The organism is Streptosporangium lutulentum, assembly GCF_030811455.1.
GTDB classification, from domain to species: Bacteria; Actinomycetota; Actinomycetes; order Streptosporangiales; family Streptosporangiaceae; genus Streptosporangium; species Streptosporangium lutulentum.
Map to the genome: position 1 here is coordinate 7,330,628 of NZ_JAUSQU010000001.1, position 57,671 is coordinate 7,388,298.

The window sequence follows — 57,671 nt, forward strand, 5'->3', positions numbered from 1 at the left end:
TCTCCCTGCCCAAGCTCGTCGACTACTTCGAGGCCACCTTCGCCCCGCTGGCGCAGGACAAGGGGCTCTCGTTCGCCGTCGAGGTCGACCCGTCGATCCCGCAGGAGCTCCGCACCGACGAGCAACGCCTCCAGCAGGTGCTGCGCAACCTGCTCTCGAACGCGATCAAGTTCACCCCCAAGGGCGAGGTACGGCTGCGCGTGATCCGCGCCCAGCCCGCGGTGGCCTTCGTCGACGACACCCTGCGCGGCGCCGACGGCATCCTGGCCTTCGAGGTGGTGGACACCGGCATCGGCATCGCCGCCGACAAGCTGGAGGTCATCTTCGAGGCGTTCCGCCAGGCCGACGGCACCACCAGCCGCAAGTACGGCGGGACGGGCCTGGGCCTGTCCATCTGCCGCGAGATCGCCCGCCTGCTCGGCGGCGAGATCCACGTGGTCAGCAAGGTGGGCGAGGGCAGCACCTTCATCCTCTACCTGCCGCCGTCCTACGGCGGCCCGCTGGCCTCGCGCGACGGCGGGGCGACCGCTCCCAACTCCTCCCCCCGCAACCCGGCACTCGTCGGGGTGCTGGAGGACCCCGACGACCTGCCCGACATCCCGATCTCCGATGACATGTCCCTCTCCCCGTTCTCGCAGAACGAGGGCAAGCCGTGGAAGGGCGAGGATCCGCTCACCGGGGCCAAGATCCTGATCGTGGACGACGACATCCGTAACGTGTTCGCGCTGACCAGCGTGCTCGAACGCTACGGCTCCACGGTGGTCTACGCCGAGAACGGCCGCGAGGGCATCGAGCAGCTGGAGCGCAACGAGGACGTCGCGCTGGTCCTGATGGACATCATGATGCCGGAGATGGACGGCTGGGCCACCACCTCGGCGATCCGCCGGATGCCGCAGTTCGCCGATCTGCCGATCATCGCGCTTACCGCTAAGGTCATGCGAGGCGACCGGGAGAAGAGCATCGCCTCCGGTGCCTCCGACTACGTACCCAAGCCCGTGGATGTCGACCGCCTGCTGGAACGCCTGCGTGGATGGCTCACCCGGGGCAAGCCGGCCACCGATTCGAACGAAGGCGTGTGATCGATGCCGGACCGAGCCAAAATTCTCCTGGTGGACGACCGGGAGGAGAACCTGATCGCGCTCGAAGCCATCCTCAGCTCGCTCGATCTGACGCCCGTCCGGGCCAAGTCAGGGGAGGAGGCGCTCAAAGCCCTCCTCGGCACCGAGTTCGCGTTGATCCTTCTGGATGTCCGCATGCCGGGCATGGACGGGTTCGAGACCGCGGCCCACATCAAGCGCCGCGAGCGCACCCGCAACATCCCGATCATCTTCCTGACCGTGGTCGACAGCGCTCCCGACTACGCCTTCCGCAGCTACGCCGCGGGCGCCGTCGACTACCTCACCAAGCCGTTCGACCCCTGGGTGCTCAGGGCCAAGGTCGCGGTGTTCGTCGAGCTCTACAACATGAACCGCCGCCTCGCCGAGCAGGCCACCATGCTCCGCGAGCGACTGAACACCGAGCTGCCGCCGGGTGACGCCGCCGAGCACGCGGCCGTGCTCCCCGAGCTCTCCAAACGCCTCACCGCGGTCGAGGACGAGCTCGTCCGGGTCGCCGAGCTGGCCCGCAAGGGCGGCGACCCCACCCTCACCGGCCCGATGTCCGACCTGTCCAACCGGCTCGAACACCTGCGAGCGGGCTTCGACGCCCTCTCCTGAGGAGGGGGTCCCTCGCAGCCGGGAAGCTCGTCGCCGATCCACGACTGCTGGAGAGGCCCCGGAAGGGCACGGCCCGCGACCGGCCGTGCCGGAGAACCTCAGGGGCTGCGCGGGATCAGCGGCGGGCGCGTTCGAGGGCGTCCCAGAAGCCCCGGCGGAGGGCGTGACGGACCTCGTCGTGGAGGAGGAAGTCGATCGGCAGGGAGGAGCCCTGGAGAAGGCGCGCCTCCAGGTCGGAGGGCATGCGGGGCTTGCGGGCGAGCACCGCCTCCAGCCACAGGGCGGGCGCGTCCTTGGCGACGGACTCGCCGAAGTCGTGGCCCTCCTTGTGCGCGGCCTTCACCGCCTCGGAGAGGGTGGTCGTGCTGCTGGTGGCCGCGCTCTGGATCGGCACGGGAGCCGCCTGAGGCCCGGTGTAGGCGCCGAGCTGGGACGTCTGGTAGCTCGGCATGCCGCCGGTGTTGCCGCCCATGGAGTACTGGGGGGCGGGCGGCTGCGGACCGGTCGGGCCGTTGGGAGCCACGGGAGGCGGGGCCGGGGCCGCCGGAGCCGGCGGGGGGACCGGAAGCGCCTGCGGGGACTCATGGGTGTAGCTCGGGTAGGCCGGGAGCGCGGGCTGGGAGTGGGCCGCGCGGGAGGTCTGGGCCACGGGAACCGGGGTGGTGGGCGGGGCGCCGTTGACACTGTGGGAGCCGCCGTGGGAGCCGCCGCCCTGGCCGTTGACGCTGTGAGACCCGCTGTGGGAGCCGCCCTGGCTGTTGCCGCTGTGGGAGCCGCCGCCGCCCTGGCCGTTGCCGAGCTGCTGGAGGCCGTTGCTCAGGGCGGGTGACTCCACGGCGTTGCCGGCGAGGCTGACGTAGGGCCGCAGGTGACTGCCGCCGATCTCGATCAGGTCATCGCATTCCTGGCGGAGCGTGCGGGACACCGCCCAGCTGCCGTCGGCGGTGATGTGTACGACGGTGACCCGGATGCCGAGGTCCTGGGCATCGCAGACGACCTGCGCCAGGTCTTCGTCGCCGCTGACCACCACCGCGTCGCAGACCGCGCTGTTGCGGGCCAGCGTCATCAGGTCGCGGTGAACCTGGGCGTCCACACCCTCACGGCGTCCGGGGCGGATGCGCGACAGCCTGAGCTTGAGGCCGGGGATGTCGGCCAGCGTGTCGTGCTCGGGCGTGCGGCGGCCCTCGACGGTCGCCTCGTACCAGTAGCAGCGCAGCACCGGCAGTCCGGTGCGCTCTCTGGAGAGCTGGTCGAGCATCTGGAGCATGCCCGGATAGTCCCAGGAGACGGCTTCGCGATGGCGGGTCCCATGCACGGCCATCGCGCCGTCGGCCAGCAGGTAGCCAGCGTCCACGAACAGCGCGCAGCGATCCACGCGACACCGCCCTTCCTCGTGGCCCGGCCCTTGGACTCAGACAAGTCTGAAGGAGCCCCTGAGAGACCAGATAGACGGCCCTTCCTCAGGGTAATCAAGCAGCTGATCGTCCGAGGGTGAATCCCGACGATTCCACCCGCGCCCGCCCATACGCCGGACTGTTTACGCAGACCGTACCAGTTTGTCCCGTTATTGAGGTGCCACTCGGATGGTCACGAATCCATCCGAACACTCACCACCGCGGCCCCGAAAAGCAAGACGTCCTGACGGGTGCTCACCGTGAGCACCGGATCCCGGCCGAGGGTCGCCTGGAAGCCGTCCACATCCGTGCCGAAGGTCACGCTCGTATCCCTCGCCCCGGTGGCGGACCCGTCGAACGGGTTGCGCGGGTCCCTGTCCCCGCTGTCCGGGCGGAGGGTACGGCCGCCCAGCGTCACCCGGTCTCCCCGCACGCTCGCGTCGCCCTCCCAGGTCACCAGTGCCACCCGCGCGGGCGTGCCGGTGGACGTCAGCCCGTTGAGCGGGATCCGCACCGACCTGTGCCCGCCGTCCAGCACGGTGGCGGTGTCGACGACGACCGCCTGGCTGTACGGCCGGCTCGGATCAGCCGCGATGATCACCAGACTCCACCCGGCGTGCTGCGAGACTCCGGGCCTCAGCGAGGCGTCCGCCACCCAGTACGTTCCGCGGACCTCGCCCACCAGCCGCGTCACGTCGGCGAACGCCTGGTATCTCCGGCCGGACGGCAACCCCCTCTCCACCACCCGCGCCGCCCTCACCTTCCTGTATCTCTCGTCCCCCGGCGCCTTGAACTTGACCTGCCCGCTGGAAGGCGCGCTCGCCGACCAGTAGAGGCCGGCCCAGACCAGCTTGCTGGTCCTCGGCAGGAGAAGCTGGGCCGCGCTCGAATTTGTCGTCGACGGGTCCCCGTCCTTGTCGAAAGGGCGCATCGCCCAATGGTTGTTGTCCCGACGGTCACCCGTGCGCGAACGGGCGGCACCGCACGCGGATCCGGCGCGCACGCAGCTCAGCAGGGTGTTCCCGATCGCGGAGGTGACCACCCGGCCGTCCGTGGCGAACCGGGCGGGGGCGCCGGCGGCCCGTACCCCGCTGCTCGACCTGGCCGTCGTCCGCACCCCTCCGGCGGAGACCGTGACCGAGGGCGCCGAACCCTTGACCCCCGCCGCCGAGGAGACCAGGACCCGCAGGAACACCGCCGTGGCCTGGTCCGCCGCCAGCGAGCCACGGGTGCACCGCGCGCCTCGGGCCCGCATCCGGCAGGACCAGCCGTCGACCGTACCGACCGGCGTGACCACGACGACCGCCCGTCCCCTCCGGGCCGCCGCCAGCAGCGTCACCCCGTCCGGCAGGCCGATGTCGGCGACGAGCTCGCCGCTCTCCTCGGCGGCGGCGTTGTGCAGCCGTACCACCACGATGCCGGGCTCGGACCTGACCAGCGCACCGAGCACGTCGATCCTGGCGACCAGGCGCGACGAGGACCTGGTGTTCGTCCGCCCCCTCGGACTCGCCGTGCCCCGGGGACCCGCCCCACCTCGGAGACTCATCCCACTGCGGGGACTCGCCTCACTTCGCGAACTCGCCGCCCCTTTCGGACTCGCCTCACTACGAGGACTCGCCGCTCCTGTCGGGCTCGCCTCACTTCGTGAACTCGCCTCGGTGCGAGGACTCGCCCGGTCTTCGAGGCCGGCCCCGCTCCGGAGACTCGCCTCACTACGAGGACTTGCCTCACTACGAGGACTTGCCGCTCCTTTCGGGCTCGCCTCACTACGAGGACTCACCCCGCTACGAGGACTCGCCTCATTCGGGGGACGGGCTCCGCCTCCGGGACCGGCCCCGGGACTCGCCCCGCTATGGGGGCTCGCCTCACTACGGGGGCTCGCCTCGCGTACGGGTGGCTGCGCCACGATTCCGGGGCTTTTCCGCCCCTCCGCCCCCTGGCTCGGGGACGGCCACGGGGCATGGGGGCGGGGCTCCGGGGTCACGACCGGCCCCACGACGGAGGAGGGCAGCGGTTCGCCCGCCGACACCAGCACGAGCGCCGACGCCGTCACGACCGCCGTAACCGCCACACCGGCCGCGATCACGCGCCGCAGGGGCCGGGGCGCCCGCCGCCACCGGCCGGACACCCCGCCTCCGGCCGTGGCGCCCATCTTGCCCAGCGCCGTTCGATACCCGGCGAACGCCGGACCGACGATGAGCGGACCGACGACGGCCCGCAGGCTCTGGCCCATACCGGCCAGCTCGACGAACACGGCGTGGCAGCCGGGGCAGTCGTTCATGTGCCCGTCCACGGCCAGGCTCTCTTTTTTGGTCAGGCCGCCCCGCACGTGATTCCCCAGCTTGCCCAGCATCGGGCGGCACTCCGGGGAGAGTGTCTCGGCCAGGTGGATCCGCAGGCAGGCCTGGCGCATCTTCTCCCGGGCCTGGTAGGCCAGTGCGGCCACCCCGTTCTCCGTGAGGTTCAGCAGGACGGCGATGTCGGCGAGCCTGCCCGACTCGACCTCGACGTGCCAGAGGACGAGCCGCCACCGCTCCGGCAGGGAAAGGAAGGCTCTGGCGGGCGGCGACTGCCTCAGATGGGCCAGCGCCGGGTCCACGAAAGGCACCTCCGGGTCGAGGGGCTCGATCTCCTCGCCCGGCTCCTGCCCGTCGCCCCTCTCGGACCGGTCGTGGATCGTATGTCGGAGCGCGGTGAGCAGGTAGACCCGGAACGCCTGCTCCGGGCCGCCGCCCCGCTCGATCACGTGATGGATCCCGGCGAACGTCTTCTCCACGACGTCCTCGACCTCGGCCTCGCCCGAGACGAGTTGCTGGGCCAGGGCCCAGGCCGCGGACACATGCCGCCGGTAGAGCCAGTAATAGGCCTCCGCATCCGCCTCACGGGTCGCGGCCAGCAGCTCGGCGTCGCCTTGAAGTGATTTCGCACTCATTGTGACCTCATCAATACCAAGAGTTACTCACCGCATGATTCCGCAGCCTCTGGCATGACTAAACCCCGATCGATTTTTTATCGGGGGGGCCAGGTGCGAACCGCGCGTCATGCGGACCGCCCTAACCTTGGTGCCATGAACGATCGCGAGAACCTGTTGGTCGAGATCAAGAGCAAGGGCGTCGTACACGGCAAGGTCGTGCTGTCCTCGGGCAAGGAGGCGGACTTCTATGTGGACCTGCGCCGGGTGACCCTCGACGGGCAGGCGGCGCCGCTGGTGGGCCGGGTCATGCTGGACCTCACCGAGGACCTCGACTACGACGCGGTCGGCGGGCTCACCCTGGGCGCCGACCCCGTGGCGACCGCCATGCTGCACGCGGCGGCGGCGCGAGGCAGGACGCTCGACGCGTTCGTGGTCCGCAAGGCGCAGAAGGCGCACGGCATGCAGCGCCGGATCGAGGGCCCGGACGTGGCGGGGCGACGGGTGCTCGCGGTGGAGGACACCTCCACGACCGGCGGATCCCCACTGACCGCGGTGGAGGCGCTCCGCGAGGCGGGCGCCGAGGTCGTGGCCGTGGCCACAATCGTGGACCGGGGGGCCGCCTCCGCGATCGCCGAGGCGGGCCTGCCGTACCGGACCGCCTACAACCTGAGCGACCTCGGCCTGGGCTGAACCAGAACGGCCTGCAACCTGAGCGACTTCGGTCCGGACCGAACCAGAACGGCCTGCAACCTGAGCGATCTCGGTCCGGACCGAACCAGGACCGCCTACGACCCGGACGACCTCGGCCCGAGCCGAACAAGACCGCCTACACCTCAGACGACCTCGGTCTGAGCCGAACAGGACCGCCTACGACCCGGACGACCTCGGCCTGTGCCCGCGGCGTCCGGAGAGAATGCTCACTGCTCTCGGGAAACGGTGAACTCCTGGCGCTCCCCGGGCTTGCCCGGGGGGCGGACGGTGCCGTTCACCCGGACGTGGACGGCGGTGGAGTCTGCCAGCACCACGTCGACCTTGGAGTCGAAGGACTGGACCTGCTCGTCCTTGACCAGTTCCCGGTTGAGCAGCACATCGCCTCCGACGACCTTGAGGAAGACCGCGGGACAGCGCTCCCGCGCGCACTGGATGAGAACCGTCGGGACCCGCCCCGAGGCGGAGGGCTTGGGGGCGGTGGTCGTGGGAGCGGCGGCCGGAGGCGAGGAGGTCGCGGGCGCGGGCAAGGCGGCCGACTCCGGCGGGGGGTCCAGCGCGCCGATCAACGAGAGAGCTCCGACCACGATCAGGGCGACGAGAGCCAGCACCGCCAGACCTGCGAGAACCAGTCGGGCGACACCCATCGGATCAGAACTGTGGCGTCCCACACTGTGGAGGTTAGCGGCTGGTGAGGTATCTCTCGACCGGCCGGGGACATCGGTTACGGCTGGATGTTTCGCCTTGTCGGAGCGGTGGGAGCACCGAGACGGTGCTTTCCTCCGGACTCGGGACCACCGGAACCGCCGCCCTTACGGCCCTTCACGAATTCCAGGACGATCGGGATGATCGAGAGGAGAATGATCACAAAAGCGCCCGGCAGAATGTATTTGTCGATGTCGGGCACCGCGGAGCCGACCACGCGGCCGAAAATCAGCATGCTGTCGGTCCAGAGAATCCCGCCGACGCAGTTCCACAGGAAGAACCTCTTGCGGTCCATGCCGAGCATTCCGGCGACCGGGTTGAGGAAGGTGCGCACGATCGGGATGAACCGGGCGAGCACCACGGCCTTGGCGGGGCCGAACTTCTGGAAGTAATACTCGGCCTTGTCGACGTGCTCCTGCCTGAAGAGCTTGGAGTCGGGCTTGTCGAACAGCCTGCGGCCGAACGTGGCGCCGAGGTGATGGCCCAGCTGGGCGCCGATGATGGCGCAGATCGGGGCCAGGACCAGCAACACGGGGAACGAGAGCGGTGTGAGCCCGGGAATGGCGGCGGCCGCCTCGACGGTGCTGAAGACCCCCGCGGCGACGAGCAGCGAGTCACCGGGCAGGAAGAATCCGAGCAGCAGCCCGGTCTCGGCGAAGATGATGCCGAGCACCCCGATGGTGGCGAACGGGCCCAGCAGGCCGAGCCACCACTTGGGGTCAAGGAGATTGTGCAGGAGGTCCATCGGCGTGAAGCCTATCTGCGACGGAGCCCCACCGCTGACAGATCGCATGGGCCGAAGTGGTTGCGAAGCTATCCGGCCGGGGCAGAACCCGGAATACTAGCGGACGGGCATTGTCCTAAGCCCCGCGCCAGCTGTTCACAGCCGTCTCCAGGGAGATGACACCGATGCCTATCGCGACTCCAGAGGTCTACGCCGAGATGCTCGATCGGGCCAAGGCGGGCGGGTTCGCCTATCCGGCGATCAACGTAACCTCGTCCCAGACCCTCAATGCCGCGCTCAGGGGCTTCGCCGAAGCTTCGAGCGACGGCATCATCCAGGTGTCCACCGGCGGCGCCGAATTCCTTTCGGGTACAACGATCAAGGATATGGTGACCGGTTCGGTGGCGCTGGCGGAATACGCCCGCGTCGTCGCGGCCAAATACCCCGTGACGGTCGCCCTGCACACCGACCACTGTCCCAAGGACAAGCTGGACGGTTTTGTACGGCCGCTGCTCGACATCTCGCTCGAGCGGGTCGCCAAGGGACAGGACCCCCTGTTCCAGTCGCACATGTGGGACGGCTCCGCCGTACCGCTGGACGAGAACCTGGAGATCGCCAAGGATCTCCTGGAGAAGGCCGCCCGCGCGAGGATCGTTCTCGAGGCGGAGATCGGCGTCGTCGGCGGCGAGGAGGACGGCGTCGTCGGCGAGATCAACGAGAAGCTCTACACCACCGCCGAGGACGCCCTGGCGACCGCCGAGGCCCTGGGCCTCGGCGAGCGAGGCCGCTACATGCTCGCCGCGACCTTCGGCAACGTGCACGGCGTCTACAAGCCGGGTCACGTCAAGCTCCGCCCGAGCGTGCTGAAGGACATCCAGGACGCGGTCGGCGCCAAGTACGGCAAGGAGAAGCCCTTCGACCTGGTCTTCCACGGCGGCTCCGGCTCGCTGCTGGAGGAGATCCAGGAGGCCATCTCCTACGGCGTCGTGAAGATGAACATCGACACCGACACGCAGTACGCCTTCACCCGCCCGATCGCCGATCACATGTTCAGAAACTACGACGGCGTGCTCAAGGTCGACGGTGACGTCGGCAACAAGAAGGCCTACGACCCCCGGTCCTACGGCAAGGCCGCCGAGACCGCGATGGCGGCCCGCATCGTCGAGGCCTGCCAGCACCTGAAGTCCGCGGGCACCAAGCTCGCCTGACGGGCGAACGACGGAGAAACGGATCCCGGATCGGCCCCCGGAGAGAAATCTCCGGGGGCCGATCTTGGCCTGACGTGCCTTCACCGGGTAGGACTGTCGTCATGGAATCGCACGAGAACCTCCTCGCCGGCCCGCCACCCACCCTGCTCCCCGACCTGTCCGAGGCCCGGGAGGCCCTGGAGGCCGGCGCCCAAGCATCTGACGTCGCCGCGCGCTTCCCCACCTATCCGGCCGCGTGGGCAGCGCTCGCGGACGAGTACTTCGCAGCCGGACACGCCGTGACGTCATACGCCTTCGCCCGCACCGGCTACCACCGCGGCCTGGACCAGCTCCGCAGATCGGGCTGGAAGGGCCACGGCCCGATCCCCTGGAGTCACGCCCCCAACCGCGGTTTCCTGCGGTGCCTGCACGCGCTGGCCCGCGCCGCCCAGAGCATAGGGGAGAAGGACGAGGCCGAACGCTGCTTCCAGTTCCTGAAGGATTCCAGCGCCGAGGCGTCCAAGGAACTGACCGGCCGCTGAATCCCCGGCGATCTCGGCGATCTCCGAGGCCGTCGGGGTCTCCGGGATCGCCGGGATCATTAAGCCTCCGAGGCCGCCGAGATCGCCAAAAACATCAAGGGCGTCGAAGTCGCCGAGGTCAAGAGATCTCCCACCCTTGGACGGGAGATGCCCATTTCGGACGTCGTCGGGTATTCTCGCTACGCAAGAGCCCCTGTCGCGATTGCGCCAGGGGTTTTCGTTTTTGTGGTGGGAGATTCACGATGCCGGCTGTCGTTCTCTTTGGTGCCCAGTGGGGCGATGAGGGCAAGGGTAAGGCGACCGACCTGCTCGGCGACCAGGTCGACTACGTCGTCAGATACCAGGGAGGAAACAACGCGGGTCACACGGTCGTGATCGGCGACCAGAAGTACGCGCTGCATCTGCTGCCGACGGGAGTGCTCTCCCCGAACGTCGTCCCGGTCATCGGCAACGGCGTCGTCATCGATCCGAGCGTGCTGCTGAGCGAGATCGACGGGCTGGCGGCCCGGGGGGTCTCCGCCGAGCGGCTGCTGATCTCCGCCAACGCGCATCTGATCATGCCCCACCACAGGGCCATCGACAAGGTCACCGAGCGCTACCTCGGCAAGGCCAAGATCGGCACCACCGGCCGGGGCATCGGCCCCGCCTACGGCGACAAGATCTACCGGATGGGCGTGCGGGTCCAGGACCTGCTCGACCCGGGCATCCTGCAGCAGAAGATCGAGGTCGCGCTCAACGAGAAGAACCAGATCCTCACCAAGATCTACAACCGCCGGGCGATCGACGCGGGCAAGGTCCTGGATGAGTATCTCGGCTACGCCGAGCGCCTCAAGCCGCACATCGCGGACACCTCGCTGGTCCTGAACAAGGCCCTCGACTCCGACAAGGTCGTGCTGCTGGAGGGCGGCCAGGGCAACCTGCTCGACATCGACCACGGCACCTACCCGTTCGTCACCTCCTCCTCCCCGACGAGCGGCGGCGCCTGCGCGGGCTCCGGCATCCCGCCGACGCGGCTCACCCGGGTGATCGGCATCATCAAGGCCTACACCACCCGCGTCGGCTCCGGCCCGTTCCCGACCGAGCTCGACGACGAGATGGGCGAGTGGCTGCGCACCACCGGCGGCGAGTACGGCGTGACCACCGGCCGCAACCGCCGCTGCGGCTGGTTCGACGCGGTGATCGCCCGCTACGCCACCCGGATCAACGGCGTCACCGACTTCTTCCTCACCAAGCTGGACGTGCTGTCCGGCCTGGAGACGATTCCCGTCTGCGTGGCCTACGAGGTGGACGGCGTCCGCTACGACGAGATCCCGATGACCCAGACCGACTTCCACCACGCCAAGCCGGTGTACGAGGAGTTCCCCGGCTGGCAGGAGGACATCACCGGCGCCAGGAGCTTCGAGGATCTGCCCGCCAACGCGCAGTCCTACGTGAAGGCCCTGGAGAAGATGAGCGGCGCCCGCATCTCCGCCATCGGCGTCGGTCCCGGCCGCACCGAGACTCTCCAGATCAACCCATTGATCTAGTTTTCTCCCGCTACGGCTCGCACCTGGGAAGTCCGGACGCGAGCCGTAGCGGGAGAACGGCGCATGAGGTCGATAAGGTCCCTCTGTGCATGCCGAGATTCATGGCCATCGCGGAGCCCGCGGACTCCGTCCCGAGAACACGCTGCCCGGTTTCGCCCACGCTCTGGAGCTGGGTGTCGACGCGCTGGAATTTGATGTCGCGTTGACGGCCGACCGGCGGCTGGTGCTCACACACGACCTCACCGTGTCCTCGATCACCAGTGCCGACGTCCGTCCGGCGTTCCGGGGTGACCCGCTCTTCCCCTACGTGGGCCGGCCCATCGGCGAGCTCACCCTGGCACAACTGCGCACGCTTGAGGTCGGGGTACGGCTGCCGCGCCAGGAGAACGACCGTTTCGCCCCCACCCAGGTGCCGGTGCCGAACACGCGGATGCCGACCCTGGGAGCCGTCCTGGGTCTGGCGGACGCCTACTGCGCCCGCGACGTGCGGATGCACGTGGAGCTCAAGTCCGACCCGACGAGGCCGGAGCTCAGCGCCGACCCCCGCGAGCTGACCGAACTGGTACTCGCCGAGCTCGACCGGCACCACAGACTCGACCGGGCGGCGATCCTCAGCTTCGACTGGCGCATCCTGGAGATCGCCCGCTCCCTGGCCCCGGCGACCCGGCGATACGCGCTGATCGAGCGGGCCACCATGGACAGCGTCTGGCTCAACGGCCTGCGGCTCGACGACTTCGACGGTGACATCCCGGCCGCCGCGGCGGCCGCCGGGGGCACCACGGTCTCCCCCGAGCACGTGATGGTGGACGAGGAGTTCGCCCGCCGGGCCGAGAAGATCGATCTGCCGATGGCCGTGTGGACCGTCAACGAGCCCGGCCGGGCCGCCGAGCTGCTCGACCTCGGGGCCGCCGCGATCGTCACCGACTATCCCGACCGGATGCGTGCCCTGTGGGCCGACCGGGGCATGTCCACACCCGCGCCGATCACCCCCATGCGCGGCACGGGCACCTGACCCCCCCTCCGGCGCGAACGCCCGGATCCGACTCCTCCTCGCGCCGGGCACGGGGAGGCCAGAGCCGATCGGGGGCGGGAGTTCGACGCACCGGGCACCGGGTCCGCGCTTCGAGGTCCCGCCCGGCGACGGGGTTCCACGCGCCGTCGCCTCCGCCCCCGGCGGCACGCAGGGGGCGGATCCGGCGCGGACGTCACATCCAGCCGTTGCGGCGGAACCCCCGGTAGAGCAGCGAGCAGGCGATCACCATCACGCCGATCACGACGGGATAGCCGAAAACGGATTTGATCTCGGGCATGTGCTCGAAGTTCATGCCGTAGATGCCGGCGATCATCGTGGGGACGGCCATGATGGCGACCCACGAGGAGATCTTCCGCATGTCCTCGTTGGCGAGCGCGTTCGAACGGGCGAGCGCCGCCTGCAGTATGGAGTTGCAGAGCTCGTTGGACGACTCGACCTGCTCGCAGACGCGGGCCAGGTGGTCGACGACGTCGCGGAAGTACTCGCGCATCTCGGAGGGGATCATCCGGCGCTGGGCCAGCGTGGACAACGGCGCCTGGAGCGGCGTGACGGACCGCTTCATATCGATCATCTCGCGCTTGAGGTTGTAGATCCGGCCGATGTCACGGGCGCTGACGTCGGCGAAGACCATGGCCTCGACGTCCTCCAGCTCCGTCTGCATCAGGTCGGCCACGCCGAGGTACCGGTCCACGACGTGGTCGGCGATCGCGTGCAGCACGCCGGTCGGGCCGCGGTTGAGGAGCTTGGGCTTGTCCTCCAGGCGCTCGCGCACATCCGCCAGCGGGCAGTACCTGCCGTGCCGTACGGTCACCACGAAGTCGGGGCCGACGAACACCATGATCTCGCCGGTGCCAATGATCTCGCTGGTCGCGGTCAGCACGTCGTGGTCGAGGTAGGCCACGGTCTTCAGGACCACGAACAGCGAGTCGTCGTAGCGCTCGACCTTGGGCCGCTGATGAGCCTTGACGGCGTCCTCGACGGCGAGCGGGTGCAGGGCGAAGACCTCCGCCAGCCACTCGACCTCGGGGGCGTCGGGTTCATGGAGACCGACCCAGACGAAGGCGTTGCCCTTCTCGCCGCCCTTCTCTCCGGGGTTCTTCTCGTTGGCGCTCTGCACGGCCGCGTTGTGCGCGCGGACGAGGTCGAGGGCGTCGGGGATGCCCAGCGCCTCGATCCTCTTGCCACCGATGTAGGCGGCGTACTCGACGAGTGAGTCACTCGGAGGAACGCATGTGCCGGTCATCCGGTCACGGAGGACCGTGGGGGTACGTGGGGCACGGATCACACCTGCGTGCTTGATACGGGGAAAAAGAAGCGAGGAGCGCATGGCGAGCCTTTCCTGCCCAACCCGGCAGAATCCGCACGCGACGCTATGTCACCTCGGTTCGAAGTGGGAATGCGTGCGGAGCCGGTCGGGCGCCGAAGTGGAGTGGTCGAGAGTGCGCACAGCAGGCGTGCGCGAGCACGTACTGCTGGGATCGCCAGAGGACATCCCGAACCACCTCCAATCAGCAGGAGACACGCAAAGCAGCCCAAATCTAACACGGATCTGGGGTACCTCTCAGACTACCCTCAGCCGCAAGCATCGATCATGCATAAGCTGACAAAATTCACCCACTATCACCGTCTAGCGATGGAACTTTCCAGGCTTACCCGTATAGGGAATTACTTCTCCGCTTACGGGACTATCGAGACACGACCGGTCGCGACCGTCGGAAGGCGACCGGCGTCCCGGCCCTCCGCGCCGGCTCCCACCGGGGGCGAGTGCCCCCGCGGTCGCGAATGGGCCTTCGGCGGAACGCACCCGGAGGCCGGCCCTCGCGTTCACCGCTCCGGGCGCCCGCGACGAGTTCTCCGTCCACAGCCTGTGGACAGGGAACGGGACGGGGCGCGGGCGGGCCGCGGACGGCGGCCCCGAGACCGATAGGCTCTGTCACGTGCGCGTTCTTGTGATTGGATCCGGCGGGCGTGAACACGCCCTGTGCCGGTCTCTGACGGCAGACCCCCAGGTCACCGAAGTCCACTGTGCTCCAGGAAACGCAGGTATCGCGCAGATCGCGACCCTGCATCCGGTGACCCCCACCGACCCTGCGGCGGTCGCGGAGCTGGCCCGGAGACTCGGGGCGGACCTGGTCGTGGTCGGTCCCGAGGCACCCCTCGTCGCCGGGGTCGCCGACGCGGTCAGGCAGGCGGGCATCCCCTGCTTCGGACCGTCCGGGCAGGCCGCCGAGATCGAGGGCTCCAAGGCCTTCGCCAAGGACGTCATGGCGGCGGCGGGCGTGCCCACCGCACGATCGCGCACATGCGTCACGCCGCAGGAGGCCGCCGCCGCCCTGGACGAGTTCGGCGCGCCGTACGTGGTCAAGGAGGACGGCCTCGCGGCGGGCAAGGGCGTGGTGGTCACCCACGACCGCGACGAGGCGCTGCGGCACGCCGCCGCCTGCGGCCGGGTCGTCGTCGAGGAGTTCCTCGACGGCCCGGAGGTGTCGCTGTTCGCGCTCTGCGACGGCTCCACCGCCGTGCCGCTCCAGCTCGCCCAGGACCACAAGCGCGCCTACGACGGCGACCGGGGCCCCAACACCGGCGGGATGGGCGCCTACACGCCGCTGCCGTGGGCCCCCGACGGCCTCACCGAACAGGTGATGGCCGAGACCGTCTTCCCGACCGTGGCCGAGCTCGCCGGGCGCGGCATGCCGTACACGGGAGTGCTCTACGTGGGGCTGGCCCTCACGTCCAAGGGCCCGAAGGTGATCGAGTTCAACGCCAGGTTCGGCGACCCGGAGACGCAGGTCGTGCTCGACCGGCTGCGGACGCCGCTGGCGGGCCTGCTGCTCGCCTGCGCGAACGGGACGCTCGAAGGGTTCGGCCCCCTGTCCTACCGCGACGGCGCCGCGGTGGCCGTGGTGATCGCGGCGGAGAACTACCCGGCCGACCCCGTAAGGGGCGACGTCGTCGAAGGACTCGCGGACCTCGTCGAGAACTCCTACGTGCTCCACGCGGGGACCGCGTTCGACGGCGACCGGATCGTCTCCGACGGCGGGCGGGTGCTCAACGTGATCGGCACAGGCCAGGACGTGGCCACGGCACGCGCGGTAGCCTACGAGGCGGTCGACCGCATCCGGTTGCGCGGCTCGCACCACCGCACCGACATCGCAGGACACAGCATCTGATCGGCATGTCCCGACGCGCCGGGGGCAGCCTTCCGCCCGCCCCCGGCCGCTCCGCCCCCACGGAGGAACGATGTCGCTCGACCCCGCAGTCCCCGAACGGATCGGCGACACCGGCGTGCTGCGCTGGCCGGGCACCTGGCGGGTGTACGTCGCCACCCGCAGCGAGGAGATCAAGGCCGACACCGAACGCGCCCTGACCCTGCGCGAGGAGGCGGGCCAGCTCCTGTCCGTGGGTGAGGGCATCGGCACGCACCTGGCCCGCGCGGAGTCCTACGCGCGCGGCAGGCACGGCGTACGGCGCTGGCTGACCGGCCACGCCATCGAGGGCGCCTGGTCGAACGTCAACAGCGCGACCGTGATGCTGTACGGCGTGCTGCCGACGGCCGAGCTGTGCGGGCGGGGCCCCGAGGTGTCGGCGATCGGCCGCGCCTACCTGCCGGGCGACGACCCCCGGCTGGTCCACCTCCAGAACAGGATCGCCGCCGGGGATCTGCAGGAGCAGGACAGGCCGCTGATGCAGTCGGTACTGCGGGCCGCCTACACCGCGCAGGCGATGGAGACCGGCAGGGTCCGCAACTTCCGCAACCTGCTGCTCGGCTGGGTGGTCATGCTGGCCCTGATCGTGCTGGGTGTGGTGGTCGTCGGCGCGGTCTGGCCCGACGCCATCCCCATGTGCGGCAACCAGTCGGTGATCAGGACGCAGGGGCTGATGCCCGCGCAGATCTGCCCGACGGGCGGCCTGGCGCCCAGCGGCGGCGACGTCCCGCTCGTCGCCCTGATCGGCATGCTGGGCGCGGCGCTGGCCACCGCCGCCTCGATCTCGACCCGCTCGGAGCTGTCCACCCGCTACTCGCTGGCGGTGGCCCAGAACCTGCTCAAGGCGCCCGCCGGAGTGGCCACCGCCGTGCTCGGCCTGCTGATCCTGAACTCGGGTTTCGTCCCCGGTTTCTCCGGGCTCGGCTCGCAACCGGCGATCCTGGTCTGGGCCATGGCGTTCGGGTACGGCCAGCAGGTCGTCACCCGCTTCGTCGACCAGCGAGCCGACTCCCTTCTGGTCGCCGCCTCACCGCTCACCCCTGCTTCGAACTTCCGGACCAGATAAGGCCAGGTCGAAGCGGTTATCCCCCGGCTTTTCATTGATCGGGAAAAGGCGATGGGGATCGCCTCGCACATCGGCGAGGAACGTATAAGCCGTCCCGGCCGAGAAGATTCACCGCCTCCGGCGGATCGGCACCGGCAGGGCTCCCGTATGGGAAGATCGTTGAGCGGGAGCACAACCGCGACCCGGAAACCCACCACCGGCAGACTAGTCATCCGCCTGAGGGGTAGTTCCCGCACGAAGTGGCCGGTTCAGGCGTATCCAACGGCTACTGTTGGCCGATAAACCTCGGCTGCCGCCTCTTGCCACACGAATCACCTAAAACCCACTTGCAAGGAGCATGACGCATGGTCCGTTACCGCGTGCGCGGTGGCAACCCACTTCGTGGAACCGCCTTCATCCAGGGTGCCAAAAACGCCGTCCTGCCCATGATCGGTGCGGCATTGCTGGCGGCCAAGGGCCGTACGGTCCTGCGCAACGTTCCCATCATCGAGGACGTGCGCCGCGCGGTCGAGCTGGCCGAGACGATCGGCGCCAAGGTCGAGCTCCACGAGGCCGAGCGCACGCTGGTGATCGATGCCTCGACGTTGAAGAGCCCGGTGCTGCCCGCGGAGATCGCCCGCCGCTTCCGTGGATCCGTGCTGTTCGTGCCCGCGCTGCTGCACCGCCTCGGTGAGGCGATCATCGAGGGCGTCGGCGGCTGCAACCTGGGCAGCCGCAACCTGGACTTCCACTACCTGGGCTACAAGCGCCTGGGCGCGATCGTGGACGAGGGCGACTCCGTCATCCACGTCAAGTCCTCCGGCCTGACGGGCGCCAACCTGTATCTGGACACCCCCTCGCACACCGGCACCGAGAACCTGATCATGGCCGCCGCCCTCGGGCGGGGCACCACCGTGATCGAGAACGCGGCGCTGGAGCCCGAGGTCCTCGACGTGATCGACATGTTGAGCCGGATGGGCGCGAAGATCAGCGGCGGCGGCACCGGTTTCATCACCGTGGAGGGCGTGGAGGAGCTCCAGGCCGTCGAGCACACCGTGATGCCCGACCGCCTCGACGCGGGCGTGTTCGCCATGGCCGCGGCCATCACCGGCGGCGAGGTCAACCTGGTCGGCGCCAACCTGGAGCACCTCGGCGTGGTCCGCTACAAGCTGGAGCAGATGGGGGTGGACTTCGCCGACCACGGCGCGGTGCTCCACGTCCGCCGGGATCGCCCGCTGCGCCCGATCAACGTCATCACCGACACCTATCCCGGCTTCGCCACCGACCTGCAGTCGCCCATCATGACGGTCGCCTGTCTCGCCGACGGTGCCAGCTACATTCACGAGCGCATTTTCGACGGCCGGTTCGCACTGGCCTCCGAACTGAACAAAATGGGCGCCGACATCGAGGTGAAGGAGAACAGCGCGGTCGTCCGCGGAGCGACTCCGCTAACCGGCACCGAGGTGACCGCGCACGACCTCCGTTCAGGAATCGCCCTCGTACTCGCCGGCCTCGCCGCCGAAGGGGAGACCGTGATCGAATCGGGATATCTCATCGACCGCGGTCACTCATATCTCGCCGAGCGTATGCAGGCCCTCGGGGCGGATGTCCGCCGAGAGATTTCAGCATCATAATCAGCGGGTTTGAGACGCTCAAAAACGGCGCTGACCTGTGTAAATAGCGCCAGTCATGGGTTTAGCCCGGAAGGCCCTTCCGGAATTGGACACAAAACGGGCGTGACATTACGGCCCCCGCAAGCGATCGTTCCAAAAGAGAGCCGAAAACAAACGGACGGCATGATGGGACGAACATTGGTCGAGCGGGCCGAAGAAGCGCCACGAGTGTCACGCCCGGGTGCCATGACACCGGACCTCACTATCGGTGTGGTGGGCCCCCATGACCTCGTCGAGCGGGTGATGTTGATGGGGCACGCGGCAGCCCCCTTGCCCTGCCGCCTGGTGGCGGCGGCCTACCGGGACGAGCAGGAAGCCGCCGACAAGGTCACCCGACTGGGTGCCGGGGTGGACGCATGTCTGTTCGCCAGCCCGGTCCCCTACGATCTGGCCCGGCGGTCGGGGGTGCTGACGATGCCCGCGACGTATGTCCAGCTCGGCGGTGCCGCGTTGATCGCCGCACTGGCCAGGGCCGCGCTGGACGAACGAATAGATCCGCGCAGGGTCAGCATCGATGTCCTGAACCGGGGCGACGTCGAGGAGGCCTACAGCGACCTGAGCCTCCCCTTCGGGGATGTGCACAGCCGTGACGAGCCGGGCGCCACCGGCACGATCGCGGCCTTCCACGAACGTCTCGCCCGCCAGGGCGGCACCAGCGGGGCGCTCACCTGCCTGCCGGCGGTCGCCGACCGTCTTCAGACGGCCGGCATCCCGGTGATCAGGATCCGCCCGACCTCCGCCGCGGTCCGTACGGCACTGCACACGGCCGCCCTGCTCGGTGCGCATCACCGGCTGGAGGAGTCGCAACTCACGGTGGTCCTGGTCGAGGTGCCCACACTCCGCGAGCCGATCCGCCGGGCCGCGCCGCGCTACTGGCGCGACGAGCTCCGGCTGTCCCTGCACCGGCTGCTGGTGCAGGAGGCCAACCGGATCAACGCGTCGGTCACCACGGTCGACGACCACAGTTACATGGTCACCGCGACCCGCGGCTCGGTGGCCGCGGCCACCGAGGGCTTCCGGGTGCTGCCGTTCGCCGCGCGGGTGCGAGACGAGCTGGGCCTGGCGGTCGAGGTGGGCGTCGGCATGGGCCGTACCACCCACGACGCCGAGTCCCACGCCCGTGCCGCACTGGCGCGCACCCAGGCGGGCAAACAGGCCCAGGGCTTCGCGGTGGACCGCGAGGGCCGGGCGCTGATCCCCGCCCCCAGGATGGCTCCGCAGAACACGGGCCCGCTGAAGCCCAAGGGCGTGGAGGTGCTGGCCAGACTGGCGGCCAAGCTGGAGGGCGGAGACACGGTGGTGGACGCGGAGGGCGCGGGCAAGATGCTCGGCGTCACCCCGCGTACGGCCCGGCGGCTGCTGCGCACGTTGGTCGACGAGGGACTCGCGTGGCCGCTTCCGCCGAACCGCACCCCCCAGCCCGGGCGCCCCCGCCAGCTCTACCGCCTGATCGTGGAGAAGCTCGGCACCCGCTGACACCCGCACGACCGTCTGCCCTGATCTGGAGGTCTCCGCCTCGACCGTACGGCGGAACCTCTCAGATCACGGTAGACCCCGGGCAGGGCCTGCCGCCTCACCGTCGGCCTCGCGGGGGACCTCCCGGACCTCCGGCCGATCTCATGCGGGATTTCTCGCCGTCGACCTCGCGAGGGCCCTCCCGCCCCCGGCCGATCTCGCGCGGGGTTGCTCGCCGTCGACCTCGCGAGGGATCTCTCTGCCCCCCGGCGATCTCGGGCGGGGCCCTTTGGACCATCGGCGAATCTCGCGCGGAGTCTCAACGCCTGAACCCCGCGAGCGAATTGTCTCGTTCGGGGTCTATTGTCATGCGCTATGGGCCATAACACTCCTGACAGCCGCAAGACGCTCCTCATATGGGGAGCGCTCGCGATCGTATACGTGGTGTGGGGCTCCACCTACCTTGCAATCAAGATCGTCGTCGAGACACTTCCCCCGCTGCTCAGCGGCGCCATGCGCTTCATCACGGCCGCGCTGATCCTCGGTACCGTCGTGTTCCTGTTCCGCCACCGGCAGGCCTTTCGGATGAGCTGGAAGGAACTCGGCGGAGCGGCGCTGGTCGGGTTGTTGCTGTTGACCGGCGGCAACGGCATGGTCGCGGTGGCCGAGCAGCACATCTCCAGCGGGCTGGCGGCGCTGCTGGTCGCCTCGGTGCCGCTCTGGCTGGTGATCCTCAGGGTTGTCAGCAGGGACAGGCCCCAGGCGATGACCCTGGCCGGGGTGCTCATCGGGTTCGGCGGGGTGGCGGTGCTGTCACTGACGGGTGGAGGCAGCTCGGCGGACGGCGTGGGCATCGCGATCATCCTGCTGGCGTCGCTGTCGTGGTCGCTCGGCTCGTTCCTGTCCGCCCGGATCCCGATGCCCGCCGACCCCTTCGCCGCGAGCGCGATCGAGATGGCCGCTGGCGGCGTCGGGCTGGTGCTGACCGCCATGGTCGTGGGCGAGCGTCTCGACCTCACCGCCGTCTCGGGACGATCCTGGCTCGCCCTGGGCTACCTGGTCCTGATGGGCTCGCTGGTCGCCTTCACCGCCTACGTCTGGCTGCTGGGCAACGCCCCCATCTCCCTGGTGTCCACCTACGCCTACGTCAACCCGGTCGTGGCGGTCGTCCTCGGCGCGCTCATCCTGAGCGAACCCGTCACGACCTCGATGATCGCCGCCGGTGTGGTGATCGTCCTCGGCGTCGCCCTGGTGGTGTCCACCGAGCGGCGCAGAAAGGCGGAGAACGTGGCGGCGGAGCTGGAGTCCGCGCCCGTGTAGAGCACGTGGCCGGCGGTGCGGGGGGCGGCTCCCCCGCACCGATCCGGCGGAAGGCTGATTGCGGTCGCGGGCCAGGGCGGTCTTCGGTACCGCCGTTCAGGCGTTCCTGAAGGCCTCGGCGGCGGCCAGGAAGGCGTCGTTGGCCTCGGGGGTGCCGATGGTGATCCGGGCGCCCTCCCCCGCGAAGGGACGCACCGCGAGCCCCTGAACCGCGCAGGACCCGGCGAAGTCCATCGTGCGCTCGCCCAGGCGGAGCCAGACGAAGTTGGCCTCGGTGACGGGCACCGTCCAGCCCTGGGAGATCAGGGCCTCGCGGACCCGGCCGCGCTCCTTGACCACGGCGTCCACCCGCTCCAGCAGCTCGTCCTCGGCCGCCAGGGAGGCGATCGCGGCGACCTGGGCCAGGTGGTTGACCGCGAAGGGCACCGTCGTCTTGCGCACGGCGGACGCCACCGGCTCATCGGCGATCAGATAGCCCACCCGGAGCCCGGCCAGGCCGTACGCCTTGGAGAACGTCCGCAGCACGGCCACGTTCGGCCGCTCGCGGTAGACGGTGAGCCCGTCGGTGACGTCGGCGTCCCTGACGTACTCCCGGTAGGCCTCGTCGAGCACGACGAGCACGTCCTCGGGGACCCTGTTCAGGAAGGCCTCCAGCTCGGCCGCGTGGACGACCGTGCCGGTGGGGTTGTTCGGGTTGCAGACGAAGACCATGCGCGTCCGCGGGGTGATCGCGTCGGCCATGGCCTCCAGGTGGTGCGTCTCACCCAGCAGAGGGACCCGTACCGAGGTCACCCCGGACAGGTCGGCCATGAGGGGGTACGCCTCGAACGACCGCCAGGCGTAGACCACCTCGGCGCCCGGCTCTCCAACGGTCTCCAGGAGCTGCTGCAGCAGCGTCACCGACCCCGCGCCGGGCGCGACGTGCTCGGGCGGCACGCCGTACTTCTCGGCGATCGTGTTGGTCAGTTCCGTGGCCGCGGGATCGGGGTAGAGATGCATCTCGGACGCCGCCTTCGAAACCGCCTCGACCACGGAGGGCAACGGTCCGTAGGGGGATTCGTTCGAAGACAGCTTGTAGGACCGACCGTCGGCGGACACCGCGGTCTTGCCCGCCTTGTAGGCGGGCACCGTGTCCAGAATCGCGCGGAAACGAGGCATGCTCTTACTTTAGAAGGACCGGGCGGATGGGGCATCATCGGTGTGACACTGGAGGTGAGAGGCATGCCCGACCGGGAGGACGAGATGAGCATCGCACCCTTGGCCGAAGCCGAGCCCATTCCCGACTGGGCGATTCCTCCCAAAGAGGGCTTCACCGCCGATGACCTCGATCGGCTTCCCGGGATCCCCCCTCACACCGAACTGATCGATGGCACGCTCGTGTTCGTGAGTCCTCAGACCCGCTTTCACGGTCTCGTGATTTTCCTCCTTCGCAGAGAGCTTGATCTGACGGCACCTGCTCATCTTCGAGTGGAACAGGAGATGACTGTAAAGCTGGGACGACGGCAGCGGCCGGAGCCGGACCTGGTGCTCCTTCACGCACACGCGTCATCCGATCTCATGCGGACCTTCTACGAGGCGTCAGATGTGCTGCTCGCCGTCGAAGTCGTCTCCGAGGAGTCCGAAGAACGCGATCGTAACCGCAAGCCTCAGTTGTATGCCGAGGCTGGAATCCCCCACTTCTGGCGGATCGAGAACGTTGAGAACCGCCCCAGCGTCTACGTCTACGAACTGAACCCGGTGACCAAGGCATACGCGCTCACCGGCATCCATCAGGATCGATTGAAGCTCAGCCTTCCCTATGACATCGACATCGACCTGACGGAGATCGGTAAGCCTCGATCCCTGCCTGGCCAGTAGCCGGACAGGTGACCGGCGGGATGGCCCGCACCGGTGAAGGTGTCCTCATCGCCGTCCCGGCTACTCCCTGAGCAAGCGGAGCGGCCGGGGAGTGGCACGGTGTGACGGCCTCCGCGCGCAGCACGGATTGGGCAAGGTCCCGCTCGACTACCCCTTGAGCGAGCGGAGCATCGGCGGATGGAGCAGCACCGCCGGGCCCCGGCGGTAGAGCTTGGCGGGGCGTCCGCCGTCGCGGGCGGTGATGCCTCCGGTGGGCACCAGGAAGCCCTCCGCCTTGGTGACCTTGCGGTGGAAGTTGCGCGGGTCCAGGGAGCGGCCCCAGACGATCTCGTAGACCCGGCGCAGATCGGCGACGGTGAACTCCGGAGGGCAGAAGGCCGCGCCCAGCGGGGTGTACTCAAGCTTGGCGCGGGCGCGCTCGATCCCGTCGAGCACGATGCGCCGGTGGTCGAAGGCCATCTCCTGGAGGGACGAGACCGGCTGCCAGCTCATGTGCGCCTCGGTGGAGGCCGGCAGATCGGGGGCGAGGCCGAGATAGGCGACGCTCAGGACGCGCTGGCGCGGATCCCGGTCGGGATAGCCGTAGGTCTGGAGCTGTTCCAGATGGACGGCGGCGCCGGGCAGGCCCGCTCGTTCGGCGAGGACCCGGGCCGCGGCGGCCGGCAGGTCCTCGTCGAGCTGGATGAAGCCGCCTGACAGGGCCCAGCGTCCCTCGTAGGGCGGTTTGTTCCGTTGCCAGACGAGGGCGCTCAGCGCCTGGCACCGCACCGTGAGGACGACCAGATCCACGCTGACGGGAACGCGCGGAACCATGTCAGGCACGTTACACCGATCAGGCGCCCGCCCGGACGTGTAACGTCTCGGCGGCGGCCCGCCCATCGGCCGTCGCGACCGAGACCTTGATCCACGCCCCCGCCAGCACCTGTGACCAGTCGAGTGGGATCCACGCCGTCTCCATCCGGACGGGCAGGTCGGGCAGCGGCTCCGTCAGGTTCACCCCGGCCACCTCGACGACCTTCGGGCTGTCCTGCCCGTCCCAGGTGAGCGTCACCTTGGAGCCCATGAGCAGGTTGTATCCCCGGATCTCCAGGCCGTCCTGGATGTCACGCCCCTTGCGGACCGCGTCGACCGCGATGGGCCGGTCCCAGTCGCGGGCGATCTCCTCGGAGAGGGACGGGGATCCGCAGGTGAAGAAGTCGCTCCACATGTAGGAGACGACCTTGGAGACATACCGCCCGACCTGGGCGATGGCCGTGTCGAGCCGTTCCTTGTCGGTGCGCCCCCTGGTGCCGGCCCTCTCCTCACAGAAGTCCTCGTCGGACGGCTCGAAGGCCTCCACGTTGGCCCAGAGCTGCACGTTGTAGCCCTGCTCGACCATCTTGGTCCGCGCCTCGGCCATCGCCCGGTAGTAGTCGCGGGTCGAGCCGTAATACGCGGTGCCGTTGGTCGCCTCCCCCACGACCGGGCGCAGCCGCTCGTCCACGTTCTCCTCGCGCTGGTCCGGCCAGAAGAGCCCGACCTTGCCGGTGCCCCGGCTGTCCTGCGGCGCGATGATCCCGACCCCGGTCCTGGCCAGGGCCTCGAAGCCCTTGGCGACCTGCTGGGGCGTGGCGCTGAACGACAGCCGCTTGCGCGCGTCGAGGTAGGGACTGACCAGGATCGGCTTGCCGGGCATCTCCTGATCCACGATCTCGTGCTGCGAGGCGTAGACCTTGAGCGTCGGGTTGTCCTCCTCCCCGCCGTCGCCGTCGTACGTCATGTCGCGCATCTGCAGCTCGAACGGCTGGTAGAAGCCCGCCAGCGAGGTCCGGTTCTGGAACCGGGCCCCGTAGTCCTGCATGATCCGCCGGGTGAGCGTGGTGAGGGTGTCGATGCCCTCCTTGGACGCCCGCGTCTCCTGGGCCGGATCGCGCGGCGACAGCGGCAGCGCCGGGTAGACCTTCACCCCGAACCTGTCGCCGAGATCCAGCAGCTCGGTGAGGCTGTCCTGCTCCGCACCCGCGATCAGGATCACGTGGTAGCCGCGGCCCACGTTCCTGATGTTCTCGCAGCTCGGGTCGTCGGTACCGTCGTCGGGCGCGACGATCCGGTAGAAGACGGTCTTTCCTACGGAGATCTTCTTCTCGAACTCGGGACAGCGGAACAGGTCCGGGCCGAACGCCTCGTCGGTCCGGTACACGAAGGTCGAGGTCACCTCGTTGCCCGGGTTGGCCGCCTTGAGCTCCTGCTCCGCCGCCTTCACGCACGGCAGCCCGTTCTCCTCGCAGGGCTTGTAGCGGGGGTCGAGGTTCCCGTCCTTGTCGAGGATCCAGCCGTCCCCGTCGACGCCCCGGTCCTGCAGACCCCACCCGATCCGGATGACGGTGTCGCCGCCCACCTTGTGGATCGCGTCGAACTGCCGTCGCCAGGTGCAGTGGTCGACGGTCGGGATGAGCCAGTAACCGGTCAGCGCGTACGGGGAGGGCATGGCCGTGTCGAACGTTCCACACGGATCGGTGAACTCGTCCGCGGCCGGAGTCGGGGTGGAGGAGGTCGACGAGGGGGCGGAGGAGGACGCGATCGACGCGCTGTCACCCGTCGGAGAGATCACATCGATGGGGGCGACCAGCACGATCGCTGCCACCACGGCGATGATCGCCACGCCTAGGAAAGCGATGAGCCAGCGCACGATCAGGACACTACCGTTCTTGCGATCAGGCGGACATAAGCTGCTTCGCCGTACGAAGGTTCAGCTCTTGACGCCTGCCCACGCCTCAAGCTGGGCGACGAAACGGCGGGCGGAGTTGGGCCAGTGGTGGTTGGCACGGGCCGCCGCATACCCTCGCGCTCCCCGGGCGTGCCGCTCCCGGACGTCGTCCCGCAGCCAGAGCACGGCCTGGGCGACGGCCTTGGGGTCCTGCCAGGGGACGACCATCCCGCTGTCGTAGCGTTCGACGAGCTCGACCGCGCGGGGCGAGGGAGTGGTGATCACGGGAATGCCGTGGGCCATGTACTCCACGATCTTCGTGGGCATGGAGTGCCGGTAGTTGGGCTCGTCGCGCAGGAGGGAGAGCCCGGCCAGCGCGCCGTCGAGCCGCTTGAGCGCCTCGTCGTTCGGCATGAAGTCGCGCCACTCCAGCACGCCCTCGGCCACCGCCTCGTTCAGGATCGGCCGCGACTGGGGGTCGGCGTAGCCGATCAGCTCGACCGCCACCCGGTACGGCTGGAGTAACCTGCCCACCTCGACGGCCTCGCGCACCCCTCGCGCCTCCGACAACCAGCCGAGGTAGACGACGCGGTCGTCGCCCGGCGCGATCACGTCGTCGGGCACCCAGGTCTCGTTGGGCACCACCAGGTGGGCCTGGCGGAACCGGCCGGCGTAGGCGGTCTCGGCCAGGAGCAGGTGCAGGTGCCGCTCGGCCGCGCCTTCGAGCATCCGGGCCAGGAACCGCACCGGCGGACGCATGAACGCGGGCAGCCAGGGCTTCAGCGACAGGGTCGCCGGGGTGTCCTCGTGCACGTCCCAGACCACCGGGGGCCGCTTGCGCATCCCCACGACCGCGAGCAGCAGCTCGGGGTCGTGGATGACCACCAGGTCGACCTGCTTGCGCATGCGCTTGAACACCTTGCGCGCGGCGCGAACGGCCGTCAGCCGCTTGCGTTCGGCCGCCCGGGGGAGGTCGACGCCGTTCACCCAGGATCGGGCCATGACGCCCCGCGCGCTGAAGGGCGCGGCATACGTGACCTCATGACCGGCATCCACGAGCGCGCGGATCTGCCGGTGCAGGATCCGGGCGTCCTCGGGGTGATGCACCACCGTCATGACGAGCACGTGCACTGCGCGCAGCCCTTTCGTCGCTAGAGCCGCTCGACGCGTTCACCCTCGGCGAGCACGCCTCGGGTGTCGAGCACGAGTCTGCCGTGGTCCTCGACGATCGACAGGTCGAAGGCTGCGTGCTGCTGAAGCAGCAACGTCACATCCGCGTCCGCGACCGCCCTGGCAAGGTCTTCCTCACGCGGCACCGAGGTGCCGTCCACTCGCCATTCCTTTACGTATGGATCAACGAAGACGAGCTCCGCCCCGAGCTCCAGGAGCACGCGGGCGACCGGCACGGCCGGCGTCTCGCGCTCGTCGGCGATGTCCGGCTTGTAGGTGACGCCGAGCAGCACCACCTTGGAGCCGTTCACGGCCTTCTTCTGCCGGTTGAGCAGCCGCTGCACGCGGGCCACCACGTAGGACGGCATCCGCTCGTTGATCTCCTGGGCCAGCTCCACGAACCGGAAGGGGTAGCCCAGCTTGCGCACCCTGTAGGACAGGTAGGACGGGTCGACGGGGATGCAGTGTCCCCCGACTCCCGGTCCCGGCAGGAACTTCTGGAAGCCGAACGGCTTGGTGGCCGCGGCCTCGATGGACTCCCAGAGGTCGACGCCGAGCTCGTCACAGAAGATCGCCATCTCGTTGACGAGGGCGATGTTGACGTGCCGGTAGGTGTTCTCCAGGAGCTTGGCCATCTCGGCCTCGCGAGTGCCGCTGACCGGCACGACCTGTTCGATGAACTGGGAGTAGAACCCGACCGCGCGGTCCTTGCAGGCGGGCGTGTAACCGCCGACGACCTTGGGGGTGTTGCGCAGCCCGTACTTGGGGTTGCCCGGGTCGATGCGCTCGGGCGAGAAGGCGAGGTGGAAGTCGACGCCCGCGACGAGACCGGAGGCCTCCAGGATCGGGCGGGCGATCTCGTCGGTGGTGCCGGGCCAGGTGGTGGACTCCAGGACCACCAGGGACCCCGCGCTCAGGTTGCGGGCGACGACGTTGGTGGCGCCCTCCACCGCCGACAGGTCGGGGCGGTGGTCCTCGTCCAGCGGGGTCGGCACGCAGATGATGATGGTGCGGCTCTTCGCGAGCACGGACTCGTCCAGCGTGGCGCTGAAGCCGCTGACGAGCATGTGCTCGAGGTCGGCGTCGGTCAGGTCGTCGATGTAGGAGTGGCCGGCGTTGAGAGCCTCCACCTTCTGCGGATCGACCTCGAAGCCGACGACTCGCAGCCCTGCCGCCGTGGCCTCCTTGGCCAAGGGCATGCCGACGTAGCCCAGACCTATGACGGCCAGGTCGTAGGCAGTCACTGGAAGACCTTGGAATGCCGGAAACAACACTTCATGGTGGCAAAGGCTATCTCAAGTCCGAACGAGCCACGCCTAATGTGATTGAACGCATCGCAAACGGCAGCTTTCCCCGCTATCAACACGAGACCATCAACCGGCAATGGATTGGTAGATACCACGGTAGGTCTCGGCAATGCGGCTCCAGGTGCGCTTGGACGCCACTTCAGCCCGTCCGGCCTCACCCATCGCGGCCCGCCGCTCCGGATCGTCACGCAGTCCCGCGATCGCCTTGGCGAGCGCCTCGGGGTCACCCGCGGGCACCAGAAGCCCGGCCCCGTCTGAACCCACGAGCTCCGACAGGGCAGGCAGATCGCTCAGTACGACCGGCTTGCCGAGAGCCATCGCCTCGACCGGTTTCAATGGTGTAACAAGTCGGCAGACTCGCAGGTCCTCGCGCGGGCAGACGAAGATGTCGATGGCCGCCTGCGCCTGCAGCGCCTCCTCGGGACCGACCCTGCCGGGCAGGATCGCGATGTCCCCCAGCCCCAGTTCCTCGACCTGCTCCAGCAGCGCCGCCCGCTCCACGCCGTCGCCGACGAGCAGCACCTTGACCGGCGCGCCCTGGTCCCGCAGGAGCGCGGCAGCGTTGATCATGGTCGCGAAGCCCTCGTAGGCCACGATGCTCGACACGGAGCCCATGACGATCTCGCCGGGCTCGATGCCGTAGGCGGCGCGGAACGCCGCTCCGTCGTACTCCGCGACCAGCAACGAGTCGTCCACGGCGTTGGGCGCCAGGAAGATCTTCTCTCTCGGCACGCCCCGCTCGACGATCTCGGCGGCCATGGTCTCCGCGAGGGTGACCACGGCGTCGGCGGAGCGCATGATGAACGCCTCGCGGTCACGCTGGAGCACGTGCCGCTGGCTGCCGATGCGCTTGGGGTCGCGGGACGCCCAGGTCTCCTCCAGGAAGCCCCGGACCTCGTAGACCATCGGCGTGCCGGTACGCTCGCGCACGGCGAGCGCCACCGAGCCGTTGCGGTGGTCGGTCGCGGCGTGCAGCACCTGCGGCCGGAGCGTCCTGACCAGCTCGGTCACCTCGCCGGCGCCCCGGATCATCCGGCCCTGGCTCTCGAAGGGCACCTCGCCGCTCGGGATCAGGCGGTGGTAGGGGGTCCCGTCGATCTCCTCGTACGGCGTGGCGTCGGCGTGGCCCTGCATCATCGGCCAGCCCCAGCTGGTCACGACGTGCGGGTCCAGCCCGAGGGCCCTCTGCGCGGTGACGATCCGGTGCGTGCGCACGGTGTATCCGGCCTGCGTGTACGGCAGGGCGTTGGTGACACAGTGCAGCACCCGGCCCGCGATCCGCTCGCCGACGATCACCTTCGCCTTGGGCGGGATCGGGTTCGGCTGGATGGAGGCCAGCTCACCGGCGTAGTAGAGGGCACGGCGCTTGATGAACGGGTATCGGGTGTGCGCCTGGAGCACCGCGGCGGCCTCGGTCATCCGGCCGGCGTCGAAGTGCGCCTTCGCGTCGTCCCACGGTCCCCGCACGAGACGCATGCCGAGCTTGCGAACGACGATCTTGGCCCGGCGCGCGACGGGCCAGGCGAAACGACCCACGACGGGACGCACCCGCGGCGGAAGTGTCTCCGCGGCCGCCTGCGCCACCCGCATCGGATCGGACTTGACCTTCGTCGCCACCACGCGGGAGACGATCACCGGGTGCCGGGCGAACCCCTTGATGAGTCCGCGCAGGCCGGCGCGGGCCGACTTCGCGGAAACCGGATTCGCCGCAGCCGGGACCGCCTCCGGCGGGACCGGAACGGACTCCGCCGAAACGGGAGCGGACTCCGGCGCGGTGGGCTCCGGTGCGACCGGAACGGTCTCCGGCGCGGCGGAGGCGGGCTCCGCGGAAACCGGGGCGGGCTCTGCCGGAACGGGCTCGGGGAGAGCCGGAACGGGCTTGTCTGACACCAGCGCGGGCTCCTGTGAATCTGAAACGGGTTTCGCCGAAGCCGGAACGGGCTCGGCCGAATCCGAAGCGGACGTCGCCGAAACCGGAAGAACGGCCTCTGGGGGAACGGGAACCGACTTCGGTGAATCTGGTACGGACTCCGCTGAAGCTGGAACCGATTTCACTGAAACCACGGGGGAGTATGGCCTGTTGGCATCGGATACCACGCCGTGACCGTACCATAGGCAACGTTTGCCCCACTGCCGTATGAAAGGCGAGGTCAATGAGGGACTTTGGTCCTCCGGGTACTGCCCCGGGCCCTGAAAATCCCCTCGTCCTGCACGTCCTCGGCGCGCGGCCCAACTTCCCGAAGGCCGCTCCCGTGGTGCGCGCTCTCGCCGCGCTGGGGGTGAGACAGGGCATCGTCCACACCGGTCAGCACTACGACGCGCTCATGTCGGACGTGTTCTTCGCCGATCTCGGCCTTCCCGAGCCGATCGCCAATCTGGGCGTCGGATCCGGCTCGCACGCGCGCCAGACGGCCGCCCTGCTGATCGGCCTTGAGGATGTCGTGCTTGAGCACGCGCCCTCGCTGGTCGTCGTCTACGGCGACGTGAACTCGACGCTGGCCGCGATCATGGTCTGCTCCAAGCTCCACATCCCGACCGCGCACGTCGAGGCGGGCCTGCGCTCCTTCGACCGGGAGATGCCCGAGGAGGTCAACCGGGTCGTCACCGACGCCCTCTCCGACATCCTCTTCGCCACCTCGCCGGACGCGCTCTCGCATCTGGCGGCCGAGGGCGTGGATCCGGCGCGGGTCCATCTCGTCGGCAACCCGATGATCGACAGCCTGTTCTCCGCGCTGGACCGTCTCGACCCGGCCTCGGTCCGCTCGCGACTCGGGCTCCCGGAGCGGTACGGAGTGGCCACCCTGCACCGTCCCGCCAACGTCGACGACCCGGCTTCCGCGAAGGAGCTGGTCGACGCCGTACTGGAGGTGAGCGAGCGCCTGCCGATCGTGGTGCCGATCCACCCTCGGGGCCGCGAACGCCTGGCCGAGGCGGGGCTGGTGACCGGCGGCAACCTGTCGATCATCGACCCGCTGGGCTACGTGGACTTCATGTCACTCGTGCGGGGCGCGGCCCTGGTCGTCACCGACTCCGGCGGCGTGCAGGAGGAGACGACCATGCTGGGCGTCCCCTGCCTGACCGTCCGGCCCAACACCGAGCGGCCGATCACCATCACGCACGGCACCAACCGGCTGGTCACCCCGGCGCTGCTGCCCGCCGCCGCCGACAGGGCCCTGGCGGACGGCGCGGCGACGCCTTCCGGCGACCTGCCCCCGCTCTGGGACGGCAAGGCCGGGCCCAGGATCGCCCGGGTGATCGAGTCCTGGCTCCGCGGCGAGAACCTCTCCCCGGCGGGGCAAGCCGTACCGCCCAAATCCCTGTAAAGCGGCTAATTAGGTACGGCCGAAGCCGTACCCTGGCACGACCCCGGACAAAGGCGAGCCCTCATGAGTGAAGAGACCCCCGAAGAGCCGAAGTACCACCGTCTCGGGCCGATCAACTGGTTGCCCGAGGAGCGCAAGGTCGTCGAGCGCTTCGAGGAGCGTGTCCGGGACCTGGAGCGGCGGCTCGCCATCGCCGAGGCCCGGGCCGACTACGCCCAGTGGAAGCTGGAGTCCACCAAGGTCCAGCGTCCCTACCGGGTGGCCGAGGTCCTGACCACGGCCAAGGGGGCGGGCGTCGTGGCGCTGCCGGGCAAGCTGCGCTCGGCGATGCAGACGCGCAAGGGGCCCAAGCCGCCCCGGCCGGTCGCCGAGGTGATCGAGGAGCTGGACCACCGGGGTCCGTCCGTGGACGTGCCGCAGGTGAAGTGGCCGGCGGGACCGGTCACGCGTCCCGACATGAAGGTCGCCGTCATCCTGGACGACTTCTCCCGGATGGCGTTCAAGTACGAGTGGAACCAGATCGAGTTCGGGCTCCGCGACTGGCCGGAGATCTTCGCCGAGAACCGGCCCGAGCTGCTGTTCGTGGAGTCGGCCTGGCACGGCAACCAGGGCCGCTGGCGCTACCAGATGACCGGGAACAACGCCCCCAAGCCGGAGCTGCGCGCCCTGATCGACTGGTGCCGCGCCGAGGGGATCCCCACGATCTTCTGGAACAAGGAAGACCCGCCGAACTTCGACTTCTTCATCGACACGGCCAAGCTGTTCGACCACGTCTTCACCTGCGACGGCGACATGGTGCCCCGCTACCGCGAGGTGCTGGGACACGACCGGGTCGACGTCCTGCAGTTCGCGGCCCAGCCCCGGGTGCACAACCCGATCCAGGAGAAGCGCGGACGGCTGCACGACGTGGTCTTCGCGGGCATGTACTTCAGGGACAAGCACCCGGAGCGCCGCGAGCAGATGGAGACCGTCCTCGCCCCGATCCGCGAGCTCGGCCTGCACATCTTCGCCCGCAACGGCACCGTGGACGAGAAGTACGCCTGGCCCGCCGAGTACGTCCCGCACATCGTGGGCGAGCTCCCCTACGACCAGATGCTGGCCGCGTACAAGATGTACAAGGTCTTCCTCAACGTGAACTCGGTCCTCGACTCCCCGACCATGTGCGCCCGCCGGGTCTTCGAGCTGTCGGCCTGCTCGACCTCGATCGTCTCCGGCTGGTCCCGTGCCATCGAGGAGACCTTCGGCTCGCTGATCCCGATCGCCCACGACGAGCTGGAGTCCTACAACCAGGTCCTGCACCTGATCAACAGTCCCGAGCTCCGCGCCCGCCAGGGGCACCTGGCCATGCGCGAGGTCTTCGACAAGCACCTGTTCACCCACCGCGTGGACCAGATCCTCCAGGTCCTCGGCAGGCCCGTCGAACCCCGGACCCGGTCGATCTCCGTGGTGCTGCCCACCAACCGCGCCTCCCAGCTTGAGCACGCGATCGCCTCGGTGGCCCGCCAGACCCACCAGCCCCTCCAGCTCGTGATGGTCCTGCACGGCCTCGACATCGACCCCGTCGTCGTCGCCGACAAGGCCCGGATGGCCGGCATCATCGACGTCACGGTCCTGGCCGCCGACTCCTCGCTCTCCCTCGGCGCCTGCCTCAACATGGGCATCGCCGCCGCCGAGGGCGAGCTGGTCGCCAAGATGGACGACGACAACCTCTACGGCGCGCACTACCTGTCCGACCTGGCCCGCGCCTTCGACTACTCCGACGCCGAACTCGTCGGCAAGGGCGCCCACTACGCCTACTTCGAGGGCACCAACACCACGATGCTCCGCATGCCGGGCCTGGAGCATCGCTACGCCTGGCTGGTGCAGGGCGGCACCTTCCTCGGCAAGACCGACATGTTCCGCCACTACGGCTTCGAGGACGTCACGCGGGGCGAGGACACCCGCATGGTCCGGCAGCTCAAGGAGGACCGGGTCAAGATCTACTCCGCCGACCGGTTCAACTTCGTCTACTGGCGCAGCGGCGACCCCGCGATGCACACCTGGCAGCCCGACGACCACAAGCTCACCCGCGGCGCGCAGTTCTCCTTCGTCGGCCACCCCGAAGACCACGTCATGATCTGAGCCCGCACGGGTCCGAAGGCCGGGTCAACGGACCGGGACCTCCAAGCGGCAGCCGTACGGCCATGCCGGTTTCGCCCTGTCCGCAGGTGTGGTGCGGAGGCTCCCACGGACCGGGCAGGGCGCGGCCGTCCGCGGAGGAACACGGCCCGGCGCCTCGGAACCGCCCGTCGAGTTCGTAGCGGCAGGCGGTCCGCTCGTACGGACTCGCGCGATCGCGGCGGTGTGCTCTGTCGAAGAGATCCAGCGCCGGTCATGGTGACGCCGCCGGGCCCGGGCCCGGCGAGCCCACTACCGGCGCAGATCTCGACCGTTCTCTCAAAGGGTCGCTGAAGGACCAGCGGCTGGGGATCACCCGTGGCCGAAGCCCGAGTTAGGCGTGGCGGTCGCCGCAGTCGCCCCCGCTCCGGTCCGCGTCGACCTTGACCTGCGTACCGATCTTCTGTCCGGTCGCGAGAGCGCTCCGGTCCTCGCGGCGCTGTCCGCGGTCACCGGGTTTCAGCGTCCGGGATGTCGTCGAGCATGCGCAGCCCAGGCCGACGCGCTGGATCAGCAGTGCGGTGCTGGGGTCGAGCCGGGCCGTGCCCCGGAAGGTGGCGAAGACGCGGTGCACACCGATGGGGAGGGCTCTGACGATCAGTCTGGCGTGGCCGTCGGCGTCGAGCGGGGCCGTGCCCAGCATCAAATCGTCGGTGGAGAAGGCCACCAAGCCGGTGGGAATCGTCGCGTCAGACGGGGTCACCGTCGCGGTGAAGACGATCGGACCGCTGTTCACCGAGGCACACGGGGAGGTCAGCGTGGTCGTCGTCGTGGCCGTTCCACATGGCGAGACGGCGGGCCTGGTGACGGTGTTGGTGTCCAGGGTGACGGCGCCGTTGCGGGCCAGGGCGCGGCCGTTGACGGTCACGCCGGTGGTCACCGTGATCGAGGTCAGCGCGAGGATGTTCCCGGTGAGGCTGGAGTTGGTTCCCAGCGTGGCCGAGCTGCCGAGCTGCCGACCTGCCAGAAGACGTTGCTCGCCTGGGCTCCCCCGGTGAGGGTCACCGTGCTGGCGGACGCGGTGACGAGGGTGGAGGCCGCCTGGAAGACGAAGACCGTGTTCGGGTCTCCCTGCGCGTTGAGGGTCAGGTTCCCGGTGATCCCGAAGGTGCCCGCGGCGGAGGTGTAGACCCCTGGCGTCACGGTGGTCCCGCCGAGTTCCGTCGGCACGGTGGCGGCAGGAGTCCGAGCGGCGGCATCGTCGTAGGCGGCGGTCAGGTCGACCTGGGCCTGCGCGGCGTCGGCGTCGGCCGCATGGATGGTTCCGTTCACGGTGCCGGGCGGAAAGCCGGTCACCGCCGTGCCCGGGCTCAGCCCGAGGTTCCCGGTGACCACGGTGGAACCGGTGTTGGTGACGGTGCTCCCAGCCAGAACCGCGAAGTCCGCGGCCGTGCCGAGCACCACCGGTGCCGCCGCACTCGCGGCATGTGGCGTCGCGACGAGAGCCCCCATCGCGGCCACGACGGTGAGAACTCCCGCCAGCCAGGAACGGACGATATTCGGCGGCGCAGCGTAAGGGCGACGAGCGCCTACCATAACATTCTCCTTTTATTCCGATATTTAGCAGTTCAGGCATATTGTCGATGATGAACCAACCCTTCCGACTTTACTGAGCGACAGCGTCATATTCGCCATACGACATACGCACAGATCCCAGTCGCGCATATTCGCCCGTCTTATATGCGAAAAATGGGATGCGATCTGCAATGTTCCATACAATAAGAATCTTTTTCGCATCATGTTGGCCGATATTGATATATCGAGACGTCGGTCAATACTCCGGCGACGTCTGAGATCAGGATCGGAATCCGAGATACCGCGCTCGAAAACGGGCACGCATTTGTTTAGGTCGAACACGCCGGGTAGAGCGACGAGTGCCCCACCATCGCTAAAGAGAGGGAGTCCGACCATGATCGAGAACATGTGGGACTACAACCCCCAGGCGCACAGCGACGACCAGATGCTGGACCTGGTCGGGTACGACGTCGAGACCACCGACGGCAAGATCGGTTCGGTGGACGAAGAGAACAACGTGGTGGGCGACAGCTATATCGTCGTCGACACGGGATTCTGGATTTTCGGCAAGAAAGTCGTGCTGCCCGCCGGCACGGTGCACCGGGTGGATCCCCAGGAGCGCAAAATCTATGTGGCCCGCACCAAGGAAGAGATCAAGAACGCTCCGGAGTTCGATGAGGAAACCTACAAGGAGCCCGGCTACCGCGACAGTCTCGGCAGTTACTACGGCACGCTGTAGTCGTTAACCGCCAATGGGCTCTTCTTCTCCAGGAAGAGCCCATTGTGCACCCGTCAATCTTTTCATGACCATCCGAGGGTGCGCCCCTGCCGCCTCAGGGGCGGGATCCACGATCTCTCCCGTACACCACGTGAAAGGACGCGCCCCAACTCCCCGGCTCGAACTTTCTCACGCCGATATGCCCCATCCCCATCCGTCGAGAATGACAAAGAACCGGCAGATCAGCGGAATCCCGGGCGCAAACGGGGCTGGAGCCGGTACGGCGGCCGGGTGTCAGGGGGTGGTGTCCGCTGGCCTCTTGACGGTTTCGGGCTCGACGCCGTTCACGAGGGGGGCGGGGGTGGCGCCGTTCAGGAGGGAGCGGGCGAGGCCCAGACCGGTGCCGCCGAGGGTGAGGGCCTTGGCCAGCATCTCCTCGATGCCCTGGGCGCCGTTGAGGACGACCATGTGGTCGACGTTGCCGAAGGCCTTGGCCCCTGCTTCGACGATCTGGGGCCAGTTCTCGGCGAGTTGCTGGGCGATGACCGCCTCCTGGTTGTCGGCCAGGGCCTCCGCCCGGGCCCGGATCGCCTCCGCCTCCGCCAGACCCTTCGCCCTGGCGGATTCCGCCTCCGCCAGACCCTGTGCCCGGGTGGCCTCCGCCAGGGCGAGACCTCGGGCCTTGGCCGCCTCGGCCTCACCCACACCGGTGGCCGTGGTGGCCTCACCGGCCGCCAGGCCGCGCAGCCGTACGGACTCCGCCTCGGCCGCCGCGGCCTGCTTGACCTGTGAGGCCTGCGCGGCGGCGCGGAGCTCGGTCTCGCGGGCCTCGGCCTCGGCCTGGGCGATGCGCGCGTCGCGCTCGGCCCTGGAGGCCGTCACGGTCTCGTACGCCTTGGCGTCCGCGGGCTTGCGGACCTGGGCCTGGAGCCGCTGCTCGGCCAGCGCCGCCTCAAGCTCGGCCGCCCGGGTCTCCTGGACCACGACCTCCTGGCGGGCCGACGCCTCCGACAACGGGCCGGCCTGGCGGGACCTCGCCTGGGCCTCGTCGATCTCCGCCTGGTAGGCGGCCTGCTTGATCTTGGAGTCACGCCAGGCGGACGCCTTGTTGGCCGCGGCGACCTGCTCGGCCTCGGTGGCCTCCTGGTCGCGCTGAGCCTCGGCGATGCGGGCGGAGGCGGCGATCCTGGCGGCGTGCGGCTTGCCGAGGTTGGTGATGTATCCGGTCTCGTCGTCGATCTCCTGGATCTGCAGCGAGTCGACGATCAGGCCGAGCTTGATCATCTCGTCGGCGGCCGAGGCGCGGGTCTCGCCGGTCAGCCGTTCGCGGTTGAGGATGAGGTCCTCGACGGTCAGGTTGCCGATGATCGAGCGCAGGTGACCGGTGAACAGCTCGTGGATGGCTCCGTTCATCGAGTCCTGCTGGTCGAGGAAGCGGCGGGCGGCGTTGGCGATGGAGTGGAGGTCGTCGCCGACCTTGTAGATCACCACGCCCCGCACCACCACCGGGATGCCCTGCTGGGTGACGCAGGAGACCTGGAGGTTGGCCGCGCGGCTGTCCAGGCGCAGGCGGCGGGCGGTCTGGAACCCGGGGAGCACGGAGGTGCCCTTACCCGTGATGATCTTGAATCCGAGGCTGTCGGTGACCTCGGTCTTACCCCGGGCGCCGAGACCGGAGATGATCAGCGCCTCGTTGGGCTCGGCCACCCGCCAGACGGCCTTGAACAGCAGGATGAGGACGAGGAGGGCGACAAGGACGACGCCTCCGATGATGAGGTATTCCGTAGGCATCGCAGCCTCCGTGGTGAGGGGGAGGGGAGATCAGACGAACGCGCGGGCGACATAGACCGTACGCGGCGGGAAGTATTCGACGACGACGACGATCGAACCCGCGGCGATTTCCTCATCGGGGACCGTGGGATGCGCGTAGAACGCTTCGACACCCCCGCGAACCGCCACCATCACCTCCCCGACCAGACCGGGGCCGATCTTTCCGGTGACCCTGCCCTGCTTACCGACCACGCGAGACTCCCCGTCCACCAGAAACACACCCGCAAGCGCGGACGCTACTCCGATATGACCGACTTCACCACCCATTACGGTACGAATTTGGGTGTAACCAAACTATTGGTGCGAACCCATACATCTCATCTTCATATCGATAACGATCGGGCATATGACAACGTTCCTACACGAACATCTCATATCAGACCGGTTATCGCCCCCGCTTCCACACCCGCCACCGTGCTCACGCCGGACCGCCACGCCCATACCCGGGCCCGATCACCGCGTCCGGCAGACCGGGCGCCTTGTCGAAACAGGCGAAGCGCCCCCCTCCGCGATCCTCGCGAAGCCGCATCCAATATAAGGCCGATAAACCGCCTGTAAAACTGTTTTGTTTCTCCGAATAACCGACTGAATTTTCAACGATCGGGACATGATTCACATCTGAGGGATGTCACCAATAGCATTTCAACTGCGCGGTAAAAAGTTCCCGCGAACGCAGCGCGGCAACTGCCGACGATCATTCCAATCGTGAGGATCGCCCCATGACCGATCCTCACGAGATCAATCCCCGTAAGGCCGTGGAACTCGGCATGGAACGGCCCATCTCCCGCCGCGACTTCTTCGACGGCGTGGCCGCCGCCGCGATGATCGCGACGCTGAGCTCGCCGTCCGGACGCGCCGGCGACGTGGCGGCGGGATCCGGCGTCACCGGCCCGGAGGACCTGAGGATTCACCCCGGCGACTCCTGCCCGTCGACCCTCACCGGGCTGCGGGGCGACACCCCGGCGGCGCTCGGCGTGCCCCACGCTCTGCGGGACCACCGGTTCTGGCCGCACGCGGACGCGCCCGAACCCACCGGTGAGTGCTACGACCTGGTGGTGGTCGGCGCCGGGATCAGCGGGGTCAGCGCCGCGCACAAATGGCTGGAGCGCGATCCGGAGGCGCGGATCCTGATCCTGGACAACCACGACGACGTCGGCGGGCACGCCCAGAGCAACGTGTTCCGTCCGGCGGGCGGGAAGGGACCGCTGTTCGGGTCCGGCGGATCGGCGTCGATCAGCACCCCCTCGGCGTGGACCTCCGAGGGCAGGGAACTGCTCGGCGGGCTCGGCGTCCGTCTCCAGCGGTTCGAGGGCCACGCGGCTCAGGACCTGTACCCGAACCTCGGGATGCACGCCGGCGTCTTCTGCGACCGGGAGACCTTCCCCACGGAGAAGCTCGTCGTCCTCGCCCCGGGCACGAAGGCTCCCGGATGGATCGCCGAGCTGCCCGTCGCCGAGCAGGCCGGCAAGGACCTGCTCATGCTCTACGGAAATCCGCCCGACTGGTTTCCCGGGCTGTCCGCCGAGGAGAAACAGAGGCGCCTGGCCACGCTGACCTACGCGGACTTCCTGAAGGACGTCTGCGGGGTCCACCCGGACGTCCTGCGCTACGTCGCGACCATGCCGAACGCCAGGTGGGGCTACGGCTCCGACGCCTTCGGCGCGATCGACGCGTGGGGGAGCGCCGACGACCACGACTACCCGGGCTTCCAGGGGCTCGGACTCGACCGTTCCCAGCCGTCCCGGTACAACTCACCGACCATGATCAAAAATTGGGAGGCGAACGATCCGGACGTCTACCACTTCCCCGAGGGCAACCAGGCGCTCGTCCGGATGATGATCGGCCGGATGATCCCCGGCTTCGCCACGGCCACCGGCATGGAGGAGATCACCACCGCCGGGTTCGACCGCGGCAGGCTCGACCGGCCGGGCAACCGGGTCCGCGTCCGCCTGTCCAGCCCGGTGGTCTCGGCCGCCAACGAGGGCGATCTCCACACGGCCACCGCCGCCACGGTGGGCTACTTCGACGGGAACAGGGTCAGGACCGTCCAGGCCGGAAACGTGATCATGGCCTGCTGGAACGGGCTGATCCCCTATCTGGTCGACCGCCTTCCCCCCGAGCAGGAGGAGGCGCTGCACGGGGCGATCAGGGTGCCGATGCTCCACGCGACGGTCCAGCTCCGCGACTGGCGGGCCTGGAAGGAACTGGGCGTCAACCGCGTCAGGTTCACCGGCGCCTACTGGTGCGCGGCCGAACTCGGCCGTCCGGCCGGCGTCGGGCGCTACAGATCTCCGGAGAACCCGGAAGAGCCGATCGTCGTGCACCTGACCGGCACGCCCGCCGTGGCGGGCAGATCGCCCGCCGAGGGCTCGGTCCTCGGACGGCGGCGGCTGCTCGCGACGCCCTACGGCTACCTGGAACACAGCATCCGCGACCAGCTCAACCGGCTGCTCCGCCCGGGGGGTTTCGACCCGGGACGCGACATCGAGGCGATCACGGTCAACCGGTGGAGCCACGGCCGCGCGCCCGAGTACGCCACCCCGTGGGATCTCGGCTTCTATCCCGACGGGCCCTTCCCCGCGGCCGTGGCGCGACGGCGGGTCGGCCGGATCGCGATCGCCAACTCCGATTCCGTACCGGCCCCCTCCGCCGACGCGGCGATCACCGCCGCCTACCGCGCGGTCCGGGAGCTTCAGAGCTGACCGGCCGATCAGGGACCTCCCGGCCCGGCCCCGCCCGATCGCGCCCGGACTCCCGAGCGGACTCGGCCCCGCGCGATCGCGCCCGGACTCCCGAGCGGACTCGGCCCGCCCGATCGCGACCGGACTCCCGAGCGGACTCGGCCCCGACCCCTCCGGACCGACCCAGCCGGGCAACCGGCCGGGCCGTCCCGGACCGTCCCGGACAGGCCCCGAGCCGTCCCGGGCGGACTCAGCCGGGTCGCCTCAACCTGGTGAAGGCCCAGCTCATCTTGGGTTCGACCGCCCAGTGGGCCACTCTCCGCACCGGCTCCGTGCACAGCACCACGGCGAGCCCCACCCCGAAGAGCGTCACGATCAGCACCCCCGGCAGGGTGGCGGCCCAGTCGCCGTAGAACCGCTCGACCGTCTTCACCACCAGGCCGTGGAGCAGGTAGGCGTACATGGTCGACATTCCGAGCGTGGAGTACCAGGTGCGCCGGGACGGCGTGACCGCCAGGAACGCGGCGACCAGCAGCGCCCCCGCGGCCAGCATGCCCAGCCGGATCAGGCTGCCGGTGAGGTCGTCCACCCCGATCGCGTCGTTGGCGTTCCGCCAGCGGATCCACTCGGTCTTCACGTGGGTGTGCAGGGCGAACGCCGCGACCACCCCGAGGACGAGCGTGACCGCCCCCGCGATCCGGACCCGTCGCCGCCTGAGCCACGCGAAGTGCTCCGGCCGGAGCATGAGCCCGAGCACGTAGAACGGGAGCAGCCCGAGCGTGCGGTTCATCGACAGCTCGTCGGGCAGCCTGCTCATCCCCGACAGCAGGGACAGTCCGACCGCGACCGCCAGCGGCCACCTGAGCTGCTGCCAGACCGGCGTGGACAGCCGCCACAGGAACAGCGACATCAGGAACCAGGTCAGGAAGTACGGATCGAGCAGGCTGATGTCCAGCTTCCCGTACAGGATCAGGCGGGGGAGCGAGTAGATCAGCTCGAAGATCACGTACGGCACGGCGAGCGTGCTGATCAGCTTGCGCGCCTTACCCGAACCGAAGGTGAAATTTCGCGACAGATAGCCGCTGAGCACGATGAACAGCGGCATGTGGAACAGGTAGACGAAGAAATACACGGCGTGCGCGCTCGGCACATCCCGGAGGTTCTCGATCAGGTGCCCGCAGACCACGAGGATGATCGCCAGAAACTTGGCGTTGTCGAAGAACGGATCCCTGTCGGCGGCAGGCGGGAAGGCCACCCGAAGCGGGGTTGCGACACTCACAGCCCCCGGACGGTAACGAGTCCCGCCCAACACCCGGCGAACGGCCGGTGACACCGCGGGGAACTTCCCCGCGGTGTCACCGGGGGTCACCCGACGGCCGCGGCGCTGGCGTCCCAGAGGGCGCGCGCCAGATCGGGGTCCCTCATCCCCCTGGGCACCGCGGCCGGGGCGCTCTTGGCGAAGTAGCGGCCCGGATGGGCGGCGCCGTCCGGGTGGGTGGCGAGGTGGACCATGGTGCTCGCGCCCTCCTCCACGGTCTGTCCCATGCCCGGGATGTTCTGCACCATCCACATCATGAACGTCCCCGGGGCGAACTCCGTCTTGATCACGCCCGGGTGGAAACAGGTGGCGGTCACGCCCGTCCCGGAGAGCCGCCGGGCCAGTTCCACCGTGAACAGCGCTCCGGCCTGCTTGGAGTCGCCGTACTGCAACCAGCCGCTCCACCGCCGCCTGTCCCGGCTCAGGTCGGCCGGATCCAGGCGCCCGGTCTTGGCGGCCCTGGACGTGGTGGTGATCACCCTGCCCTTCACCCGCTCCAGCAGCAGGTTCGTCAGAAGGAAGGGCGCGAGGTGGTTCACCTGGATCATCATCTCGTGGCCGTCACCCGTGAGCTTCCGCTCGGTGGTCATGACGCCCGCGTTGTTGATCAGCACGTCGATCCGCTCGTAGCGGGAGAGCAGCTCCGCGCCGAGCTTCCGCACGTCTTCCAGGGATGTGTAATCGCAGGTCAACGTATCCGGGATCGTTCCGCTAACCGCTTTCACCCGATCGGCCACCCGAGCCAGCCTGCCGGAATTACGGCCGACCAGAACAATGCGCTGCCCGCGCTTGGCGAGCTCCACCGCGGCGGCCTCACCGATTCCGGCACTAGCCCCTGTAATCACACTAATCATCAGATCCTCCACTGCGCGGAAACCTTATTCGGTGCTAGTCTCCTGTGCGATCTTCCGGAGGCGTATTTATCCCTAAAGCGGCGCAAGCCTCCACACGCTCAGAGGTTGGGACGAGTGGACATGGGCTCTGGAAACCGGTCAATTCGGTTTAAGATCTTCCTGTTGCTGCTCCTGCCCCTGTTGTCGCTGAGCGCACTGTGGGGTTTTGTCCTCAACCTGACCGTCGGTGACGGCGCGGCCCTGTTGCGAGCGGACGCCCTCTACCAAACGGTCGGCCTCACCTCCACCGAACTGGGACTTCAACTCCAGGCCGAGCGGATGCAGTCCACGGTCGCGATCAGCACCCGGGTGCTCACCAGCGAGATCGGCGGGCAGCGCACCCGCACCAACCAGGCCGTCGCGGCGTTCAGGAAGGCCGAGGCCGAGTTCCATTCCGGCACCCCCGAGCTCCACGCGTCCCTGGAGGGAATGCTCCGCCAGCTCGACCGGCTCCCCGGCATCCGCTCCGGCGTCGACAACGGCCAGCACTCACGGCTGAGCGTGCTGTCGAACTACAACCAGATCCTGGACTCGGTCTTCCTCGTGTACGACCAGATGATCGCGGTTCCCGATCTCTCGATCTTCCAGCAGGCCACGGCCATGCAGGCGATGGGCAGCGGCCGCGAGATGCTCGCCAGGGAGAACGCGCTGATCAGCGGGGCGCTGATCGACTACCGGCTGTCGGCGGAGGAACGCAGCGCCTTCGGCGAGTACGTCGCCAACCGGCGCTACCTGTACGCGCACGGCCTGTCTTCCCTGGACGCCGCGCTGAGCAAGCCGTACCGCGACACCTTCAACTCCACGGCCTTCGAGAAGTTCACCGCCCTGGAGAAGACCATCATCGCGAGCACCGGCAACCGGCTGCCTCCCGACGCGGCCACCTGGAAGGCGACCTCGGACGGGATCGCGTCCTGGCTCGACCAGATCGGCCTCGCCTCCTCCAAGGAGCTGGCCGACCGGGCCCAGTCGGTGGCCACCGGCATCCTGGTCCGGATCATCGTCGCCGGCGGCGTCGGCCTGATCGCGGTGGTCGCGTCGATCATCATCTCGATCCGCTTCGGCCGCCGGCTGGCCAACGAGCTGGCGGGCCTCCGCTCGGCCGCTCTGGACCTGGCGGACGTACGGCTCCCGCACGTCGTGGAGCGGCTCCGGCGCGGCGAGGAGGTGGACGTGCGGGCCGAGGCCCCGCCGATCGAGGCGAGCGGCTCGCCCGAGGTCCGCGACGTGGCCCAGGCGTTCGGCTCGGTGCAGCGCACCGCCGTCGAGGCCGCCGTCGGCCAGGCGAACCTGCGCCGCGGCGTCAGCCACGTCTTCGTGAACCTGGCCCGGCGCAACCAGAGCCTGCTCCAGCGCCAGCTCACCCTGCTGGACAGCATGCAGCACAGGGCGACCGACCCCGACAGCCTTGAGGACCTGTTCCGGCTGGACCACCTCACCACCCGCATGCGGCGGCACGCGGAGGGCCTGATCATCCTTTCCGGCGCGGCGCCCGGCCGGTCCTGGCGCAGGCCGGTGCCGGTGATCGACATCCTGCGGGCCGCGATCGCCGAGGTCGAGGACTACACCAGGGTCAACGTGCTGCCGCTGCCCGATCTCTCGCTCGACGGGGCCGCGGTCGCCGACATCACCCACCTGGTGGCCGAGCTCATCGAGAACGCCACGATCTACTCACCGCCGCAGACCACGGTGACCGTACGCGGCGACGTCGTCGCCAACGGGTTCGCCGTCGAGGTGGAGGACCGCGGCCTGGGCCTGAGTGGCATGGAGTACGCGGCGATCAACGAACGGCTGGCCAACCCGCCGGAGTTCGACCTGGCCGACAGCGCCCGCCTCGGCCTGTTCGTGGTGGGCCAGCTCGCCTCCCGGCACGGCGTCCAGGTCATCCTGCGCGGCTCCCCGTTCGGCGGCACCACGGCCATCGTCCTCATCCCCCGCACGGTGCTCACCGAGCGCCCCTCACCGCTCACCCTCACCGCCGAGCGCGTGGCCGACCGGCCGGGGCAGCTCTCCGAGCCCGCGCCGCCGAACGCCCTGGAGTCCGGCCTCTCCGGCAAGGGCCTGCCCCGCAGGACGAGGACGGCCCCCGCCGCCCAGTCCGCCACCGGACCGGCCCTCAGCGTGGTGTCCGACCCTCCCGCCGACCGGCCGGTCACCGCCGGGACGCACGGCGCGCCGGACCTCGATCCGGATCCCGGGACGCAGCGCGAACCCGCCCGTGAGACGCGCCGCGAGCCGGATCGTGAGCCGGCGCAGAAGACGGACCGCGGGCCGGGCGCCGAGCCGGATCCCGGGACGCAGCGCGAGCCGGTGCGTGAGACGGCACGTCAGGCGTCCTTCCACACCACCACCGGACCGGGCAGCCTGCCCCGCCGGGTGAGGCAGGCCAACCTGGCCCCGCAGCTCCGCCAGGAGCCCGAGGCGCCCGCCAAACCGGGGCCCGCCGCTCCAGAGCCCGCCTCCGAGCCCGCCGAGGAGCGCTCGCCCGAAAAGGTCCGCGCGCTGTTCTCCGCCTTCCAGGCAGGCTCGCAGCGCGGACGCGAGGAGCAGGCAAATGACTTCGCACACCAAATGACGACAGGCGACAAGGGGGACGAATGACCGGAAAACTGACTAACACCGGCGAGCTGAACTGGCTCCTCGACGACCTGACCAGCAGGGTGGGCGCGGTGCGTCAGGCAGTGATCCTGTCCACCGACGGGCTCGCCGTCGGCTTCTCCAAGGGGCTCGGCCGCGAGGACGCGGAACACCTGTCCGCGGTCGCCGCCGGGTTCCAGAGCCTGGCGCGCGGAGCCGGGCGCCACTTCGGCGGCGGCGAGGTGCGCCAGACCATCGTGGAGATGGAATCGGCGTTCCTCTTCGTGACCGCCGCGGGACGAGGAACCTGCCTGGCCGTGCTGAGCGACTCCGACGCCGACGTCGGCCACATCGCCTACGAGATGGCGATGCTGGTCAAGCGCGTCGGCCAGCACATCTCCACCCAACCACGCCAAGGCATCTCGTGAATGGGGAAGCAGGCCACCACGGCCTCCATCGGCCATTCGATCCCCGAGCCACGGACGGGGGGACCGGATGACCCAGTGGATGGACGAGGAGGCCGGACCGGTCGTCCGCCCCTACGCTCTCATCGGAGGCCGCACCCGGTCATCGGGTGACACGCTGGATCTGATCGCGATGGTCACCTCGACCGGCGCCGTCTCGTCCGGGGGGTTCGTGCCCGGACCTGAGCAGGAACGCATCCTCGCCATGGTCACCACCGCGACCTCGGTCGCCGACGTCGCCTCGGACCTCAACCTGCCGCTTGGCGTGGTCCGCGTTCTTCTGGGCGACCTGCAGGACCACAAGCTCATCTCGATCGGGCGCGCCTCTGCGAGCGAGCGCATTCTCAAGGAAGTGATCAATGGACTTCGGGCCCTCTGACGAACCCGTCGCGCTCAAGATTCTCATCGCGGGTGGCTTTGGGGTGGGCAAAACCACGCTTGTCGGCGCCATCAGCGAGATCCGGCCGCTCCGCACGGAGGAGGTGCTCTCCGACCGCGGTATCGGCATCGACGACGTCGACGGCGTGGAAGGCAAGACCACCACCACGGTCGCGATGGACTTCGGTCGCATCACGATCCGTGAGGGCCTGGTCGTGTACCTGTTCGGCACCCCCGGGCAGGAGCGGTTCTGGTTCATGTGGGACGAGCTGTCCTACGGCGCGCTGGGCGCGGTCGTGCTGGCCGACACCCGGCGGCTGACCGACTGCTTCCCCTCGATCGACTACTTCGAGCAGCGGGGCACGCCGTTCATCGTCGCGGTCAACTGCTTCGACGGCGCCGACCGGCACGAGGCCGACGACGTGCGGGTCGCCCTCGACCTGGACGCCGACGTGCCGGTGCTGCTGTGCGACGTACGGCGCCGCGTCTCGGCCAAGACCGTGCTGGTGGCGCTCGTGGAGCACTCCCTGAAGGTGCTCACGGCCAGCCAGAGCTGAGCGGATCGGTGGCCCGCGGCCCTCGTCGCGAGGCTACCGGTCCGTCATGCCCCTTTCCGGGCATGCGCGTGCACGCCGTTCCCGGCGTGTGCGCGCCGTATCGCCGCGGGCCACGCCGTGCCGGTCGCGTGCTCCCCCGCCGAACGTCACCGCACCGCCGCATGCCCTCGTCGCACGCCGCACCGCCGCACCCGGCGTGCGGGCGGCGGCCCGGACGTGCGGCCGGGCCGCCGAAGCGCCTCGTGAAAGCGCCCAGACGGCCCGGAGAGATCACGATCCCGGGGGACGGTCAAAGAGCCCGGAGGCCCCGGATCACCTCTCTGAGAAGGCTCTCAGGAGGCACCGAGGCCGACGGAAGCGGCGACCGCACCAGGATGAGACCCTGATCCAGCAGATCTCCCAGCAGCACCTTGATCACTCCGATCGGCAGCCCGGCGTCCGAGGCGATCTCCACGACCGGCCGCGCCCGTCTCACCAGCCTGAGCAGCCGCCGGTGCTCGGACCCCAGCGGCGAACCCGATGAGATCGTCGCCCCCGTCGCCACGGCCATCGACAGCAGATCGAACGCGGTGGACGACGTCTTCGTCCGCCCACCGGTCAGCGCGTAGGGGCGGACGACGGGTCCCGCCTCCTCGTCGATCCACTCGATGTCGTCTTTCATTGGCCTGCCATCCGGGGACCGGTGGCCAGATGCTGGCCGACGCGGGTGACCAGCCGGGCCATCTCGTAGGCGATCAGGCCCACGTCCGCGGCGCCGGTGGTCATGACCGACAGACAGCTTCCCTGGCCCGCCGAGGTGACGAAGAGGAACGCCGAGTCCATCTCCACCATCGTCTGGCGTACGGCCCCGCCACCGAACTGCAGGCTGGTCCCCTTGGCGAGACTCTGGAAGCCGGAGGCCACCGCTGAGAGATGATCGGCGTCCTCCTTGCTCAGCCCTCGGGACGAGGCCATCATCAACCCGTCGTTGGACAGGATCAGCGCATGCGAGACGTCCGCCACACTCGTGACAAAGTCATCCAGCAGCCAATACAGCTCACCCGGCACGTGGTTAAACCCCTTCCCCTCTGATGATCTCGCTCGTTTCCTGCCCTCGCCGGCTCCGTGAATCCGGTCTCGCCATGCGGGTCTCGGCCTCGCGTCTTCGTTCACGGTTCCGGTTCATCGCTTCTCGCCTTCGTTGTCGTCCTCCGCGCGCCCGCGCCGCCATCCCGACTGGAGCGAGCTGAGCACCGCCCTGGCCTCCTCAGGTGATCGTTCCTTGGCCTCGATCTCGGGCGTCGCCTGTCCGGGCTCCTGGCCCAGCCGCGACGACAGGTTCGCCTGGCGCACCCGGCGGGGCAGCCCGCCGTTTCCGCGCCGCAGCGGCCTCCACAGGTCTGTGGAGATCGTCTCCACGGGTTCTCCCGCCTCCACGGGTCCCGGGCGCTCCGGCAGCAGCGCCAGCACCGGCTCCGCCGGCTCGGGCTGCTCCGGTTCGCCCAGCAGTTCCGTGGGGAGGACGACGACGACTCCGGTCCCTCCGTACGGTGAGACCCGCAGCTTCACCTCGACCCCGTACCGGGAGGCCAGCAGGCCGACCACCGCGAAGCCCAGGCGATCGGTCTCGGCCGGGTCGAACTCCGGCGGGCTGGCCAGGCGCTCGTTGATCGCGGCGAGTCTCTCCGGGGACAGTCCGAGTCCCCTGTCCTCGATCTCGATCGCGAAACCCCGGCCCACGACCCCGCCCTGGACCGACACCTGGCTCCCCGGCGGGGAGAAGACCGTGGCGTTCTCGATGATCTCGGCGAACAGGTGCATCATGTCCGCCGCCGCGTTGCCGACCACGGTGACGCCTTCCATCGAGTAGATCCGCACCCGGGCGTAGTTCTCGACCTGGGCGGCGGCGCCGCGCAGCACGTCCTCCATCGGCACCGAGGAGCGCCACCTGCGCCCCGAGGCCCCGCCGGACAGGATCACCAGACCCTCGGCGTGGCGGCGCATGCGGGTGGTGAGGTGGTCGAGCCGGAACAGGTTCTCCAGCGCCTCGGGGTCCTCCGCCTGCTTCTGCATCCCGTCGAGCATCTTGAGCTGGCGCTGCAGCAGGGACTGGCTCCGGCGGGCGAGGTTGCGGAATGCCTGGCCGACGCCCTCGCGCAGCCTGGCCTGTTCCACGGCGGCGTCCACCGCACGGTGCTGGACGCTGTCGAAGGCGGCGGCGACGTCGAGGACCTCGGCCGTGCTGCCCAGCGGTTCCAGGGGCGGCGCCTCGGCGTTCACGTCCACCTTCTCGCCCCTGCGCAGCTTCTCCATGACCCGCGGCAGCCGTACCTCCGCGAGGTCGATGGCGGAGCGCCGCAGGCCGGCGAGTTCCCGGGTGAGCCCGCTGCCCACGCGGTAGGAGATCAGCAGCGACGCGACGACCGCGACGAGTCCCAGGGCGCCGGCGACACCGGCCCTGACGAACACGCCGGTGGCCGAGGGGGCCGCCCGGCCGGTGAGCACCAGGTCCGTCGCCGTCAGGGACCGCTCGTAGAGGGCCTCCAGCTCGTCGCCGGCGCTTCGCCAGTCGGTGGCCGACACGACGCCGCCGGACAGCAGGCGGTTCTCCAGACCGGCGAACCGGGCGTACAGCGCCGAGGCCGTCAGCTCGGCGAAGGGCACGCGCAGATCCGACTCCAGCTCGGGCAGCGCCTGATCCATGAGGAAGGCCCGGTTCGTGGAGAACTGGGTGAACAGGCGCAACTCCTCCGACGGCAGCGGCCTTCCGAGTGTCAGCGCCTCGGCGGCGAGCGCCCGCTCGCGGTTGAGGAGGTCCTTGGCCTGACTGATCATCGTGACGGTGCGCGACTGGTGGTAGAGCGTCAGGTCGTTGTTCAGGCTCATGCTGTTGGTGAGCAGGTTCATCGCGTCGGGTACCCGTGCGAACTCCGAGGAGAGCCCGGTGAGCCCGATCCGGCCGTTGTCCACCTTGGAGCGGATCTCGTCGAGCTCGTTCACCCGGCTCACCAGCTCGCCGAAGCGGAGCTTCATCTCCGCGGTCATGGCCGACTGCGCGGAGGGATCGCCGGCCTCCTGCTGGAAGCGGGCGCGGGCCTGGTCGGTGACCATGCGCTGACCGGCGAGGGTGTCGCGGTCGGCGTCCGATCGGCTGGCCAGGTATTCGGCCGACAGGAGGTGCTCGCGCTGGACGGATCTGCTCAGGTCGCCGCCGGGCTTGCCGATGGAGTCGTACAGCGTGCCGATGGTCAGCAGCTTCATGGAGTCGCCGACGGTCACCGTCGCCGCGAAACCCCAGAGCGCGACCAGCGAGGTCAGGGGGATGGCCAGGAGCACCGAGACCTTGAACCGGATGGACCTACTCGATGCCATGTCACCTCAACGGTTCGGTCTTGGAGCGCCGGGAGGGGGGTCCCCGCGCGATCTCCAGATCGCCGACGAGGATAGCACCGAACGCTCGACCTATTTGTAGCCCATTTGTGACATGAGAGGAAATAGCGATGACAGGTGATGTATTAGCTCATAGCGGCTTGTGAGGCACGGGCGGTCTCACGCACCCAGGTCAGCTGCGCCAGCCGTACGGCCAGCACTCCGAGCAGCGCGATCTCGGTCCCGAGCAGGATCCGCTCGACCAGTCCGATCAGCACCCCGTCCCCCGGAAGGGCCACGTAGGTGATCGCCAGCAGCCCGAACCCACCGGCCAGCGCCAGCCACTCCACCGGCCTGGCCACCACCCGCCACCGCTCGTCCTCACCGAACCGCGTCACCATCAAGGCGCCCGCCGCGGGCATCGCGACGAAGGCGGCGATCGACACGTAGCGGTGCACCTGCGAGCTCAGGTCCATGAACGGCCCCGGGGCGGCACTCGGCACGATCGCGAGGACGACCAGCGCCGCGCTCCACGTCAGCATCAGCCGCTCCGCCGTCACTCCCACCGGCGCCTTGACCGCCCGCAGTCCCGCCACCAGCGCGAAGGACGCGATCCCCAGGGCCCCCATCGCGAACGGGATGGCTCCCCCGCCTTCCAGTGCGGCGTACTCGCTGATCGTCAGGTTGAGGGCGTCCGGGTACGGGCCGGGGGAGATCAGGCCGGCGACCATGGCCACGGCGGCCACGGCGATCCCGGCACAGGCGAGCAGGGGGGAGAGCCTCTTCAGCGCGAGCATGTTTCAAGACTGTCCTCCAGACGCCCTTTCAGGCATCCGGCGGCACCCCTGATCCGACCCTGACCCACCCCTGAGACGCGGCCACACCCCTGTAGGGGTGGGGGTGACCGCGTCTCCCGACGTCCCTCTCAACGACCGTCGCGGACCTCGGCGTAACGGGACCTGACCTCCGGCGTGGCGTCGGCCTCGAAGTGCTCCGTCCCACCCGCCTCCCAGACCGGGGGCTCGTCGCCGCCGCCGAGCAGCCAGGCGGCCTGCCTGGCCGCCCCGTCCGCGACGTACTCCCCCGGTTCGGGGACGACCACGGGCCGCCCGAAAACCGCGGGGGCGATCCGCCGTACGGCCTCCGACCTGGCCCCGCCCCCGATGAGCAGCACCCTGGCCGGGTCGAGTCCGAGGGCGTCGAACGCGTCGGCCAGGTGACAGAGCAGGCCCTCCACCGCCGCCCTCGCCAGGTGGGCGGGGGTCGAGGTCTTCAGGGTCAGCCCGTGCAGCGATCCGGTCGCGTCGGGGAGGTTCGGGGTCCGCTCGCCCTCCAGGTAGGGCACGTAGACGAGGCCGCCCGACCCGGCGGGGGCCTCCAGCGCCAGCCGGTCGAACCGGTCGAGGTCGACCCCGAGCATCCCGGCGGTGGCGCTGAGGACCCTGGCCGCGTTGAGCGTGGCCACCAGCGGCAGGAAGCGCCCGGTGGCGTCCGCGAACCCGGCCACGGCACCGCTCGGGTCGGCGCTCGGGCTCCCCGCGACCGCGAACGCCGTCCCGGAGGTCCCGATCGAGACCACCACGTCCCCGGGTTCGGCGCCGACCCCGAGGGCCGCCGCCATGTTGTCCCCGGTCCCCGGCGCGAGCCGTACGGACCCATGACCCCCCGCCGCGTCGTGGGGGCCCAGGACGCGGGGAAGTCCGGGTTCGGCGCCGAAGGCCAGCCGGAGGAGATCGGTCCGGTACTCCCCGGTCGCGGGCGACCAGTATCCGGTCCCGGACGCGTCGCCCCTGTCGGTGACGAACTCCCCGCCCAGCCTCCAGGTGAGCCAGTCGTGCGGCAGGCACACCCTGGCCGTACGGCGGGCGCTGTCGGGCTCGTGCTCCGCCAGCCAGCGGAGCTTGGTCACGGTGAACGACGCGACCGGCACGCTGCCGACCGCCTCGGCCCACGTGGCCGGGCCTCCCAGCTCCTCGACCAGGTCGGCGGCGGCGCGGGCCGAGCGGGTGTCGTTCCAGAGCAGCGCGTCCCTGACGACGGCCCCGGACTCGTCCAGGCAGACCATGCCATGCTGCTGGGCGCCCACGCCCATGGCCTCGACGTCGTCCAGGCCGCCCGCCTGCGCGATCGCCTCCTGGAGTGCCGTCCACCACGCCTCGGGATCGACCTCGGTCCCGTCCGGGTGGGCCGCGCGCCCCTGCCTCACCAGGGCGCCCGTCTTCGCGTCCCTGATCACCACCTTGCAGCTCTGGGTCGACGAGTCGACCCCGGCCACGAGGGTCATCCGCGGACCCCGAGGAGGTGCTCGACGGCGAGCTGGTTCAGGCGGGTGAAGTGGAAGCCGCGCTCGGCGACCTTGTCGAGGTCGAAGTCGTCGCGGTTCAGGTCCGCGAGCGTCTCCCCGGGAGCCAGCGTGGGCTCGGCCAGCTCGGCGACCTTGCTCGCGGCGAGCGCCTCGGCGACCTCGGGGTCCGCGCGGAAGGCCTTCACCTTCTCCTTCAGGATCAGGTAGGTGCGCATGTTGGCCGCGGCGGAGACCCAGACGTCCTCGGCGTCCTCGGTGCGCAGCGGCTTGTAGTCGAAGTGCCGGGGGCCGTCGTAGCCGCCGTTCTCCAGCAGGTCCACCACGAAGAACGCGTTCTTCACGTCACCGTGACCGAAGATCAGGTCCTGGTCGTACTTGGGACCGTGCTGGCCGTTCAGGTCGATGTGGAAGAGCTTGCCGTGCCAGAGCGCCTGCGCGATGCCGTGCGCGAAGTTGAGCCCGGCCATCTCCTCGTGGCCGACCTCGGGGTTGAGGCCGACGCGGTCGGAGTGCTCAAGCTCGTTGATGAAGGCGAGCGCGTGGCCGATGCTCGGGAGCAGGATGTCACCGCGCGGCTCGTTCGGCTTGGGCTCGATGGCGAACCGGATGTCGTAGCCCTGCTCGATCACGTAGGAGGTCAGCAGGTCCATGCCCTCCTTGTAGCGGCTGAGCGCGGCCCTGATGTCCTTGGCGGCCCCGGACTCGGAGCCCTCACGGCCGCCCCAGCAGACGTAGGTGGTCGCGCCGAGCTCGGCGGCCAGGTCGACGTTGCGGATGACCTTGCGCAGCGCGTAGCGGCGGACCTCGCGGTCGTTGCTGGTGAACGCGCCGTCCTTGAAGATCGGGTGGGTGAACAGGTTCGTGGTGGCCATCGGGACCTTCATCCCGGTCTCGGCCAGCGCCTTCTTGAAGCTCGCGATCGCCTTGTCCCGGTCCGGCTCGACGGCCAGCAGGTCGTCGTCGTGGAAGGTGACGCCGTACGCGCCGAGCTCGGCGAGCCTGTGAACGCTCTCCACCGGGTCCAGCGGCGCCCGCGAGGCGTCTCCGAAGGGGTCACGGGCCTGCCAGCCGACGGTCCACAAACCGAAGGTGAAGCGGTCCTCGGGCTTGGGGGTATAAGCACTCATCTGTTCTTCCTCCGATTTAGTCCACTTTATGGACTTAATATGGATCGAGTTGGTGGCATCGTCAAGGGGTGGGTGTTTCATGACGCAGGCCGTACGCCACGACTCGATGCGCGCCCGCAACCTCGGAGTGGTCCTCGGCGAGGTTCGCAGGAGCGGGCCGATCACGCGTGCGGCACTGGCGGAGATGACCGGGCTGACCAAGACCACGGTGTCGAAGATGGTCGGCGACCTGATCGACGCCGGCATGGTCACCGAGTCGGGCGCGCTCAGGGGTGGCGAGCGGGGACGGCCCGGCACGGCGGTCACCCTCAGCGGGAAACGCGTCGCGGCGCTCGGCCTGGAGATCAACGTCGACTATCTGTCGGCGTGTGTCGTCGACCTCACCCTCTCGGTGCGGCTTCGCTATACACAGGCTGTGGACAACCGGGTGGCCTCGCCTGTGGAAACTCTGTCCCACCTGCAGAAACTATTCCACAAGGCTGTGGATGAAGCACGCCTGGAGGGTCTCACCATCGCCGGTTCCACCCTCGCGGTGCCCGGTCCTGTGGACAAGGGGCTGCTCCACACCGCCCCGAACCTCGGCTGGCACGACGTCCGCGTCGGCGAGTTGCTGAACTTTCCCGTGGCTGTGGACAACGAGGCCAATCTCGCCGCCCTCGGCGAGCTCTGGTTCGGGTCCGGGCCGGGGGACTTCCTCCACGTATCGGGGGAGATAGGGATCGGCGCCGGCCTGGTGGTCGGCGGCACGCTGTTCCGCGGCGCGCGGGGGCTCGCCGGGGAGCTGGGACATGTGATCGTCTCCCCTGACGGCCCGGACTGCCGCTGCGGCGGGAAGGGCTGCCTGGAGCAGTACGCGGGCCAGGAGGCCCTGCTGCGAGCCGCCGACCTGGGGGGAGGCCTGGCGGGGATCCCCGAGCTGGTGGAGCGCCTCCACGCCGGCGAGCCACGCGCGCTGGAGGCGTGCGAATGCGCCGGGCAGGCCCTCGGCATCGCCCTCACCTCGGCGATCAACCTGATGGATCCCGGGACGATCGTGCTGGGCGGCGTCTTCGCGCCGCTGTTCCCCTGGATCCGCGGCCCGGTCCTTGAGACGATGACCGCCCGGCTGGCCAGGATGCGCCGCGCCGTCCCCGAACTGACCGTCTCCCGGCTCGGCGGCGACGCCGCGACCCTGGGGGCCGCCGGACAGGTCATCCACCGGATCATCGCCGACCCGTGGACCCACCTCGCTAAAGGCCAGACGGGTCGCGGCCCACACTGATCTCCTCGGCGATCCGCCGGATCCCCTGCCCGTCCAGGCCCGGAACGTCGACCAGCCTCCGGCGGAGCACCGCCGCCACCTCGGGCACGCTCGCCCCGGCGTATCCCTTCGCGACCTCGTGGACGATCCCGAAGAGCACGCGGTTCGCCTCGTGCTCGACGTTCGTCCGGATCAGAGAAGCCTCCGTCATGCCGCATCCCCCGTTTTCGTCGAATGACCGGGGCCCACGGTACGACGTGGGACCGACAGTCTCCGGGAGGCCCGCTCCGATCCGCTCGGGAAGCCGCTCAGGAGCCCGTTTTCCCGAGCACCGCCCCGCAGATCTCGGCGAGCTGACGGACCTGCTCGGGGGTGAGCCGGTCGAAGAAGCTCCGCCGTACCGCCTCGGTGTGTCCCGGTGCCGCCGAGGCCAGCGCCGCGAACCCCTCATCGGTCAGAACCGCCCAGCTCACGCGCTTGTCCGCCGCGCACGGCCGCCGCCGCACCCAGCCGCGCTCCTCCAGCCGCGCCACCGCGTGCGAGAGCCGGCTCTGCGAGGAGTTGAGCTCCGTCGCCAGCTCGCTCATCCGCAGCGTGCGGTCGGGTGCCTCCGACAGCTTCACCAGCACCGCGTAGTAGGCGTGCGGCATGCCGGAGTCTCTCTGCAACTGCCGGTCCAGCTCCTCGTGGACCAGTTGCGAGGTCGCCATGAACGCACGCCAGGTGCGCTGCTCGTCATCGTCCAGCCATCGCGTCACGGACTCATCTTACTTGAGCTCTCAACAAAACGGAGGTAATCTACTTGAGAGTTCAAGTTTCGAGGAGGAATCATGCCCGTTCAGCGGCTCAACCACGCGGTCCTGTACGTGCGCGACGTCGAGCGCAGCGTCGCCTTCTACCAGGAGGCCCTCGGGTTCAAGGTCGTCATGGGCTTCCGGGGCGCCGCGTTCCTCCAGGCCGCCGGCTCCGCCAACGACCACGACCTCGGCCTGTTCGAGGTCGGCGCCCAGGCGGGTCCCACCGGGGCCGGGCGCACCACCGTCGGGCTCTACCACCTGGCCTGGGAGGTCGACACCCTGGACGAACTGGAGCGGATCTCCCTCAAGCTCGGCGAGATGAACGCCCTCGTCGGCGCCTCGGACCACTCCACCACCAAGGCCCTGTACGCCAAGGACCCCGACGGCCTGGAGTTCGAGGTGTCCTGGCTGGTCCCGGCCGACCTGCTCACCGACGACGTGCTCGACGGGCGCACCGGCGTCAAGCCCCTCGACCTCGCCCGGGAGAAGGAGCGGTACGGCGCGCGGACCCGCGGCGGCCTCGGCGTCTCGACCCCCGCCTGAATCACCGGACGGTCGCTCCCCGACCCCGTGAGACGGCCACGCCGGCCAGGCAGAGCAGGCCGCCGAGCAGGGTCAGCCGGCCGGGGACCTCTCCGAGGACCACCCAGGACATCAGGACCACCAGGGCCGGAACGACATACGTGGTGGCGCCCATCTTGCCCGCGGTGGTGCGGGCGAGGGCGTAGGCCCAGGTCGTGAAGGCCAGAGCCGTCGGGAAGACGCCCAGGTAGAGGACGTTCAACGTCGCGGACAGCGGCGCGGTCCCGAGCTGCGACACCAGCTGGCCCGCGAACGGCAGGCAGGCCGTCGTCCCGACGAAGCAGCCGAAGGTGGTGACCTGAAGCGCCGAGGCGTGCCGCAGCGCGGGCTTCTGGCTGACGACCCCGGCGGCGTACGTCACGGCCGCGACCAGGCAGAGCAGGACACCGAGGATCGACGAGCGACCGCCGTCGGACATGGAGACGCCCACCACGACGGCGCCGACGAACGACACCGCCATACCGGCCATCAACCGAGGGGGGAACCCCTCCTTGAGCAGCAGGCCACCGAGAAGCGCGATCACCATTGGGCCGATGTTGACGACCATCGCGGCGGTGCCGGCGTCCACTTCCTGCTCGCCCCAGTTCAGGACGACCATGTACAGGCCGAACCACAGGATCCCCGAGGCCAGGATGCCGGGCCACGCGGCACGCGGTGGCAGCCCCTCGCGCCGTACCGACCAGATGACGCCGAGCACGACCGACCCGGAGAACAGCCGTCCCAGGGCCAGGGCGCCGGGTCCGAAATCCTGCGTGGCGCTGCGGATGGCGACGAAGGCCGAGGCCCACAACAGCACGGTGACGGCCGCCGCCGCGAGCGCCCGGCGATCGACGCGACTCCGTACAACGGTGATCGGATTCATGCGCCGAACGTTAGGTCCCACACCTTTCGGTTCGTATCGAACCATCGGCGTGCTCCCACCGGGATCGGTTCGTATCGAACCATCGGCGTGCTCCCACCGGGATCGTCTCGGGTGACGACCGCTCGGGACCGGCCGTGACCGGTCCTGCGACTCGGTGAAGACCTTCCCGGCTCCGTCCAGGACGGCTGGACGGAGCCGGGGGATCCAGAAAGATCAGAGCCTGCCGAACCAGTCGCGGACGGCGTCCACCCCGCCCGTCCCGAGGGCGACCATCAGCGCGACGCGCGCCTTCGAGGGCGCCAGACCTCGGGCTCCGATCGCCCCCAGCTTTGCGGCGAGGCCCGCGTGGAAGCCCAGGTCGTCGAGCGGAACCCCGAGAGTGAGGGACCGGGACGCGATGACGGTCGGGATGCCCCACTCCGACAGCTCGCCGAGCGTCGCGAAGAGGTCGACCGGCACGTTCCCCAGGCCGGTCCCCTCCAGGACGATGCCCCGGGCCCCGGCGTCCACGACCGCGGTGAGCAGGACGGGATCCATTCCCGGGTAGGTCTTGATCAGAGCGACGTCCGACTCCGGCTCCCCGGCGACCAGAGGGGGCCGGGCCGGCGGCGCGGCCAGCGTCTCGACCCGCCCGCCGACCACCCGTCCCAGCACGGGGAAGGGCGCCGAGGAGAACCCCGCCACGCTCGTGGCGTCGGCCAGGGTGACCCAGCGGGCCGCGTGCACCTCGTCGTTGACGCAGACGACGGCGCCGGCACCGCGCAGCGCGCCATCGGCGGCGGCCACGATGGACGAGGCGAGGTTCCTCGGGCCGTCGCTGGACAGGTCGTCCAGC

The 57,671-nt window shown here is 69.4% G+C and carries 50 protein-coding genes (2 of these 50 running past the window's edge); 23 read left to right on the forward strand and 27 right to left on the reverse strand.

What is annotated here, in order from left to right; all coding sequences use genetic code 11:
* Together J2853_RS32830 and J2853_RS32835 are read left to right on the forward strand one after the other, a co-directional pair.
* Positions 1–1,079: the 3' portion of a HAMP domain-containing protein gene (locus J2853_RS32830; RefSeq protein WP_307564584.1), read on the forward strand. The gene continues 3,097 nt to the left of window position 1, outside the view; 1,079 of the gene's 4,176 nt are visible here — the last part of the coding sequence; its start codon lies beyond the left edge, outside the window; its stop codon occupies positions 1,077–1,079.
* 3 nt (positions 1,080–1,082) lie between these two features.
* On the forward strand, positions 1,083–1,715 hold the full coding sequence (locus J2853_RS32835) for a response regulator (RefSeq protein ID WP_307564585.1): 633 nt from the start codon (positions 1,083–1,085) through the stop codon (positions 1,713–1,715).
* Positions 1,716–1,830: 115 nt separating this feature from the next.
* On the opposite strand, the gene J2853_RS32840 is transcribed toward J2853_RS32835, so the two are convergent.
* Positions 1,831–3,090 carry an NYN domain-containing protein gene (locus tag J2853_RS32840; RefSeq protein WP_307564586.1) on the reverse strand — a complete coding sequence of 420 codons (1,260 nt, stop codon included), beginning with the start codon at positions 3,088–3,090 and terminating at the stop codon, positions 1,831–1,833.
* A 212-nt stretch (positions 3,091–3,302) separates the two neighbouring features.
* Positions 3,303–6,041, reverse strand: coding sequence for an RNA polymerase sigma factor (locus J2853_RS32845; RefSeq protein ID WP_307564587.1), 2,739 nt, complete (start codon positions 6,039–6,041; stop codon positions 3,303–3,305).
* 135 nt (positions 6,042–6,176) lie between these two features.
* Here J2853_RS32845 and pyrE point away from each other — a divergent pair, with 135 nt between their 5' ends.
* On the forward strand, positions 6,177–6,713 hold the full coding sequence (gene pyrE, locus J2853_RS32850) for an orotate phosphoribosyltransferase (protein ID WP_307564588.1): 537 nt from the start codon (positions 6,177–6,179) through the stop codon (positions 6,711–6,713).
* Between the two features lie 227 nt (positions 6,714–6,940).
* Here pyrE and J2853_RS32855 read toward each other — a convergent pair whose 3' ends face one another.
* Positions 6,941–7,378, reverse strand: a complete 438-nt coding sequence (locus J2853_RS32855) for a hypothetical protein (RefSeq protein WP_307564589.1) — start codon at positions 7,376–7,378, stop codon at positions 6,941–6,943.
* 77 nt (positions 7,379–7,455) lie between these two features.
* Complete coding sequence (locus J2853_RS32860; RefSeq protein WP_307564590.1) at positions 7,456–8,181, reverse strand: DedA family protein; 726 nt, start codon at positions 8,179–8,181, stop codon at positions 7,456–7,458.
* Between the two features lie 164 nt (positions 8,182–8,345).
* On the opposite strand from J2853_RS32860, the gene fbaA reads away from it, so the two are divergent.
* From fbaA to J2853_RS32880, 4 genes are all read left to right on the forward strand, one after another.
* On the forward strand, positions 8,346–9,368 hold the full coding sequence (gene fbaA / locus J2853_RS32865) for a class II fructose-bisphosphate aldolase (protein ID WP_307564591.1): 1,023 nt from the start codon (positions 8,346–8,348) through the stop codon (positions 9,366–9,368).
* A 101-nt stretch (positions 9,369–9,469) separates the two neighbouring features.
* The gene (locus tag J2853_RS32870) at positions 9,470–9,889 is read left to right on the forward strand and encodes a DUF3151 domain-containing protein (protein WP_307564592.1); all 420 of its coding nucleotides are present in this window, start codon (positions 9,470–9,472) and stop codon (positions 9,887–9,889) included.
* 242 nt (positions 9,890–10,131) lie between these two features.
* Positions 10,132–11,415 (forward strand): adenylosuccinate synthase, encoded by a 1,284-nt coding sequence (locus J2853_RS32875; RefSeq protein WP_307564593.1) that lies wholly within the window; start codon positions 10,132–10,134, stop codon positions 11,413–11,415.
* Positions 11,416–11,500: 85 nt separating this feature from the next.
* Entirely contained in the window at positions 11,501–12,427 is a 927-nt protein-coding gene (locus J2853_RS32880; protein ID WP_307564594.1) for a glycerophosphodiester phosphodiesterase family protein, read from the forward strand.
* Positions 12,428–12,620: 193 nt separating this feature from the next.
* On the opposite strand, the gene corA is transcribed toward J2853_RS32880, so the two are convergent.
* Positions 12,621–13,691: a magnesium/cobalt transporter CorA gene (gene corA, locus J2853_RS32885; protein ID WP_307564595.1), complete on the reverse strand. Its 1,071-nt coding sequence runs from the start codon at positions 13,689–13,691 to the stop codon at positions 12,621–12,623.
* 694 nt (positions 13,692–14,385) lie between these two features.
* On the opposite strand from corA, the gene purD reads away from it, so the two are divergent.
* From purD to J2853_RS32910, 5 genes are all read left to right on the forward strand, one after another.
* Positions 14,386–15,618 (forward strand): phosphoribosylamine--glycine ligase, encoded by a 1,233-nt coding sequence (gene purD / locus J2853_RS32890; protein ID WP_307564596.1) that lies wholly within the window; start codon positions 14,386–14,388, stop codon positions 15,616–15,618.
* Between the two features lie 70 nt (positions 15,619–15,688).
* Positions 15,689–16,720, forward strand: a complete 1,032-nt coding sequence (locus tag J2853_RS32895; RefSeq protein ID WP_307564597.1) for a hypothetical protein — start codon at positions 15,689–15,691, stop codon at positions 16,718–16,720.
* Between the two features lie 344 nt (positions 16,721–17,064).
* Complete coding sequence (gene murA, locus J2853_RS32900) at positions 17,065–18,333, forward strand: UDP-N-acetylglucosamine 1-carboxyvinyltransferase (RefSeq protein WP_307564598.1); 1,269 nt, start codon at positions 17,065–17,067, stop codon at positions 18,331–18,333.
* Between the two features lie 225 nt (positions 18,334–18,558).
* On the forward strand, positions 18,559–19,848 hold the full coding sequence (locus J2853_RS32905) for a GTP cyclohydrolase IIa (protein ID WP_307568910.1): 1,290 nt from the start codon (positions 18,559–18,561) through the stop codon (positions 19,846–19,848).
* Between the two features lie 354 nt (positions 19,849–20,202).
* On the forward strand, positions 20,203–21,147 hold the full coding sequence (locus tag J2853_RS32910; protein ID WP_307564599.1) for an EamA family transporter: 945 nt from the start codon (positions 20,203–20,205) through the stop codon (positions 21,145–21,147).
* 96 nt (positions 21,148–21,243) lie between these two features.
* Here J2853_RS32910 and hisC read toward each other — a convergent pair whose 3' ends face one another.
* On the reverse strand, positions 21,244–22,305 hold the full coding sequence (gene hisC, locus J2853_RS32915; protein WP_307564600.1) for a histidinol-phosphate transaminase: 1,062 nt from the start codon (positions 22,303–22,305) through the stop codon (positions 21,244–21,246).
* Between the two features lie 63 nt (positions 22,306–22,368).
* Between hisC and J2853_RS32920 the strand changes: the two genes are divergently transcribed.
* Positions 22,369–23,004: a Uma2 family endonuclease gene (locus J2853_RS32920; protein ID WP_307564601.1), complete on the forward strand. Its 636-nt coding sequence runs from the start codon at positions 22,369–22,371 to the stop codon at positions 23,002–23,004.
* Positions 23,005–23,151: 147 nt separating this feature from the next.
* On the opposite strand, the gene J2853_RS32925 is transcribed toward J2853_RS32920, so the two are convergent.
* From J2853_RS32925 to J2853_RS32945, 5 genes are all read right to left on the reverse strand, one after another.
* Complete coding sequence (locus J2853_RS32925) at positions 23,152–23,817, reverse strand: NUDIX hydrolase (protein ID WP_307564602.1); 666 nt, start codon at positions 23,815–23,817, stop codon at positions 23,152–23,154.
* Positions 23,818–23,836: 19 nt separating this feature from the next.
* Positions 23,837–25,672 carry a DUF4434 domain-containing protein gene (locus tag J2853_RS32930; protein WP_307564603.1) on the reverse strand — a complete coding sequence of 612 codons (1,836 nt, stop codon included), beginning with the start codon at positions 25,670–25,672 and terminating at the stop codon, positions 23,837–23,839.
* A 60-nt stretch (positions 25,673–25,732) separates the two neighbouring features.
* On the reverse strand, positions 25,733–26,821 hold the full coding sequence (locus tag J2853_RS32935; protein ID WP_307564604.1) for a glycosyltransferase: 1,089 nt from the start codon (positions 26,819–26,821) through the stop codon (positions 25,733–25,735).
* Between the two features lie 20 nt (positions 26,822–26,841).
* A complete protein-coding gene (locus J2853_RS32940; RefSeq protein ID WP_307564605.1) occupies positions 26,842–28,104 on the reverse strand; it encodes a nucleotide sugar dehydrogenase in 1,263 nt (420 codons plus the stop codon).
* 129 nt (positions 28,105–28,233) lie between these two features.
* A complete protein-coding gene (locus tag J2853_RS32945) occupies positions 28,234–30,057 on the reverse strand; it encodes a glycosyltransferase (protein ID WP_307564606.1) in 1,824 nt (607 codons plus the stop codon).
* 263 nt (positions 30,058–30,320) lie between these two features.
* Between J2853_RS32945 and wecB the strand changes: the two genes are divergently transcribed.
* Positions 30,321–31,490: a non-hydrolyzing UDP-N-acetylglucosamine 2-epimerase gene (wecB, locus tag J2853_RS32950; RefSeq protein WP_307564607.1), complete on the forward strand. Its 1,170-nt coding sequence runs from the start codon at positions 30,321–30,323 to the stop codon at positions 31,488–31,490.
* A gap of 63 nt (positions 31,491–31,553) precedes the next feature.
* The gene (locus tag J2853_RS32955; protein ID WP_307564608.1) at positions 31,554–33,611 is read left to right on the forward strand and encodes a glycosyltransferase family protein; all 2,058 of its coding nucleotides are present in this window, start codon (positions 31,554–31,556) and stop codon (positions 33,609–33,611) included.
* A gap of 370 nt (positions 33,612–33,981) precedes the next feature.
* Here the strand turns inward: J2853_RS32955 and J2853_RS32960 are convergent, their stop codons facing one another.
* On the reverse strand, positions 33,982–34,527 hold the full coding sequence (locus tag J2853_RS32960) for an Ig-like domain-containing protein (RefSeq protein ID WP_370879441.1): 546 nt from the start codon (positions 34,525–34,527) through the stop codon (positions 33,982–33,984).
* Between the two features lie 11 nt (positions 34,528–34,538).
* A complete protein-coding gene (locus tag J2853_RS32965) occupies positions 34,539–35,183 on the reverse strand; it encodes an ice-binding family protein (RefSeq protein WP_307564609.1) in 645 nt (214 codons plus the stop codon).
* A gap of 373 nt (positions 35,184–35,556) precedes the next feature.
* Between J2853_RS32965 and J2853_RS32970 the strand changes: the two genes are divergently transcribed.
* Positions 35,557–35,901 (forward strand): PRC-barrel domain-containing protein, encoded by a 345-nt coding sequence (locus J2853_RS32970; RefSeq protein WP_307564610.1) that lies wholly within the window; start codon positions 35,557–35,559, stop codon positions 35,899–35,901.
* A 273-nt stretch (positions 35,902–36,174) separates the two neighbouring features.
* Here the strand turns inward: J2853_RS32970 and J2853_RS32975 are convergent, their stop codons facing one another.
* A complete protein-coding gene (locus J2853_RS32975; protein ID WP_307564611.1) occupies positions 36,175–37,671 on the reverse strand; it encodes an SPFH domain-containing protein in 1,497 nt (498 codons plus the stop codon).
* A gap of 30 nt (positions 37,672–37,701) precedes the next feature.
* Positions 37,702–37,902 carry an NfeD C-terminal domain-containing protein gene (locus J2853_RS32980; RefSeq protein WP_307564612.1) on the reverse strand — a complete coding sequence of 67 codons (201 nt, stop codon included), beginning with the start codon at positions 37,900–37,902 and terminating at the stop codon, positions 37,702–37,704.
* A 527-nt stretch (positions 37,903–38,429) separates the two neighbouring features.
* Here J2853_RS32980 and J2853_RS32985 point away from each other — a divergent pair.
* Positions 38,430–40,412 (forward strand): NAD(P)-binding protein, encoded by a 1,983-nt coding sequence (locus tag J2853_RS32985; RefSeq protein WP_307564613.1) that lies wholly within the window; start codon positions 38,430–38,432, stop codon positions 40,410–40,412.
* A 229-nt stretch (positions 40,413–40,641) separates the two neighbouring features.
* Here the strand turns inward: J2853_RS32985 and J2853_RS32990 are convergent, their stop codons facing one another.
* Together J2853_RS32990 and J2853_RS32995 are read right to left on the reverse strand one after the other, a co-directional pair.
* A complete protein-coding gene (locus J2853_RS32990; protein ID WP_307564614.1) occupies positions 40,642–41,670 on the reverse strand; it encodes an acyltransferase family protein in 1,029 nt (342 codons plus the stop codon).
* A gap of 86 nt (positions 41,671–41,756) precedes the next feature.
* A complete protein-coding gene (locus tag J2853_RS32995) occupies positions 41,757–42,563 on the reverse strand; it encodes an SDR family NAD(P)-dependent oxidoreductase (protein ID WP_307564615.1) in 807 nt (268 codons plus the stop codon).
* 162 nt (positions 42,564–42,725) lie between these two features.
* Between J2853_RS32995 and J2853_RS33000 the strand changes: the two genes are divergently transcribed.
* From J2853_RS33000 to J2853_RS33015, 4 genes are all read left to right on the forward strand, one after another.
* Positions 42,726–45,200 (forward strand): sensor histidine kinase, encoded by a 2,475-nt coding sequence (locus tag J2853_RS33000; RefSeq protein ID WP_307564616.1) that lies wholly within the window; start codon positions 42,726–42,728, stop codon positions 45,198–45,200.
* Positions 45,197–45,604: a roadblock/LC7 domain-containing protein gene (locus tag J2853_RS33005; RefSeq protein ID WP_307564617.1), complete on the forward strand. Its 408-nt coding sequence runs from the start codon at positions 45,197–45,199 to the stop codon at positions 45,602–45,604. The genes J2853_RS33000 and J2853_RS33005 overlap by 4 nt, the downstream gene beginning before the upstream one ends.
* Before the next feature lie 67 nt (positions 45,605–45,671).
* Positions 45,672–46,019: a DUF742 domain-containing protein gene (locus J2853_RS33010; RefSeq protein WP_307564618.1), complete on the forward strand. Its 348-nt coding sequence runs from the start codon at positions 45,672–45,674 to the stop codon at positions 46,017–46,019.
* Positions 46,000–46,575 carry a GTP-binding protein gene (locus J2853_RS33015; protein WP_307564619.1) on the forward strand — a complete coding sequence of 192 codons (576 nt, stop codon included), beginning with the start codon at positions 46,000–46,002 and terminating at the stop codon, positions 46,573–46,575. The genes J2853_RS33010 and J2853_RS33015 overlap by 20 nt, the downstream gene beginning before the upstream one ends.
* 289 nt (positions 46,576–46,864) lie before the next feature.
* Here the strand turns inward: J2853_RS33015 and J2853_RS33020 are convergent, their stop codons facing one another.
* The 6 genes from J2853_RS33020 to xylA all read right to left on the reverse strand — a co-directional run bounded on the left by J2853_RS33020 (position 46,865) and on the right by xylA (position 53,355).
* The gene (locus tag J2853_RS33020; protein ID WP_307564620.1) at positions 46,865–47,236 is read right to left on the reverse strand and encodes a DUF742 domain-containing protein; all 372 of its coding nucleotides are present in this window, start codon (positions 47,234–47,236) and stop codon (positions 46,865–46,867) included.
* Positions 47,233–47,622: a roadblock/LC7 domain-containing protein gene (locus tag J2853_RS33025; RefSeq protein WP_089210923.1), complete on the reverse strand. Its 390-nt coding sequence runs from the start codon at positions 47,620–47,622 to the stop codon at positions 47,233–47,235. The genes J2853_RS33020 and J2853_RS33025 overlap by 4 nt, the downstream gene beginning before the upstream one ends.
* A 114-nt stretch (positions 47,623–47,736) precedes the next feature.
* A complete protein-coding gene (locus tag J2853_RS33030) occupies positions 47,737–49,926 on the reverse strand; it encodes a sensor histidine kinase (RefSeq protein WP_307564621.1) in 2,190 nt (729 codons plus the stop codon).
* 143 nt (positions 49,927–50,069) lie between these two features.
* On the reverse strand, positions 50,070–50,720 hold the full coding sequence (locus J2853_RS33035; RefSeq protein WP_307564622.1) for a DUF998 domain-containing protein: 651 nt from the start codon (positions 50,718–50,720) through the stop codon (positions 50,070–50,072).
* 128 nt (positions 50,721–50,848) lie between these two features.
* Positions 50,849–52,207 (reverse strand): xylulokinase, encoded by a 1,359-nt coding sequence (gene xylB / locus J2853_RS33040; RefSeq protein WP_307564623.1) that lies wholly within the window; start codon positions 52,205–52,207, stop codon positions 50,849–50,851.
* Positions 52,204–53,355 (reverse strand): xylose isomerase, encoded by a 1,152-nt coding sequence (xylA, locus tag J2853_RS33045; RefSeq protein ID WP_307564624.1) that lies wholly within the window; start codon positions 53,353–53,355, stop codon positions 52,204–52,206. Before xylA ends, xylB begins: the two co-directional genes overlap by 4 nt.
* A 79-nt stretch (positions 53,356–53,434) precedes the next feature.
* Here xylA and J2853_RS33050 point away from each other — a divergent pair, with 79 nt between their 5' ends.
* Positions 53,435–54,616 carry an ROK family transcriptional regulator gene (locus tag J2853_RS33050; RefSeq protein WP_307564625.1) on the forward strand — a complete coding sequence of 394 codons (1,182 nt, stop codon included), beginning with the start codon at positions 53,435–53,437 and terminating at the stop codon, positions 54,614–54,616.
* Here J2853_RS33050 and J2853_RS33055 read toward each other — a convergent pair.
* Together J2853_RS33055 and J2853_RS33060 are read right to left on the reverse strand one after the other, a co-directional pair.
* Positions 54,585–54,806 carry a hypothetical protein gene (locus J2853_RS33055; protein WP_307564626.1) on the reverse strand — a complete coding sequence of 74 codons (222 nt, stop codon included), beginning with the start codon at positions 54,804–54,806 and terminating at the stop codon, positions 54,585–54,587. The genes J2853_RS33050 and J2853_RS33055 overlap by 32 nt on opposite strands.
* A gap of 97 nt (positions 54,807–54,903) precedes the next feature.
* Positions 54,904–55,353 (reverse strand): MarR family winged helix-turn-helix transcriptional regulator, encoded by a 450-nt coding sequence (locus J2853_RS33060; protein WP_307564627.1) that lies wholly within the window; start codon positions 55,351–55,353, stop codon positions 54,904–54,906.
* A gap of 72 nt (positions 55,354–55,425) precedes the next feature.
* Here J2853_RS33060 and J2853_RS33065 point away from each other — a divergent pair, with 72 nt between their 5' ends.
* Positions 55,426–55,935, forward strand: a complete 510-nt coding sequence (locus J2853_RS33065) for a VOC family protein (RefSeq protein WP_307564628.1) — start codon at positions 55,426–55,428, stop codon at positions 55,933–55,935.
* Position 55,936: 1 nt separating this feature from the next.
* Here J2853_RS33065 and J2853_RS33070 read toward each other — a convergent pair whose 3' ends face one another.
* The gene (locus tag J2853_RS33070; RefSeq protein ID WP_307564629.1) at positions 55,937–56,836 is read right to left on the reverse strand and encodes a DMT family transporter; all 900 of its coding nucleotides are present in this window, start codon (positions 56,834–56,836) and stop codon (positions 55,937–55,939) included.
* 213 nt (positions 56,837–57,049) lie between these two features.
* Positions 57,050–57,671 carry the 3' portion of an asparaginase gene (locus J2853_RS33075; RefSeq protein WP_307564630.1) on the reverse strand. 356 nt of this gene lie beyond the right edge of the window, so the window shows 622 of its 978 coding nt (coding positions 357–978); the start codon falls outside the window, past its right edge; it ends in the stop codon at positions 57,050–57,052.

Bases quoted from the DNA above. Each gene is read 5' to 3' on its own strand.
- J2853_RS32835 (WP_307564585.1), top strand. From the start codon at position 1,083: ATGCCGGACCGAGCCAAAATTCTCCTGGTGGACGACCGGGAGGAGAAC.
- J2853_RS32845 (WP_307564587.1), bottom strand. From the start codon at position 6,041: ATGAGTGCGAAATCACTTCAAGGCGACGCCGAGCTGCTGGCCGCGACC.
- pyrE (WP_307564588.1), top strand. From the start codon at position 6,177: ATGAACGATCGCGAGAACCTGTTGGTCGAGATCAAGAGCAAGGGCGTC.
- J2853_RS32855 (WP_307564589.1), bottom strand. From the start codon at position 7,378: ATGGGTGTCGCCCGACTGGTTCTCGCAGGTCTGGCGGTGCTGGCTCTC.
- J2853_RS32860 (WP_307564590.1), bottom strand. From the start codon at position 8,181: ATGGACCTCCTGCACAATCTCCTTGACCCCAAGTGGTGGCTCGGCCTG.
- fbaA (WP_307564591.1), top strand. From the start codon at position 8,346: ATGCCTATCGCGACTCCAGAGGTCTACGCCGAGATGCTCGATCGGGCC.
- J2853_RS32870 (WP_307564592.1), top strand. From the start codon at position 9,470: ATGGAATCGCACGAGAACCTCCTCGCCGGCCCGCCACCCACCCTGCTC.
- J2853_RS32875 (WP_307564593.1), top strand. From the start codon at position 10,132: ATGCCGGCTGTCGTTCTCTTTGGTGCCCAGTGGGGCGATGAGGGCAAG.
- corA (WP_307564595.1), bottom strand. From the start codon at position 13,691: ATGACCGGCACATGCGTTCCTCCGAGTGACTCACTCGTCGAGTACGCC.
- J2853_RS32895 (WP_307564597.1), top strand. From the start codon at position 15,689: ATGTCGCTCGACCCCGCAGTCCCCGAACGGATCGGCGACACCGGCGTG.
- murA (WP_307564598.1), top strand. From the start codon at position 17,065: ATGGTCCGTTACCGCGTGCGCGGTGGCAACCCACTTCGTGGAACCGCC.
- J2853_RS32905 (WP_307568910.1), top strand. From the start codon at position 18,559: ATGACACCGGACCTCACTATCGGTGTGGTGGGCCCCCATGACCTCGTC.
- J2853_RS32910 (WP_307564599.1), top strand. From the start codon at position 20,203: ATGGGCCATAACACTCCTGACAGCCGCAAGACGCTCCTCATATGGGGA.
- hisC (WP_307564600.1), bottom strand. From the start codon at position 22,305: ATGCCTCGTTTCCGCGCGATTCTGGACACGGTGCCCGCCTACAAGGCG.
- J2853_RS32920 (WP_307564601.1), top strand. From the start codon at position 22,369: ATGCCCGACCGGGAGGACGAGATGAGCATCGCACCCTTGGCCGAAGCC.
- J2853_RS32925 (WP_307564602.1), bottom strand. From the start codon at position 23,817: ATGGTTCCGCGCGTTCCCGTCAGCGTGGATCTGGTCGTCCTCACGGTG.
- wecB (WP_307564607.1), top strand. From the start codon at position 30,321: ATGAGGGACTTTGGTCCTCCGGGTACTGCCCCGGGCCCTGAAAATCCC.
- J2853_RS32955 (WP_307564608.1), top strand. From the start codon at position 31,554: ATGAGTGAAGAGACCCCCGAAGAGCCGAAGTACCACCGTCTCGGGCCG.
- J2853_RS32965 (WP_307564609.1), bottom strand. From the start codon at position 35,183: ATGGTAGGCGCTCGTCGCCCTTACGCTGCGCCGCCGAATATCGTCCGT.
- J2853_RS32970 (WP_307564610.1), top strand. From the start codon at position 35,557: ATGATCGAGAACATGTGGGACTACAACCCCCAGGCGCACAGCGACGAC.
- J2853_RS32975 (WP_307564611.1), bottom strand. From the start codon at position 37,671: ATGCCTACGGAATACCTCATCATCGGAGGCGTCGTCCTTGTCGCCCTC.
- J2853_RS32985 (WP_307564613.1), top strand. From the start codon at position 38,430: ATGACCGATCCTCACGAGATCAATCCCCGTAAGGCCGTGGAACTCGGC.
- J2853_RS32995 (WP_307564615.1), bottom strand. From the start codon at position 42,563: ATGATTAGTGTGATTACAGGGGCTAGTGCCGGAATCGGTGAGGCCGCC.
- J2853_RS33005 (WP_307564617.1), top strand. From the start codon at position 45,197: ATGACCGGAAAACTGACTAACACCGGCGAGCTGAACTGGCTCCTCGAC.
- J2853_RS33010 (WP_307564618.1), top strand. From the start codon at position 45,672: ATGACCCAGTGGATGGACGAGGAGGCCGGACCGGTCGTCCGCCCCTAC.
- J2853_RS33015 (WP_307564619.1), top strand. From the start codon at position 46,000: ATGGACTTCGGGCCCTCTGACGAACCCGTCGCGCTCAAGATTCTCATC.
- J2853_RS33020 (WP_307564620.1), bottom strand. From the start codon at position 47,236: ATGAAAGACGACATCGAGTGGATCGACGAGGAGGCGGGACCCGTCGTC.
- J2853_RS33030 (WP_307564621.1), bottom strand. From the start codon at position 49,926: ATGGCATCGAGTAGGTCCATCCGGTTCAAGGTCTCGGTGCTCCTGGCC.
- J2853_RS33035 (WP_307564622.1), bottom strand. From the start codon at position 50,720: ATGCTCGCGCTGAAGAGGCTCTCCCCCCTGCTCGCCTGTGCCGGGATC.
- xylB (WP_307564623.1), bottom strand. From the start codon at position 52,207: ATGACCCTCGTGGCCGGGGTCGACTCGTCGACCCAGAGCTGCAAGGTG.
- xylA (WP_307564624.1), bottom strand. From the start codon at position 53,355: ATGAGTGCTTATACCCCCAAGCCCGAGGACCGCTTCACCTTCGGTTTG.
- J2853_RS33050 (WP_307564625.1), top strand. From the start codon at position 53,435: ATGACGCAGGCCGTACGCCACGACTCGATGCGCGCCCGCAACCTCGGA.
- J2853_RS33055 (WP_307564626.1), bottom strand. From the start codon at position 54,806: ATGACGGAGGCTTCTCTGATCCGGACGAACGTCGAGCACGAGGCGAAC.
- J2853_RS33065 (WP_307564628.1), top strand. From the start codon at position 55,426: ATGCCCGTTCAGCGGCTCAACCACGCGGTCCTGTACGTGCGCGACGTC.
- J2853_RS33070 (WP_307564629.1), bottom strand. From the start codon at position 56,836: ATGAATCCGATCACCGTTGTACGGAGTCGCGTCGATCGCCGGGCGCTC.